Origin of the sequence: Pseudomonas alliivorans (genome assembly GCF_017826695.1) — a bacterium.
Taxonomy (GTDB): Bacteria; Pseudomonadota; Gammaproteobacteria; order Pseudomonadales; family Pseudomonadaceae; genus Aquipseudomonas; species Aquipseudomonas alliivorans.
In genome coordinates this window covers 55,694-112,566 of the sequence record NZ_JAFFZW010000010.1, presented here as the reverse complement: position 1 = coordinate 112,566, position 56,873 = coordinate 55,694, and the positions used below count along the sequence as shown (strand labels likewise).

52 protein-coding genes are annotated in these 56,873 nt (G+C 58.8%); 31 read left to right on the top strand and 21 right to left on the bottom strand.

What is annotated here, in order from left to right; all coding sequences use genetic code 11:
- Positions 1–3: 3 nt before the first annotated feature.
- Entirely contained in the window at positions 4–318 is a 315-nt protein-coding gene (locus tag JTJ32_RS22290; RefSeq protein ID WP_099229231.1) for an acyl carrier protein, read from the bottom strand.
- A 207-nt stretch (positions 319–525) separates the two neighbouring features.
- On the opposite strand from JTJ32_RS22290, the gene JTJ32_RS22285 reads away from it, so the two are divergent.
- Complete coding sequence (locus tag JTJ32_RS22285) at positions 526–1,131, top strand: tRNA-uridine aminocarboxypropyltransferase (protein ID WP_210043303.1); 606 nt, start codon at positions 526–528, stop codon at positions 1,129–1,131.
- A gap of 97 nt (positions 1,132–1,228) precedes the next feature.
- Complete coding sequence (locus JTJ32_RS22280; protein ID WP_099229229.1) at positions 1,229–2,188, top strand: DMT family transporter; 960 nt, start codon at positions 1,229–1,231, stop codon at positions 2,186–2,188.
- A 6-nt stretch (positions 2,189–2,194) separates the two neighbouring features.
- Here the strand turns inward: JTJ32_RS22280 and JTJ32_RS22275 are convergent, their stop codons facing one another.
- Together JTJ32_RS22275 and JTJ32_RS22270 are read right to left on the bottom strand one after the other, a co-directional pair.
- Positions 2,195–2,809 (bottom strand): NAD(P)H-dependent oxidoreductase, encoded by a 615-nt coding sequence (locus JTJ32_RS22275; RefSeq protein WP_210043301.1) that lies wholly within the window; start codon positions 2,807–2,809, stop codon positions 2,195–2,197.
- A complete protein-coding gene (locus JTJ32_RS22270; protein WP_210043300.1) occupies positions 2,802–4,196 on the bottom strand; it encodes a class II fumarate hydratase in 1,395 nt (464 codons plus the stop codon). Before JTJ32_RS22270 ends, JTJ32_RS22275 begins: the two co-directional genes overlap by 8 nt.
- A gap of 169 nt (positions 4,197–4,365) precedes the next feature.
- Between JTJ32_RS22270 and JTJ32_RS22265 the strand changes: the two genes are divergently transcribed.
- The 7 genes from JTJ32_RS22265 (at position 4,366) to JTJ32_RS22235 (ending at position 12,178) form a co-directional block, all read left to right on the top strand.
- On the top strand, positions 4,366–4,893 hold the full coding sequence (locus tag JTJ32_RS22265) for a DUF2059 domain-containing protein (RefSeq protein WP_004884127.1): 528 nt from the start codon (positions 4,366–4,368) through the stop codon (positions 4,891–4,893).
- A gap of 12 nt (positions 4,894–4,905) precedes the next feature.
- Positions 4,906–5,199, top strand: coding sequence for a BolA family protein (locus JTJ32_RS22260; protein ID WP_099229226.1), 294 nt, complete (start codon positions 4,906–4,908; stop codon positions 5,197–5,199).
- Positions 5,200–5,370: 171 nt separating this feature from the next.
- A complete protein-coding gene (gene trhO / locus JTJ32_RS22255; RefSeq protein WP_210043299.1) occupies positions 5,371–6,321 on the top strand; it encodes an oxygen-dependent tRNA uridine(34) hydroxylase TrhO in 951 nt (316 codons plus the stop codon).
- Between the two features lie 3 nt (positions 6,322–6,324).
- Positions 6,325–6,957 (top strand): DsbA family protein, encoded by a 633-nt coding sequence (locus JTJ32_RS22250; RefSeq protein ID WP_210043298.1) that lies wholly within the window; start codon positions 6,325–6,327, stop codon positions 6,955–6,957.
- Positions 6,958–6,991: 34 nt separating this feature from the next.
- On the top strand, positions 6,992–8,776 hold the full coding sequence (locus JTJ32_RS22245; protein WP_210043343.1) for an ABC transporter ATP-binding protein: 1,785 nt from the start codon (positions 6,992–6,994) through the stop codon (positions 8,774–8,776).
- 123 nt (positions 8,777–8,899) lie between these two features.
- Complete coding sequence (locus tag JTJ32_RS22240; protein WP_184320493.1) at positions 8,900–11,362, top strand: EAL domain-containing protein; 2,463 nt, start codon at positions 8,900–8,902, stop codon at positions 11,360–11,362.
- Between the two features lie 30 nt (positions 11,363–11,392).
- Positions 11,393–12,178, top strand: a complete 786-nt coding sequence (locus JTJ32_RS22235; RefSeq protein WP_210043297.1) for an iron-containing redox enzyme family protein — start codon at positions 11,393–11,395, stop codon at positions 12,176–12,178.
- Between the two features lie 31 nt (positions 12,179–12,209).
- Here JTJ32_RS22235 and JTJ32_RS22230 read toward each other — a convergent pair whose 3' ends face one another.
- From JTJ32_RS22230 to JTJ32_RS22210, 5 genes are all read right to left on the bottom strand, one after another.
- A complete protein-coding gene (locus tag JTJ32_RS22230) occupies positions 12,210–13,136 on the bottom strand; it encodes a GGDEF domain-containing protein (RefSeq protein ID WP_099229220.1) in 927 nt (308 codons plus the stop codon).
- A gap of 299 nt (positions 13,137–13,435) precedes the next feature.
- Positions 13,436–14,176, bottom strand: a complete 741-nt coding sequence (locus JTJ32_RS22225; protein ID WP_210043296.1) for a YciK family oxidoreductase — start codon at positions 14,174–14,176, stop codon at positions 13,436–13,438.
- A 27-nt stretch (positions 14,177–14,203) separates the two neighbouring features.
- Positions 14,204–14,875, bottom strand: a complete 672-nt coding sequence (gene mupP / locus JTJ32_RS22220; RefSeq protein WP_210043295.1) for an N-acetylmuramic acid 6-phosphate phosphatase MupP — start codon at positions 14,873–14,875, stop codon at positions 14,204–14,206.
- 3 nt (positions 14,876–14,878) lie between these two features.
- Positions 14,879–15,577 carry a bifunctional 2-polyprenyl-6-hydroxyphenol methylase/3-demethylubiquinol 3-O-methyltransferase UbiG gene (ubiG, locus tag JTJ32_RS22215; RefSeq protein WP_099229217.1) on the bottom strand — a complete coding sequence of 233 codons (699 nt, stop codon included), beginning with the start codon at positions 15,575–15,577 and terminating at the stop codon, positions 14,879–14,881.
- 82 nt (positions 15,578–15,659) lie between these two features.
- Entirely contained in the window at positions 15,660–17,012 is a 1,353-nt protein-coding gene (locus JTJ32_RS22210; RefSeq protein ID WP_210043294.1) for a TRZ/ATZ family hydrolase, read from the bottom strand.
- 118 nt (positions 17,013–17,130) lie between these two features.
- On the opposite strand from JTJ32_RS22210, the gene mtnA reads away from it, so the two are divergent.
- The 14 genes from mtnA (at position 17,131) to JTJ32_RS22140 (ending at position 35,335) form a co-directional block, all read left to right on the top strand.
- Entirely contained in the window at positions 17,131–18,207 is a 1,077-nt protein-coding gene (gene mtnA, locus JTJ32_RS22205) for an S-methyl-5-thioribose-1-phosphate isomerase (RefSeq protein WP_184320479.1), read from the top strand.
- Positions 18,208–18,511: 304 nt separating this feature from the next.
- Positions 18,512–21,298, top strand: a complete 2,787-nt coding sequence (gene gyrA / locus JTJ32_RS22200; protein ID WP_184320476.1) for a DNA gyrase subunit A — start codon at positions 18,512–18,514, stop codon at positions 21,296–21,298.
- A gap of 210 nt (positions 21,299–21,508) precedes the next feature.
- Positions 21,509–22,594 (top strand): 3-phosphoserine/phosphohydroxythreonine transaminase, encoded by a 1,086-nt coding sequence (serC, locus tag JTJ32_RS22195; RefSeq protein ID WP_099229213.1) that lies wholly within the window; start codon positions 21,509–21,511, stop codon positions 22,592–22,594.
- A complete protein-coding gene (pheA, locus tag JTJ32_RS22190; protein WP_099229212.1) occupies positions 22,594–23,688 on the top strand; it encodes a prephenate dehydratase in 1,095 nt (364 codons plus the stop codon). The genes serC and pheA overlap by 1 nt, the downstream gene beginning before the upstream one ends.
- 87 nt (positions 23,689–23,775) lie before the next feature.
- On the top strand, positions 23,776–25,368 hold the full coding sequence (locus JTJ32_RS22185; RefSeq protein WP_236059398.1) for a prephenate dehydrogenase/arogenate dehydrogenase family protein: 1,593 nt from the start codon (positions 23,776–23,778) through the stop codon (positions 25,366–25,368).
- The gene (gene cmk, locus JTJ32_RS22180; protein WP_099229210.1) at positions 25,365–26,054 is read left to right on the top strand and encodes a (d)CMP kinase; all 690 of its coding nucleotides are present in this window, start codon (positions 25,365–25,367) and stop codon (positions 26,052–26,054) included. Before JTJ32_RS22185 ends, cmk begins: the two co-directional genes overlap by 4 nt.
- A gap of 122 nt (positions 26,055–26,176) precedes the next feature.
- Positions 26,177–27,862 (top strand): 30S ribosomal protein S1, encoded by a 1,686-nt coding sequence (gene rpsA, locus JTJ32_RS22175; protein WP_025261287.1) that lies wholly within the window; start codon positions 26,177–26,179, stop codon positions 27,860–27,862.
- A 296-nt stretch (positions 27,863–28,158) separates the two neighbouring features.
- Positions 28,159–28,455: an integration host factor subunit beta gene (gene ihfB / locus JTJ32_RS22170; RefSeq protein WP_003369729.1), complete on the top strand. Its 297-nt coding sequence runs from the start codon at positions 28,159–28,161 to the stop codon at positions 28,453–28,455.
- 24 nt (positions 28,456–28,479) lie between these two features.
- The gene (locus JTJ32_RS22165; RefSeq protein WP_210043292.1) at positions 28,480–28,728 is read left to right on the top strand and encodes a lipopolysaccharide assembly protein LapA domain-containing protein; all 249 of its coding nucleotides are present in this window, start codon (positions 28,480–28,482) and stop codon (positions 28,726–28,728) included.
- A gap of 401 nt (positions 28,729–29,129) precedes the next feature.
- Positions 29,130–30,551: an MBL fold metallo-hydrolase gene (locus tag JTJ32_RS22160; protein ID WP_210043291.1), complete on the top strand. Its 1,422-nt coding sequence runs from the start codon at positions 29,130–29,132 to the stop codon at positions 30,549–30,551.
- Positions 30,552–30,763: 212 nt separating this feature from the next.
- Entirely contained in the window at positions 30,764–31,741 is a 978-nt protein-coding gene (locus tag JTJ32_RS22155) for a UDP-glucose 4-epimerase family protein (protein ID WP_210043290.1), read from the top strand.
- Complete coding sequence (locus tag JTJ32_RS22150; RefSeq protein WP_210043289.1) at positions 31,734–32,750, top strand: MraY family glycosyltransferase; 1,017 nt, start codon at positions 31,734–31,736, stop codon at positions 32,748–32,750. Before JTJ32_RS22155 ends, JTJ32_RS22150 begins: the two co-directional genes overlap by 8 nt.
- Before the next feature lie 98 nt (positions 32,751–32,848).
- A complete protein-coding gene (locus JTJ32_RS22145; RefSeq protein WP_210043288.1) occupies positions 32,849–34,843 on the top strand; it encodes a polysaccharide biosynthesis protein in 1,995 nt (664 codons plus the stop codon).
- A gap of 159 nt (positions 34,844–35,002) precedes the next feature.
- A complete protein-coding gene (locus JTJ32_RS22140; RefSeq protein WP_210043287.1) occupies positions 35,003–35,335 on the top strand; it encodes a ComEA family DNA-binding protein in 333 nt (110 codons plus the stop codon).
- 55 nt (positions 35,336–35,390) lie between these two features.
- On the opposite strand, the gene JTJ32_RS22135 is transcribed toward JTJ32_RS22140, so the two are convergent.
- Positions 35,391–36,011, bottom strand: coding sequence for a TetR/AcrR family transcriptional regulator (locus JTJ32_RS22135; RefSeq protein WP_184320452.1), 621 nt, complete (start codon positions 36,009–36,011; stop codon positions 35,391–35,393).
- 316 nt (positions 36,012–36,327) lie between these two features.
- On the opposite strand from JTJ32_RS22135, the gene JTJ32_RS22130 reads away from it, so the two are divergent.
- Positions 36,328–37,605, top strand: coding sequence for an aromatic amino acid transport family protein (locus tag JTJ32_RS22130; protein ID WP_210043286.1), 1,278 nt, complete (start codon positions 36,328–36,330; stop codon positions 37,603–37,605).
- Positions 37,606–37,848: 243 nt separating this feature from the next.
- Here JTJ32_RS22130 and JTJ32_RS22125 read toward each other — a convergent pair whose 3' ends face one another.
- The 3 genes from JTJ32_RS22125 to JTJ32_RS22115 all read right to left on the bottom strand — a co-directional run bounded on the left by JTJ32_RS22125 (position 37,849) and on the right by JTJ32_RS22115 (position 39,041).
- A complete protein-coding gene (locus tag JTJ32_RS22125) occupies positions 37,849–38,055 on the bottom strand; it encodes a hypothetical protein (RefSeq protein ID WP_025993849.1) in 207 nt (68 codons plus the stop codon).
- 113 nt (positions 38,056–38,168) lie between these two features.
- Complete coding sequence (locus JTJ32_RS22120) at positions 38,169–38,651, bottom strand: GreA/GreB family elongation factor (RefSeq protein ID WP_210043285.1); 483 nt, start codon at positions 38,649–38,651, stop codon at positions 38,169–38,171.
- 3 nt (positions 38,652–38,654) lie between these two features.
- On the bottom strand, positions 38,655–39,041 hold the full coding sequence (locus JTJ32_RS22115; RefSeq protein ID WP_210043284.1) for a hypothetical protein: 387 nt from the start codon (positions 39,039–39,041) through the stop codon (positions 38,655–38,657).
- A gap of 163 nt (positions 39,042–39,204) precedes the next feature.
- Between JTJ32_RS22115 and earP the strand changes: the two genes are divergently transcribed.
- A complete protein-coding gene (earP, locus tag JTJ32_RS22110; protein ID WP_184320442.1) occupies positions 39,205–40,338 on the top strand; it encodes an elongation factor P maturation arginine rhamnosyltransferase EarP in 1,134 nt (377 codons plus the stop codon).
- A 99-nt stretch (positions 40,339–40,437) separates the two neighbouring features.
- Positions 40,438–41,007: an elongation factor P gene (locus JTJ32_RS22105; RefSeq protein ID WP_003373297.1), complete on the top strand. Its 570-nt coding sequence runs from the start codon at positions 40,438–40,440 to the stop codon at positions 41,005–41,007.
- 78 nt (positions 41,008–41,085) lie between these two features.
- On the opposite strand, the gene JTJ32_RS22100 is transcribed toward JTJ32_RS22105, so the two are convergent.
- The 4 genes from JTJ32_RS22100 to JTJ32_RS22085 form a co-directional block, all read right to left on the bottom strand.
- Positions 41,086–42,105, bottom strand: coding sequence for an alpha/beta hydrolase (locus tag JTJ32_RS22100; protein WP_099229198.1), 1,020 nt, complete (start codon positions 42,103–42,105; stop codon positions 41,086–41,088).
- A 24-nt stretch (positions 42,106–42,129) separates the two neighbouring features.
- Positions 42,130–42,549, bottom strand: coding sequence for an organic hydroperoxide resistance protein (locus JTJ32_RS22095; RefSeq protein WP_210043282.1), 420 nt, complete (start codon positions 42,547–42,549; stop codon positions 42,130–42,132).
- Between the two features lie 333 nt (positions 42,550–42,882).
- Complete coding sequence (locus tag JTJ32_RS22090) at positions 42,883–44,976, bottom strand: TonB-dependent receptor (protein WP_210043280.1); 2,094 nt, start codon at positions 44,974–44,976, stop codon at positions 42,883–42,885.
- A 145-nt stretch (positions 44,977–45,121) separates the two neighbouring features.
- Entirely contained in the window at positions 45,122–45,595 is a 474-nt protein-coding gene (locus JTJ32_RS22085; RefSeq protein ID WP_099229195.1) for a MarR family winged helix-turn-helix transcriptional regulator, read from the bottom strand.
- 202 nt (positions 45,596–45,797) lie between these two features.
- Here JTJ32_RS22085 and JTJ32_RS22080 point away from each other — a divergent pair, with 202 nt between their 5' ends.
- A complete protein-coding gene (locus JTJ32_RS22080; protein WP_210043278.1) occupies positions 45,798–46,544 on the top strand; it encodes a sulfite exporter TauE/SafE family protein in 747 nt (248 codons plus the stop codon).
- On the opposite strand, the gene JTJ32_RS22075 is transcribed toward JTJ32_RS22080, so the two are convergent.
- From JTJ32_RS22075 to JTJ32_RS22065, 3 genes are all read right to left on the bottom strand, one after another.
- Positions 46,534–47,388, bottom strand: coding sequence for a LysR substrate-binding domain-containing protein (locus JTJ32_RS22075; RefSeq protein WP_204955266.1), 855 nt, complete (start codon positions 47,386–47,388; stop codon positions 46,534–46,536). The genes JTJ32_RS22080 and JTJ32_RS22075 overlap by 11 nt on opposite strands.
- Positions 47,389–47,476: 88 nt before the next feature.
- Complete coding sequence (locus JTJ32_RS22070; RefSeq protein WP_210043276.1) at positions 47,477–48,508, bottom strand: glycosyltransferase family 4 protein; 1,032 nt, start codon at positions 48,506–48,508, stop codon at positions 47,477–47,479.
- Positions 48,505–49,635, bottom strand: a complete 1,131-nt coding sequence (locus tag JTJ32_RS22065) for a hypothetical protein (RefSeq protein WP_210043274.1) — start codon at positions 49,633–49,635, stop codon at positions 48,505–48,507. The genes JTJ32_RS22070 and JTJ32_RS22065 overlap by 4 nt, the downstream gene beginning before the upstream one ends.
- Positions 49,636–50,078: 443 nt before the next feature.
- Here JTJ32_RS22065 and JTJ32_RS22060 point away from each other — a divergent pair, with 443 nt between their 5' ends.
- Positions 50,079–50,312 (top strand): DUF1127 domain-containing protein, encoded by a 234-nt coding sequence (locus tag JTJ32_RS22060; RefSeq protein ID WP_210043273.1) that lies wholly within the window; start codon positions 50,079–50,081, stop codon positions 50,310–50,312.
- Positions 50,313–50,366: 54 nt separating this feature from the next.
- A complete protein-coding gene (locus JTJ32_RS22055; RefSeq protein WP_210043272.1) occupies positions 50,367–51,572 on the top strand; it encodes a winged helix-turn-helix domain-containing protein in 1,206 nt (401 codons plus the stop codon).
- A gap of 7 nt (positions 51,573–51,579) precedes the next feature.
- Here JTJ32_RS22055 and JTJ32_RS22050 read toward each other — a convergent pair whose 3' ends face one another.
- On the bottom strand, positions 51,580–52,926 hold the full coding sequence (locus JTJ32_RS22050) for a class II 3-deoxy-7-phosphoheptulonate synthase (protein ID WP_210043271.1): 1,347 nt from the start codon (positions 52,924–52,926) through the stop codon (positions 51,580–51,582).
- A gap of 162 nt (positions 52,927–53,088) precedes the next feature.
- On the opposite strand from JTJ32_RS22050, the gene JTJ32_RS22045 reads away from it, so the two are divergent.
- A complete protein-coding gene (locus JTJ32_RS22045; RefSeq protein ID WP_184320423.1) occupies positions 53,089–53,850 on the top strand; it encodes a spermidine synthase in 762 nt (253 codons plus the stop codon).
- A gap of 406 nt (positions 53,851–54,256) precedes the next feature.
- Positions 54,257–55,960, top strand: coding sequence for a DEAD/DEAH box helicase (locus tag JTJ32_RS22040; protein WP_180274373.1), 1,704 nt, complete (start codon positions 54,257–54,259; stop codon positions 55,958–55,960).
- A 73-nt stretch (positions 55,961–56,033) separates the two neighbouring features.
- Here JTJ32_RS22040 and JTJ32_RS22035 read toward each other — a convergent pair whose 3' ends face one another.
- Entirely contained in the window at positions 56,034–56,801 is a 768-nt protein-coding gene (locus JTJ32_RS22035) for a DODA-type extradiol aromatic ring-opening family dioxygenase (RefSeq protein ID WP_210043270.1), read from the bottom strand.
- Between the last annotated feature and the right edge of the window lie 72 nt (positions 56,802–56,873).

The window sequence follows — 56,873 nt, the reverse complement described above, 5'->3', positions numbered from 1 at the left end:
CAATCAATGTCGCGAAGGGGTACGACGGCGTTTTTTCGTCTGGTTATCACCGTCCGGCGAAGACTCCTGCTGCATCAACAGAATCAGGTCTACCACCATGGGCAATGAAAGGTGCTCGGGTTTGTTCAGGGCGCGTTTGCGAATAAAGTCGGGAAATTCGAAATTGAACTCGCCGCCCAGTTGAGCGAACAGTTCGTCTACGTCTTCGTCATCCAGTCTCAGGTCCTTGAACGTGGCGTCGTCGCGAATCTCGGCCTTGTCCACGAGGATCACGCCCAGCGCATCCAGTACTCTCTGTTTGATCTCCTCGCGACTCATGACAACCCCTGATATTGATCGTTATGATCCAAGCAGGGGGACTTCATGTCACCAGCCCTGTGCATTGAGGCTAGCTCAAATCCCAAGCGCAGCCGCTGATAGCCCGGCGTAATGTTGACGAGTTGTTTAAACTGTCGCGTTGCGCGACAGACGGCATGCCCGGCCTGTCGTGTGGTCTGCCAGTCTTGTCAGCGAGTTGTACAAGTGATGCCCCGAAGCCGATGTGAACGTTGCCTGCGCCCTGATGCGCACTGCCTCTGCGCAATGATTCCGCACTTGGACAGTCGTACCCGCGTGCTCATCCTGCAGCACCCGGACGAAGCGAAGCACGCGCTGAACACGGCACGCCTCGCAGCGCTCGGGTTGAGCAATGCACAGCTCAGGATAGGCGAGGTGTTCGAAGACCTCGAAGCATTGCTCAGTCTGCCCGGTTATCAGCCTCGGCTGCTGTTTCCGGGCGATGCCGCGCAACGGTTGACAGCCGGACAGACCGAGACGCTGCCGACGCTGCTGGTGGTGCCTGACGGCACCTGGCGCAAGGCGCGCAAGTTGCTGCACCTCAATCCGTTGCTGGCTGCGCTGCCGCGTGTGACGCTTGGCGAAGTACCGGTTTCGCGCTACCGATTGCGCAAGGCGCCCGGACCGGATGCCCTGTCGACGCTGGAGGCGATTGTCCATGCCCTGCAGACACTGGAGGCGCCTGCGTCCTTCGAGGCGCTGCTCACACCGTTCGATGCCTTGATAGACGGGCAGATTCGGGCCATGGGCAACGAGACCTACCAGCGCAACCATGGGGGCGCCAGTCGTGAGTAAAACACTTTGTGTCGATAACGCTCCGCAGCTGTAACTGTCGCTTTGCGGATCAGCGCCTAGAATGAAGGCCTTGTCCTGCCTTGTTTCGGAACCTGTGATGCATATTTCTTCTGGCCGCTGGGTGTATGGCCTTTGCCTTGCGTTGTTGACCGCGCTGCTCTGGGGCATCTTGCCCGTCAAACTCAAACAGGTTCTGCAGGCGATGGACCCGGTCACCGTCACTTGGTTCAGGTTGCTGGTGTCTGGCTCTCTGCTGTTTGTCTGGCTGGCCTCGGTCAAGCGTCTGCCCAGCTTCAGGTTGCTCGGCCGCAAGGGCAAGGTGCTGGTCGTGCTGGCGGTATTGGGGCTGGTGGGCAACTACATGTTGTATCTGGTCGGGCTGCGCATGCTCAGCCCCGGTACGACGCAACTGCTGATTCAGATCGGCCCGATCCTATTGCTGATCAGCAGTATCTTTCTGTTCAAGGAACGCTTCAGCCTGGGGCAGGGCATTGGCCTGGCGATACTGCTGATCGGCTTCGGGCTGTTCTTCAATCAGCGTCTCGTCGAGCTGCTCACCTCGCTGGGCGACTATACCCTGGGCGTCCTCATCGTGATCATGGCGTCAGTGGTCTGGACCTTTTACGGGCTGAGCCAGAAACAACTGCTGACGGTGTGGAACTCGTTGCAGGTCATGATGGTGATCTACCTGTTCTGCGCGCTGCTGATCACGCCATGGGCGCATCCCGCCGAGGCGCTGCAACTGAGCCCATTGCAGGGCTGGCTGTTGCTGGCCTGCTGCCTTAATACACTGGTCGCCTACGGTGCCTTCGCCGAAGCGCTGGCACACTGGGAAGCCTCGCGGGTCAGTGCGACACTGGCCCTGACGCCCTTGATCACCCTTGCATCAGTGGCGATTGCCGCCTGGTTGTGGCCGACCTATGTTCAGGCCGAAGAGATCAACGCGCTGGGTTACGGCGGCGCGTTGCTGGTGGTCCTCGGGTCGGCGCTCACGGCGCTGGGGCCATCGCTGATTGAAGGATTGAAAGCGAGAAAGGCGAGGTTGGCTCAAGTTTGACCCGTTTCAGCGCTTGCCCAGCGCCACTGCCTGATGAAGCCATTGTTGCCGCTGTTCTTCGGTCGAGGTGCGCACCGGAGCGAACTCGGTCAGGCGTTGGGTCTTGATGCCGCAGAAGCCAAGAATGGTGCGGATCATCTGCCGGTGCGCTGGAGCGCCGTAGATCCAGTGGAAATAGCGGGGCGGGGTGTCCATGGTCACCAGCAGCTCCGCCGTCCGGCCCTTGAGCAATTCGTTTGAAGGATGCCTGCGTCCGTGGGCCTTGAAGGCAAAACCCGGCGTCAGCACCCGGTCGAAAAAGCCGGTCAACAGCGCAGGCAGGCCGCCCCACCAGACCGGATAAACGAACACCAGATGCTCGGCCCAGTGAATCTGCCGCTGGGCTTCAAGCAAGTCATGTTCCAGGGTCTGGCTCTGTTCATAGCCACTGTGCAGCACCGGATCGAAATCCAGCTCCCCGAGTTTCAACACCCGGACCACATGCCCTTCGCTGCGAGCGCCTTGTGTATAGGCTTCTGCGAGGGCATGGCACAAGCTGATGGTCTTGGGCGTGCCATAGACCATCAGAATGCGTTTGCCGCTGCCTTCCAGCGGCGTGGCGCCACTTCTGGCGTCAGCCATTGCTGCCTGCCTCGAGCATTTTTTCAGGACGTACCCAGGCGTCGAACTCCTCGTCCGTCAAATAGCCAAGCGCCAGTGCGGCTTCACGCAGGGTCAGCCCCTCGGTGTAGGCTTTCTTGGCGATCTGTGCGGATTTGTCATAGCCGATGTGCGGGTTCAAGGCGGTGACCAGCATCAGGCCGCGTTCGAGGTGTTCGGCCATCTTCTCGGCATCCGGCTCCATGCCGACAACGCAGTGTTCGTTGAAATTACTGCACCCGTCAGCCAGCAAACGGATCGATTGCAGAATATTGTGAATGATGACCGGCTTGTAAACGTTGAGTTGCAGGTGGCCCTGGCTGGCGGCAAAACCCACCGTCACGTCGTTGCCCATGACCTGGCAGGCCAGCATCGACAGCGCCTCGCACTGGGTCGGATTGACCTTGCCGGGCATGATCGAGCTGCCGGGTTCGTTGGCGGGCAATTTCACTTCGGCCAGGCCTGCGCGTGGTCCGGAGCCCAGAAGACGCAGGTCATTGGCAATTTTCATCAAGGTGCCAGCAAGAGTCTTCAGGGCACCGGAAAGTGAAGTGAGCGCTTCGTGACCCGCCAGCGCCGCAAATTTGTTGGGCGCGGTGACAAATGGCAGGCCCGACAACGCGGCCAGTTCAGCGGCCACGGCTTCGGCAAAGCCTTTCGGCGAGTTGAGACCCGTGCCTACGGCGGTGCCGCCCTGAGCCAATTCGTAGACTGCGGGGAGCGCGGCACGAATGGCTTTTTCCGAATAATCCAGTTGCGCCACGAAGCCGGACAGCTCCTGGCCGAAGGTGATCGGCGTGGCGTCCATCATGTGGGTGCGGCCGGTCTTGACCAGCTTCATATGCCGGGCCGCCTGTTCGGCGAGGCCTGCCGACAGCTCGGCAATGGCAGGCAGCAGCTTTTCTTTCACCGCTTGTGCTGCCGCGATGTGCATGGCTGTGGGGAAGCAGTCATTGGAGCTTTGCGAGCGGTTGACGTGGTCGTTCGGGTGGACCGGCGATTTGCCGCCGCGACCCTGACCCGCCAGCTCATTGGCGCGTCCGGCGATGACCTCGTTGACGTTCATGTTGCTCTGCGTGCCACTGCCGGTCTGCCAGACCACCAGCGGAAACTGGGCGTCGTGCTGACCGTCCAGCACTTCGTCGGCGGCCTGTTCGATAAGGCGGGCGATGTCGGCAGGCAGGTCACCGTTGCGGTTGTTCACGCGCGCAGCGGCTTTCTTGATCAGGGTGAGCGCATGCAATACCGGCAGCGGCATACGCTGATCGCCGATGGCGAAATTGATCAGTGAGCGTTGGGTCTGGGCTCCCCAATAAGCGTCTTCGGGGACTTCGGTCGGGCCGATGCTGTCGGTTTCTGTGCGGCTCACTGTGCTTACTCCTTTAAGTGCATTGCAGCGTTAGGTGTCCATATGCGGACAGGGTTCCCGATCATTGCTTTTTAACCGCTCGGCGAACCGGGGGTTGAGCCAAAAGCCTGTATAAGCGCAGAATGGTCGGCCCTGAGGTATTGCCTCGCCTGCTAGATAAGGAAACTCGATGACCCGTCTTCGTGCCATTTGTACCGCGGTAGTTCTGGTCTGCGCCAGTGGCCAGGTCCTCGCCGATACCGCCAGTCACAACGCGAGCGCCGAAACGTTCCTGAAACTTGCCAATGCCGATCGCCTGGGTGCTCCGGTGTACGCACAAGTACAGCAGATGTTTGCCCAGCGCTTCGCCGAAACCAAGGCGCCGGCCTCGAAAAAGGCGCTGCTGGAAACCTATCAGGCCAAGGCCAACACCGCGCTGGACCAGGCCATTGGCTGGAACAAGCTGAAGCCTGAAATGGTCAAGCTCTACACCGCCAACTTCACCGAAAGCGAGCTCAAGGACCTGGTTGCGTTCTACCAGTCCCCACTGGGCAAGAAAGTGATGACCAAAATGCCTGAGCTGGCCCAGCAATCTGCCCAACTGACTCAGGGCAAGCTGGAAAGCGCGGTGCCTGTCGTCAACAAGCTGCTCGCCGACATGACCGCCGAACTGGAACCTGCCAAGGCAGCCGCTCCAGCGCCGGCCAAGAAGCCTTAAGCGGATCCCGTCATGACCATGCAAACACGTATCGAGTCGGCGCTGGCGCTGCTGCAGCCGCATCATCTGCAAGTGCTGGACGAGAGCCACATGCACAGTCGTGGCGAGCAGACGCACTACAAGGCCATTCTGGTCAGCGACCAGTTCCAAGGTCTGAACTCGGTCAAGCGCCACCAGAAGGTGTACGCCACATTGGGTGCTCTTATGGGCGAGTTTCATGCCCTGGCGTTGCACACCTACACGCCTGAAGAATGGGCGAAGACTGGCGCAGCACCGGCATCGCCGACCTGCGCCGGCGGTCACTGAGCATTCAGAGACCCGGGCTGTCGGGTCGTTGATTCAAATCGGCGACCCGATGTGCCTGTCTATCCTCGGTTTTTGCTAGAATCCGCACCGCGCCGCATGGCCGGTGCGTTTTTTCGTTCGGATTTTTTTGTCCGGTAGGCCCTTTGCGAGGGTCGCCACCTGGAGAGATACATGACACAACAGTCGATCAGTCAGCCGATCGTCGTGGCTGCGCTATACAAATTCGTCACCCTCAGCGACTACGTCGCGTTCCGTGAGCCGCTGCTTCAGGCCATGGTCGATAACGGCATCAAGGGCACTCTGCTGATTGCCGATGAAGGCATCAACGGTACGGTGTCCGGCACCCGTGAGGGCATCGACGGTCTGCTGGCCTGGTTGCGCAGCGACCCGCGTCTGGTCGACATCGATCACAAGGAATCGTACTGCGAAGAGCAGCCGTTCTATCGCACCAAGGTCAAGCTCAAGAAAGAGATCGTGACGCTGGGTGTGGAAGGCGTCGATCCCAACAAGGCCGTGGGCACCTACGTCGAGCCCAGGGACTGGAATGATCTGATCGCCGATCCGGAGGTCTTGTTGATCGATACGCGCAACGACTACGAAGTGTCCATCGGCACCTTCGAAGGCGCAATCGACCCCAAGACCACGTCTTTCCGCGAGTTTCCCCACTACATCAAGGCGCATTTCGACCCGGCCGTGCACAAGAAGGTCGCGATGTTCTGCACTGGAGGCATTCGCTGCGAAAAGGCCTCCAGCTACATGCTGGGAGAAGGTTTCGAGGAGGTCTATCACCTCAAGGGCGGCATCCTGAAGTACCTGGAAGAAGTGCCGCAGGAAGAAAGCCAGTGGCGCGGTGACTGTTTTGTCTTCGACAACCGTGTCACCGTACGCCACGACCTGACCGAAGGTGACTACGACCAGTGCCATGCCTGTCGTACTCCGATCAGCGCCGAAGACCGTGCGAGCGAGCACTATTCGCCGGGTGTAAGCTGTCCGCATTGCTGGGACTCGCTGAGCGAGAAAACCCGCCGCAGTGCCATCGATCGTCAGAAGCAGATCGAGCTGGCCAAGGCGCGTAACCAGCCCCATCCGATCGGTCGCAATTACCGTCTGCCCGAGGCCTGAGCCATGTCCGCCCGCCTGATCTATGTCATGGACCCCATGTGTTCGTGGTGCTGGGGCTTTGCTCCGGTCGCTGATGCGCTGGTGCAGCAGGCCCGGACGGCAGGTGTGCCGCTGCATCTGGTCATGGGCGGGCTGCGTTCGGAGGCTTCGCCACTGGAAGCCTCCAAAAGACGCTACATCCTTGAGCACTGGCAGGCGGTCGAGCAGGCCACCGGTCAGCCGTTCCTGTACGAAGGCGCGTTGCCGGAAGGCTTTGTCTACGACACCACGCCCGCCTGTCGTGCGGTCACGGCGGCGCGGTCTCTGGAGCCTGAGCGCGCCTGGGAACTGGTCAAGCTGATCCAGCAGGCGTTTTATGGACAGGGCCGTGATGTAACGCTTCCTTCGGTTCTGGCCGAGCTTGCCGAACAGGCCGGCTTTTCCCGCCAGCAATTTGCCGACGCGTTCGACAGCGACGAGCAGCAGGCCGCCACGGCAGCCGACTTTGGCTGGTCGCAGGATCTGGGTATCGCCGGTTTTCCAACGCTGCTGGCCGAGCGTAACGGCCAACTGGCCCTGTTGACCAACGGTTATCAATCTCTGAGCGAACTGTCGCCGTTGCTCGGCCGATGGCTGGAGCGTGCGGCCAGTGCTTGATGATTCGACGGGTCATTCGCCGAAACCCGAAGGCTTGCGACATGATGCGTTGAGTTGGGCCGAGATTCGCCGGCTTGCCCTGCGTCACAAGAAGGCCCTGTGGATCGCCAACGGCGTTGCGATACTGGCAACCCTGTGCAGCGTGCCGATCCCGTTGCTGTTGCCCTTGCTGGTGGATGAAGTGTTGCTGGGGCGTGGCGACGCGGCGCTCAAGCTCATGGATCACCTGTTGCCCGACAGTTTGCAGAAGGCGGTCGGCTACATCGGGCTGATGCTGTTGCTGACATTGGTTCTACGCGTCGGGGCCTTGCTGTTCAACGTGCTGCAGGCGCGGCTGTTCGCCCGACTGGCCAAAGACATTGTCTACCGCATCCGGTTGCGCCTCATCGAGCGGCTCAAACGCATTTCCCTGCGTGAATACGAAAGTCTGGGCAGTGGCATGGTCACCACGCATCTGGTCACCGATCTCGACACGCTGGACAAGTTCGTTGGCGAGACCCTGAGTCGGCTTCTGGTGGCGACCCTGACCCTGGCGGGCACGGCGGGCATCCTGATGTGGATGCACTGGAAGCTGGCGCTGCTGATCATGCTGTTCAACCCGCTGGTGATCTTTGTCACGGTAAAACTCGGCAAGCGGGTCAAGCACCTGAAGAAGCTGGAAAACGACAGCACCTCGCGCTTCACTCAGGCCCTGACCGAAACCCTGGATGCGATTCAGGAAGTGCGTGCCGGCAATCGTCAGGGCTTTTTTCTCGGTAGGCTGGGCGTGAAAGCTCAGGAAGTGCGCGATTACGCCATCAACTCGCAATGGAAAAGCGATGCTTCCGGGCGTGCCAGCGGGTTGCTGTTTCAGTTCGGTATCGACATCTTTCGCGCCGCTGCCATGCTCACGGTGCTGTTCTCGGACCTGTCCATCGGCCAGATGCTCGCGGTGTTCAGTTACCTGTGGTTCATGATGACGCCTGTCGAGCAGTTGCTGAACCTGCAATACGCCTATTACGCGGCCGGTGGTGCGCTGACGCGAATCAATGAGCTCCTTGCTCGTGGCGACGAGCCTCAATACGTGGGCAGCGTCGATCCGTTCGAAGGGCAGGAGACCGTGGGTATCGAGGTGCGTGGCGTCAGCTTCGGTTACGGCGAGGATCTGGTGCTGGACCAGTTGAATCTGACCATCGCACCGGGCGAAAAAGTGGCAATTGTGGGCGCCAGTGGCGGCGGCAAAAGTACGCTGGTGCAACTCTTGCTGGGTTTGTATGCCGTGCAGAGCGGCTCGATCCGCTTTGGCGGCGCCACTCAGCAGGAAATCGGTCTGGAGCGGGTACGCGAGAACGTGGCGGTGGTTCTGCAGCACCCGGCGCTGTTCAACGACACTGTCCGGGCCAACCTGACCATGGGTCGCGATTGTTCCGACGAGGCCTGCTGGCGGGCGCTGGACGTGGCGCAACTGGAACCCGCGATTCGCGAATTGCCCGATGGCCTGGATAGCGTCGTGGGGCGTTCCGGGGTTCGTCTGTCCGGCGGGCAGCGTCAGCGCATGGCGATTGCCCGCATGGTGTTGTCCGATCCCAAGGTGGTGATTCTCGACGAAGCGACCTCGGCGCTGGATGCCGCCACCGAATACAACCTTCATCAAGCGCTGGCGCGCTTTCTGCGCAGCCGCACCACCCTGATCATCGCCCACCGTCTTTCGGCTGTTAAACAGGCTGACCGCGTTCTGGTATTCGACGGCGGACGCATTGCCGAAGATGGCGAGCATCAGCAACTGATCGCCGATGGTGGCCTTTACGCCAAGCTGTACGGTCATCTGCAACAAATCTGAGTCATTACGTCCCGTATTTACGCGAACGTTGTGTCAATTTCGAAAAAATGACCTGCCATCATGGGCGGATTTAGCCTAGGCTTTGCCCTGAACGAACCTTCAGGCCTGTGGTGACGCGAACCCATGAAGCAGACATGGACCTTTCCCAAGCCTCGCCTGACAGGCATCGTCTGGCCCTTCATTGCGGTGGCGTTGTTTCAGGCGCTGTTGGGGTGTGTCAGCCTCTATACGATGTCTGCGGTGCGCAGCTATGTGGTAGGCGAGAGCCTCTGGTCAAAGGGCCAGAAGGACGCCATTCATTACCTCGGTCTTTATGCCAACTGGCATGAGGAAAGTGACTATCTGAAGTACCAGGAAGCCTTTGCGGTTCCGCAAGGCGGGCATGCCCTGCGCGAAGCACTGAACAGACCCGTTCCGTCGCTCTCCGATGCCAGGGCAGGGATTCTCCAGGGCGGCAATCACCCGGATGATGCAGCCGGCATCATCTGGATGTACCTCAATTTCCGCCATTTCAGCTTCATGAAAACCGCCATTGAGCACTGGACGGTCGGTGACAGCTATCTGATGCAGCTTGACACGCTGGCCGGAGAGATTCACGACCGGGTCCGCGCAGGGGGCGTCACACCAGGTGAGGTCGAGCAATGGCGCACCCGGATCAAGGCGATCAATGAGGGCGTGGCTCCGGCTGCCAAGGCGTTCAGCGACGCATTGGGAGAAGGCTCGCGATTCATTCTCAAGCTGCTGGTGGTGATCAATCTGGTCACGGCGTTCGTTTTGATCCTGCTGGCGTTCTGGCGCGTGCGCAAACTCATCGCCCAGCGACGGCTGTTCGCCGATGCCTTGCAACTGGAGCGCGAGCGGGCGCAGATCACGCTGGAGTCGATTGGCGACGGTGTGATCACCACCGACGTCAAGGGCGCGATCATCTACATGAACCCGGCTGCTGAAGGGCTGACGCACTGGAAAAACGCGCAGGCCAACGGATTGCCGCTGGCGGCGCTGTTCAACCTGCTGGACGAAAACGATCAGCGTGACAGCTCGACGCTGATCGAGCACATCCTTGGCGGCAAGCTGAAGGGCGGAAGCGCCAACAGCAAGCTCATCCAGCGGCTCGACGGCAGTACGGTATCCGTGGCGCTGGTCGGTTCGCCAATCTACACGGACGGCTCGGTCAGTGGCGCAGTGCTGGTCCTGCACGACATGACGCAGGAGCGGCAGTACATCGCCAACCTGTCGTGGCAGGCGGCCCATGACGCGTTGACCGGGCTGGTCAACCGCAGTGAGTTCGAGCACCGCCTGCAGCAGGTCCTTAACGTCGCCCAGTCTGAGTCTGGCAGCCATTGCCTGATGTTCCTGGATCTCGATCAGTTCAAACTGGTCAACGACACCAGCGGGCACGCTGCGGGCGACGAGTTGCTGCGTCATATCTGCAAGGCGCTGCCGCAGGGCCTGCGCGATGGCGACACGCTGGCGCGGCTGGGCGGAGACGAGTTCGGGGTACTGCTGGCCGACTGTTCCGTAGACAGGGCTCACGAGATCGCCGAAAACCTGCGCCAGATCGTGCAGAACCTGCATTTCATGTGGAAGGGCCGACCGTTCGTGACCACGGTCAGTATTGGTCTTGTGCACCTGGGTGACGCCCCTGTAACGCTGGAAGCGTCGCTCTGTGCCGCCGACATGGCGTGCTACATGGCCAAGGAGAAAGGGCGCAACCGGGTTCAGGTATACCGTTCCGACGACACTGCGCTGTCGATACGTTCCGGCGAGATGGCGTGGATCCAGAGACTGCACATTGCGATGGATGAAAATCGCTTTTGTCTGTTTGCGCAGGAAATCGCATCGATCAGACAACCTGGCGATGGCGTCAGGCATATCGAGATTCTGTTGCGCCTGCGCGACGAGTCGGGACGGATGGTTGCGCCCGACAGTTTCATTCCCGCCGCCGAGCGCTATGGATTGATGACTACACTTGATCGGTGGGTCGTCCACAACGTTTTTCAGGTCATAGCCAGGTGCAACAACGATCAACGGCATCAGGCGCCACAGGCCATGTGCGCGATCAATCTGTCCGGATCGAGTATTGGTGACGATGCATTCCTCGACTATTTGAAATCGCAATTCAGACTGTTCGGAGTGGCTCCCGAAATGATCTGTTTTGAAATCACCGAGACCAGTGCCATTGCCGATCTGGGAAGCGCCATTCGCTTCATCAATGAATTGAAGTCGCTCGGTTGTCTGTTTTCACTGGATGATTTCTGCTCGGGCATGTCGTCGTTTGCCTACCTCAAACATCTGCCGGTCGACTTTCTGAAAATCGACGGAAGTTTCGTCAGGGACATGCTCGACAACCCGATCAATCGAGCCATGGTCGAGGTTATCAATAATATCGGTCATGTCATGGGTAAGCGCACGATTGCAGAGTTTGTGGAAACACCGCAGATTGAAGCCGCGCTGGAGGAAATAGGCGTGGATTTTGCTCAGGGGTATTTGATCGGGCGTCCTGAGTTGTTGACCTGTGAAAGTCTTTATACCCATCCCGTACGACCCGACCCTGTCATGTTCCACTCGCCGGGAACGTTCAGTTAAACCGTATAAGTCACGACAAGGAGCTACACAGTGATCGACACTTTCAATAGAACCGGTCCGCTCATGGAAGCCAGTAGTTATCCGGCATGGGCGCAGAAGTTGATCAAGGACTGCAGTGCCGCCAAGGCGCGTGTGGTCGAGCACGAGCTTTATCAGAAAATGCGTGATGCAACGCTCAGTCCCCGAATCATGCGTCATTACCTGATTGGCGGCTGGCCCGTGGTCGAGCAGTTTGCCGTTTACATGGCCAAGAACCTGACCAAGACCCGTTTCGGTCGCCATCCGGGTGAAGACATGGCGCGTCGCTGGCTGATGCGTAACATCCGCGTAGAACTCAACCATGCCGATTACTGGGTGAACTGGTGTGCTGCGCATGACGTGTCGCTGGATGATTTGCATGCCCAACAGGTTTCACCCGAATTGCATGCGCTCAGCCACTGGTGCTGGCAGACCAGTTCTTCGGATTCTCTGGCCGTCGCGATGGCTGCGACCAACTACGCAATCGAAGGGGCGACGGGGGAGTGGTCGGCCGTGGTCTGTTCCACCGGCGCTTATGCCGAGGCGTTCCCTGACGAGACCCGCAAAAAAGCCATGAAATGGCTCAAGATGCATGCGCAGTACGATGACGCGCACCCTTGGGAGGCACTGGAAATCATCTGCACGCTGGTGGGCAATAATCCCGGTGTGCAGTTGCAGAACGAGTTGCGTCAGGCCGCCACCAAGAGCTACGACTACATGTATCTCTTCCTGGAACGCTGTATGCAGCTTGAAAAGGTCAAGCCGACGCGTGAGCGCGCCATGGCCGAGCAGGCCTGACCGGCCCATCGCAAGCGAAGGGCCTGATACCTCAGCAGGCCATGGCCAGCCGGTTACGGCCTTCGCGCTTCGCTGCGTAGAGCGCGTCGTCCGCCCTGCGCAGCAGGCTGTCAGCGGTTTCCGCTGACAGCAGCGTTGAGCAGCCCAGGCTCACCGTCATCGTCAGAGCTGGCGCAAACTCCTTGAAACGCAATTCCCGTACGGCCTGTCGCAGGCGCTCGCCCACCAGCCCGGCGCTGACGCCGTCGGTATTGGCCAGAATCACCACGAACTCTTCTCCGCCATAGCGAAAGATCCGGTCTATGTTGCGCAATTGTCCCTTGAGGGTTAGCGCAATGCTTTTGAGCACCTGATCGCCGGTGTAATGGCCGTAACCATCGTTCACTTTCTTGAAGTGATCAATGTCCACCATCAACACCGATAACGGCTGCTTGTGGCGACGTGATATGTCCACTTCCCGGGCCAGACTCTGGTCCATCGCTACGCGATTGCCGGTACTGGTCAGGGCATCGCGTAGCGCACTCTGCGTGGCGATGCGATAAAGCAGTGCGTTGAGCAGTGGGTACAGAAGGCAGGCCAGCAGGGTTTCCAGATCATGCAACCGTGCGTCATCGATCACTTGAGCGGTCTGCAACTCGAGTTGCCCGATGTCTTCGCCGTCATGACGCAGATGGAAGTCGGTAGCGTGAAGTGCGTTTTCACCCAGGCGCAGTTGCAGATCGCTCTTTGCGTGGCGATAGACGAGACCTTCCAAGGGGATGAGCCTTTGAACACCCTGAAAGAACAGCGTCAGTATTCTTTCGGCTTCCAGGCTGGTCTGCAATTGCAGCCCCAGTTGTTTGACCAGTTCATCCAGCGTTACAGGCGGCAGTTCGGCGTTTGGACGATTGCGAAAACCGAGGCATTGCAGCCTGGCGGTGTCGAAATCGATTGCATGGGTCCGGGTAGGAGAACTCATCGGTTCGCTCCTCAGCACGTTGCTGGCTTGGCAGGGTTAGAGCGAAAGTCGTGCCATTCGGTTCATTAACGGCGGGAGATTAAAATAATCAATGAGTTAGATAATTCTTTCTCAGTGACGAACTTCGGGGTCGGCGTTTTTTTGACGGTGCTTTAAAGCGCTGCAAGTCACTGGTCCTGTGAACCGAATCGCCGGAAATGTCATTTTTCAGGCACTTCAGCAGGCGCTGAGCCGGCGCTGACGCCGGCACGCTGCATCCGGTAAAAACGCTTCCATTCGATCAGGCGCGGTCCGGAATGTTATTGGGCATTCAACGCCTGGCCATTGATGCCCTTGCTGTCAGGCCCCATCAGGTACACATACACCGGCATGATGTCTTGCGGTGCAGGGTTGTTGAGCGGGTTTTCGGCCGGATAGGCCTGGGCACGCATGCCGGTGCGGGTTGCGCCAGGGTTGATGCTGTTGGCGCGGACTGACGTGATGCCTTCCAGCTCGTCCGCCAGAGTCTGCATCAGGCCTTCGGTGGCAAATTTCGATACGCCATAAGCACCCCAGTGCGCGCGGCCCTTGCGTCCCACGCTGCTTGAGGTGAATGCAATCGACGCATCTTCGGAGCGTTTCAGCAACGGCAGCAAGGCTTGAGTCAGCATGAACGTGGCATTGACGTTGACATGCATGACCCGTACGAACTCCTCACTGGAAAGCTGCTCGAGCGGGGTGCGTGGACCGATGATCGAGGCGTTGTGCAGCAGGCCGTCGAGGTGGCCGAACTCCGTTTCGATCATTGTGGCCAGTTCGTCGTACTGCTGGGGCAGGGCGGTTTCCAGGTCAAACGGGATTACCACCGGCTGAGGCTGTCCGGCGGCTTCGATCTCGTCATAGATGGCGGTGAGGCTGGCTTCGGTCCTGCCCAGCAGCAGGACGGTTGCGCCGTGGGCAGCATAGGTTTTTGCAGCGGCAGCACCAATGCCCCGACCGGCACCGGTCACCAGAATCACCCGGTCCTTGAGCAGGTCCGGGCGAGCGGAATAATCAAACATGAAAGACCTCGAACGATTGTCTGTGGCTCAGCAACTGCACAGGGCGTTATCCAGTACCTTGCGCAGTTCCAGCGGGTGATCGACCACGACGTCGGCGCCCCAGTGATCGGGATTGTCGTTAGGGTGGATATAACCGTAGCGCACGGCTGCGGTCCGTGTTCCCGCATCGCGACCGGATTCGATGTCGCGCAGGTCATCGCCGACGAACAGGACGCTGGCCGGGTCCAGGTCGAGCATCCTGCACGCCAGGATCAGCGGCTCCGGGTGAGGCTTGCTGTGCGTCACGTGATCCGGGCAGATCAACAGTGCCGAGCGTTCGGCCAGACCAAGCTGTTGCATGATCGGCTCGGCGAAGCGCACCGGCTTGTTGGTGACGACGCCCCAGATCAGTCCGGCTTTCTCGATGTCGGTCAACAGTTCGGCCATGCCGTCAAACAGCTTGCTGTGCACGGCGCAGTTACGCTGATAGCGCTCCAGGAACTCCAGGCGCAGGGCTTCGAATTCCGGCTCGTTTGGCGACATCGCGAAGGTCGCTGCGACCATGGCTTTGGCACCGCCTGATATCTCGTCGCGAATCAGCTTGTCCGACACCGCAGGGAAGCCGCGGTCAGCCAGCATCGCCTGAGCAATGGCGATGAAGTCCGGTGCCGTATCGAGGAGCGTGCCGTCCATGTCGAATAAAACCGCTCTCAAACGCATGCCTCAAGCCTCCCGCAGGGTCTGGATCATGTAGTTGACGTCGACGTCCGAGGCCAGCTTGTAATGCTTGGTCAGCGGGTTGTAGGTCAGGCCGATGATGTCCTTGACCTGCAGGCCGGCTTCGCGGCTCCAGGCGCCCAGCTCGGACGGGCGGATGAATTTCTTGAAGTCATGGGTGCCGCGCGGCAGCAGGCCGAGAATGTACTCGGCACCGACCACGGCGAACAGGTAGGCCTTCGGGTTGCGGTTGATGGTCGAGAAGAATACCTGGCCGCCGGGCTTGACCATGCGGTAGCAGGCGCGGATCACCGACGAAGGGTCAGGCACGTGCTCCAGCATTTCCAGGCAGGTCACCACGTCGAACTGCTCGGGCATTTCCTCGGCCATGTCTTCAGCGGTGATCTGCCGATACTCGACGCTCACACCCGATTCCAGTTGGTGCAACTGGGCAACGGCCAATGGCGCTTCGCCCATGTCGATGCCGGTCACGGTTGCGCCCCGCAGCGCCATGGCTTCACTGAGGATGCCGCCGCCGCAGCCGACGTCGAGGACCTTCTTGCCGGCCAGATTGACGCGTTCGTCAATCCAGTTCACACGTAGCGGATTGATATCGTGCAGCGGCTTGAATTCGCTTTCACGGTCCCACCAGCGATGGGCCAGGGCCTCGAATTTGGCGATTTCTGCGCGGTCGACGTTGCTCATGGGATATCCCTCTTGAACTCAAAATTCGGTTTCATCTGTCTGGCTATAGATAACCAGACAGTCATCTGTTCGGTTTGATCGGTCAGCGCGTTTCTTCGCCTTGCGCGGATGTCTGCCCGGAAATGCGGCGACCCCAGGCCATGGCGGTATCGCGCAAGGCCTGTTCGTCCATCCGGGTCAGGCGGCGGTCGTCGAGCAATTGCTTGCCAGCCACCCAGACATGGCTCACGCAATCGCGGCCGGTGGCATATATAAGCTGGGAGACCGGATCGTAGATCGGTTGCTGCGCAAGGCCGGACAGATCGAACGCGACCATGTCGGCAGCCTTGCCCAATTCCAGCGAGCCGGTATCGGCCTGGATGCCGAGCGCTCGTGCGCCGTTGAGCGTGGCCATACGCAGCGCACGGTGCGCGTCGAGCGCAGTCGCCGAACCGGCAACGGCCTTGGCGAGCAGGGCGGCGGTGCGGGTTTCTCCCAGCAGATCCAGATCGTTATTGCTGGCAGCGCCGTCAGTGCCCACGGCCACGTTGACGCCCGCCTGCCACAGGCGCTCGACCGGGCAGAAACCGCTGGCCAGTTTCAGGTTGGATTCGGGGCAGTGAATGATATGGGTATTGCTCTCGACCAGCAGGGCCAGATCGTCATCGCTGATCTGGGTCATGTGCACAGCCTGGAAGCGCGGGCCGAGCAGGCCCAGACGGTTGAGGCGTGCCAGTGGCCGCTCCTGATGCTGCTTCATGGCCTGCTCGACTTCGAACGCCGTCTCGTGGACATGCATCTGGATGGTGGCGTCGAGTTCGTCGGCAATGACCCGGACTTTCTCCAGGTTTTCATCACCCACGGTGTAGGGCGCGTGCGGGCCGAAGGCAATGCGGATGCGCGGGTGATGAGCCAGGTCGTTGAACAGCTCGATCCCTGCGTGCAGGGCTTCTTCGGTGTTGCGGGCACCGGGAATGGGAAAGTCCAGCACCGGCACCGTGATCTGGGCGCGCATGCCGCTGATATGCACGCGGTCGGCGGCCACCTTGGGATAGAAATACATGTCCGAGAAGCAGGTGATGCCGCCCTTGAGCTGCTCGGCAATGGCCAGGTCCGTGCCGTCACGCACGAAATCCTCATCGACCCATTTGCCTTCGGCAGGCCAGATATGGTCCTGCAGCCAGGTCATCAGCGGCAGATCGTCCGCCAGGCCGCGAAACAATGTCATCGCGGCATGTCCGTGGGCGTTGATCAGGCCAGGGCTGAGCAGCATGCCGGGCAGTTCCCGGATCTGCGCAGCATCCTGCTTCAGTGCCTCGGCTTTCGGGCCTATGTAAACGATCAGGCCATCACGGATGCCGATGCCATGTTCCCTGAGGACCACGCCTGCAGGCTCGACCGGTACCAGCCAGGTGGGCAGGAGCAGAAGGTCGAGCGGGGCTGTGGCGTTCGGCATGACAGGGCTTCCAGAGCTTATTACGGTGATGGCGAAGTATACCCGAGCGTCTTGGCGGGCGGCTCGCTATAATCAGCCGCTTTTGATTCTGGCTTTGGATTTCAAGATGGAGTGGGCGATGCGCGATCGACTGTTGGCTGCGGAGAAAGTAAAGGCCATCGATTGGCGGGACGACGCTCTGTACCTGCTGGATCAGCGGGTGCTGCCGTTCGAGGAAACCTGGCACGCTTACACCAGTGCTGCAGGCGTGGCTGAGGCCATTCGCTCGATGGTCGTGCGCGGTGCGCCGGCCATCGGCATCAGTGCTGCCTACGGCGTAGTACTCGGCGCGCGTGCCCGGGTGGCGGCCGGGGGCGACTGGCGCGCGGCGCTGGAAGAAGATTTTGCGCTGCTTGCAGATTCGCGCCCTACGGCGGTCAACCTGTTCTGGGCGTTGAACCGCATGCGTGATCGCTTGCAGCGTCTGAAGGCGACCGATGATCCGCTGGTGATTCTGGAAGCTGAAGCTGTGGCCATTCACCTGAGCGACCGCGAAGCCAACCTGACCATGGCGCAACTCGGTGCCGACCTGATCCGCAAGCATCAGGGCAATCTGCAGACCGTGCTGACCCACTGCAACACGGGCGCTCTGGCCACTGGCGGATTCGGTACGGCACTGGGCGTGATCCGCGCTGCGCATCTGGAAGGCATGATCGAGCGCGTCTACGCCGACGAAACCCGTCCCTGGCTGCAAGGCTCCCGGCTGACCGCCTGGGAACTGGCCAACGAAGGCATTCCCGTGACCCTGAACGCCGACTCCGCTGCTGCGCACCTGATGCGCACCAAAGGCATCACCTGGGTCATCGTCGGTGCCGACCGCATTACGGCCAATGGTGATGTGGCGAACAAGATCGGTACGTATCAACTGGCGGTCGCCGCCATGCATCACGGCGTGCGCTTCATGGTGGTTGCGCCGAGTTCGACCATCGATATGGACATGGCCAGCGGCGAAGACATCGTCATCGAAGAGCGCGACGGGCGCGAGCTGCTGGAAGTGGGTGGTCAGCGGGTCGGTGCCGATGTCGATGCCTTCAATCCGGTCTTCGATGTGACGCCTGCGGACCTGATCGATGCGATCGTGACCGAAAAAGGCATTGTCGAGCGTCCCGACACGGCCAGAATGGCCCAGTTGATGAGCCGCAAACATCTTCATTGAAATTTCATCTCCTCATGATCGCCTCGGGCACGGGGCGGCTGAACGGGCCTGTAAGCGTCTCTCAGCCGTCCTGCGTGGATGTGGCTCGTTTTCAGCGCTTGCAAAGGATGTGAGCGCCTCGGCGATTGTGGTAACATCCGACGGTTTCCGGGGACGCTATTCGTAGCCTCCCGCACTGTGCAGAACCAAGTCTTAACTCATTGATTTGTCGTAAGTCGTTGCCCGGCACATGCTGGCAGCGGCGAGCTTCGTTTACCCCGAATGGGTTTGCGAGGTTTCACCAGAAAAAGGAATCAGGCTTCTCATGGGCGAACTGGCCAAAGAAATCCTCCCGGTCAATATCGAAGACGAGCTGAAACAGTCCTACCTCGACTACGCAATGAGCGTGATCGTCGGTCGAGCTCTGCCGGATGCACGCGATGGCTTGAAGCCCGTGCACCGGCGTGTGCTGTTCGCAATGAGCGAACTGGGCAACGACTGGAACAAGCCGTACAAGAAATCCGCCCGTGTGGTTGGTGACGTGATCGGTAAGTACCACCCGCACGGCGACACGGCTGTCTACGACACCATCGTCCGTATGGCTCAGCCGTTCTCGCTGCGTTACCTGCTGGTCGACGGCCAGGGCAACTTCGGTTCGGTCGACGGCGACAACGCCGCTGCGATGCGATACACCGAAGTACGCATGACCAAGCTGGCTCACGAGCTGCTGGCCGACCTGCACAAGGAAACCGTGGATTGGGTGCCTAACTACGACGGCACCGAAATGATCCCTGCGGTCATGCCGACACGTATTCCCAACCTGCTGGTCAACGGCTCCAGCGGTATCGCTGTAGGCATGGCGACCAACATTCCGCCGCACAACCTCGGTGAAGTCATCGACGGTTGCCTGGCACTGATCGACAACCCCGAGTTGACGGTCGACGAATTGATGCAGTACATCCCGGGCCCGGACTTCCCGACGGCTGCGATCATCAACGGTCGCGCCGGCATCATCGAAGCCTATCGCACCGGCCGTGGCCGCATCTATATGCGTGCCCGCTCGATCGTCGAAGACATCGACAAGGTCGGCGGACGTCAGCAGATCGTCATTACCGAACTGCCGTACCAGTTGAACAAGGCGCGCCTGATCGAGAAGATCGCCGAGCTGGTCAAAGAGAAGAAGCTTGAAGGCATCACCGAGCTGCGCGACGAGTCCGACAAGGACGGCATGCGCGTGGTCATCGAGCTGCGTCGTGGCGAAGTGCCTGAGGTCATCCTCAACAACCTCTACGCCCAGACTCAGTTGCAGAGCGTGTTCGGCATCAACATCGTTGCGCTGATCGACGGCCGTCCGCGGATCCTGAACCTCAAGGACCTGCTGGAAGCTTTCGTTCGTCACCGCCGCGAAGTCGTTACCCGCCGTACCGTATTCGAGCTGCGCAAGGCCCGTGAGCGCGGCCATATCCTTGAAGGTCAGGCGGTTGCGCTGTCCAACATCGATCCGGTCATCGCCCTGATCAAGGCGTCACCGACCCCTGCCGAAGCCAAGGAAGCGCTGATCAGCACGCCCTGGGAATCGAGTGCCGTGGTCGAGATGGTCGAGCGTGCCGGTGCCGATTCGTGCCGTCCGGAAAACCTCGATCCTCAATACGGTCTGCGCGAAGGCAAGTACTTCCTGTCGCCGGAGCAGGCGCAGGCCATTCTGGAACTGCGTCTGCACCGCCTGACGGGTCTGGAACACGAAAAGCTGCTGGGTGAGTATCAGGAAATCCTGAACCAGATCGGCGAGCTGATCCGCATTCTGAACAGCGCCACGCGCCTGATGGAAGTGATCCGCGAAGAGTTGGAACTGATTCGCTCCGAATACGGCGATGCCCGTCGCACCGAAATTCTCGATGCGCGTCTGGACCTGACCCTGGGTGACCTGATCACCGAAGAAGAGCGTGTTGTGACCATTTCCCACGGTGGCTATGCCAAGACCCAGCCTCTGGCGGTCTATCAGGCACAGCGCCGTGGTGGCAAGGGCAAGTCGGCGACTGGCATCAAGGATGAGGATTACATCGCTCACCTGCTGGTTGCCAACAGCCACACCACGCTGTTGATGTTCTCCAGCAAGGGCAAGGTTTACTGGCTCAAGACCTACGAAATCCCGGAAGCGTCCCGCGCCGCCCGTGGTCGTCCGCTGGTCAACCTGCTGCCGCTGAGCGATGGCGAGTACATCACCACCATGCTGCCGGTCGATCTGGAGGCCATGCGCAAGCGGGCTGACGAAGAAGGCGAAGCCCTTGAAGGCGATCTGGTCGACGATGCGGAAAACAGCAACGAGACCGAAGAAGAGCGCAAGGCGCGCGTCAAGGCTGCTGACAAGAAGAAGGCACCGTTCATCTTCATGTCTACCGCCAATGGCACGGTCAAGAAAACTCCGCTGGTGGCGTTCAGCCGTCAGCGCAGCTCCGGCCTGATTGCACTTGAGCTGGACGAAGGCGATATCCTGATCTCGGCCGCCATTACCGACGGTGAGCAGGAAATCATGCTGTTCTCCGATGGCGGCAAGGTCACGCGCTTCAAGGAGTCCGACGTTCGCGCCATGGGCCGTACGGCTCGCGGTGTACGCGGCATGCGTCTGCCGGAAGGTCAGAAACTGATCTCCATGCTGATCCCTGAAGAGGGCAGCCAGATCCTGACTGCCTCCGAGCGCGGTTACGGCAAGCGCACGGCGATCTCCGAGTTCCCTGAGTACAAGCGTGGCGGTCAGGGCGTAATCGCCATGGTCAGCAACGAGCGTAACGGTCGTCTGGTCGGCGCGGTTCAGGTGCTCGACGGTGAGGAAATCATGCTGATTTCCGACCAGGGCACACTGGTCCGTACCCGTGTCGGCGAAGTGTCGAGCCTGGGTCGTAATACCCAGGGCGTTACCCTTATCAAGCTGGCCAGCGACGAGAAACTGGTCGGCCTGGAGCGTGTTCAGGAACCATCGGAAGTCGAAGGCGAAGAACTGCTTGAAGGCGAAGAGGGCGTTGATGCTCTGGTCGCCGATGTGTCTGAACCGGGCGATGTCGGTGAAGACGTGCAGGTGGATGCCGCATCGGATGACGATGACTCGCAAGGCTGAGCAGTGAAGTAAGTAATACCGTTGAGGGCTGGCTCGTCTGTAAGTGCATGTGCATTTCAGGCAAGTCCAGCCCTTGCGCCATTCGGCCAGCTCTACGGGCGAATCGGAATGCCTGCCAACGCTGGCGGAGACTGAAGCTGCGGTTTCGTTTCTGCCCGGCGCGTGCAGGGGAAGTGCGTACAGACCCAAACGTATTTGACGAGAGTGGATATGAGCAAGCGAGCCTTTAACTTCTGCGCAGGTCCTGCTGCGCTTCCTGAAGCTGTTCTGCTGCGTGCCCAGGCCGAACTCCTGGACTGGCACGGCAAAGGTCTGTCGGTCATGGAAATGAGCCATCGCAGCGATGAGTTCGTTTCCATCGCCACCAAGGCCGAACAGGATCTGCGTGACCTGCTGTCCATTCCCTCCAATTACAAAGTGCTGTTCCTGCAGGGCGGCGCCAGCCAGCAATTTGCGCAGATCGCGCTGAACCTGCTGCCCGAGAATGGCAAGGCCGATTACATCGATACTGGCATCTGGTCGCAGAAAGCGATCGAGGAAGCCTCGCGTTACGGCACTGTCAACGTCGCGGCCAGCGCAAAGCCCTATGATTATTTTGCTATTCCCGGCCAGAACGAGTGGAAGCTGTCCAAGGACGCTGCCTACGTTCACTACGCGCCGAACGAAACCATTGGTGGCCTGGAATTCAACTGGATTCCCGAAACCGGTGATGTGCCGCTGGTGGCTGATATGTCTTCGGACATTCTGTCGCGTCCGGTGGATATCTCGCGTTTCGGCATGATCTACGCCGGTGCCCAGAAAAACATCGGTCCGAGCGGTATCGTGGTGGTGATCATCCGCGAGGACCTGCTGGGCCGTGCGCGCTCCCTGTGCCCGACCATGCTCAACTACAAGGTCGCGGCTGATAACGGCTCGATGTACAACACCCCGCCGACGCTGGCCTGGTATCTGTCGGGTCTGGTCTTCGAGTGGCTCAAGGAGCAGGGGGGCGTAGAGGCAATCGGCAAGCTCAACGACATCAAGCAGCGCACGCTGTACGACTTCATCGATGCCAGCGAGTTGTACAGCAACCCGATCAACAAGCCGGATCGCTCGTGGATGAACGTGCCTTTCCGTCTGGCGGATGATCGTCTGGACAAGCCGTTCCTGGCGGGTGCCGACGCTGCGGGTCTGCTCAATCTCAAAGGGCACCGTTCAGTTGGCGGTATGCGCGCGTCCATCTATAACGCAGTGGACATCAATGCGATCAACGCACTGGTGGCCTACATGAAAGACTTCGAGAAGGAGCACGGCTGATGTCCGAACAGGAACTCAAGGCGCTGCGCGTTCGCATCGACAGCCTCGACGAAAAGGTTCTGGAGCTGATCAGCGAGCGTGCCCGCTGTGCGCAGGAAGTCGCCCGGGTCAAGATGTCTTCCCTGGCGGAAGGCGAAGCGCCGGTGTTCTATCGCCCCGAGCGTGAAGCGGCAGTCCTCAAGCGTGTCATGGAGCGCAACCGCGGCCCGTTGAGCAATGAAGAAATGGCGCGTCTGTTCCGCGAAATCATGTCGTCCTGCCTGGCGCTCGAGCAGCCGCTGAAGGTTGCCTACCTGGGGCCGGAGGGCACGTTCACCCAGGCCGCGGCCATGAAACACTTCGGTCATGCCGTGATCAGTCTGCCCATGGCGGCTATTGATGAAGTGTTTCGTGAAGTGGTTGCCGGGGCCGTGAACTTCGGCGTCGTGCCGGTGGAAAACTCCACCGAAGGCGCGGTCAATCACACCCTGGACAGCTTTCTCGAACACGACATGGTCATCTGTGGTGAAGTCGAGTTGCGCATTCACCACCACCTGCTGGTCGGCGAAAGCACCAAGACCGAAAGCATCTCGCGCATCTACTCCCATGCCCAGTCACTGGCCCAGTGCCGCAAATGGCTGGACGCCCACTACCCGAACGTGGAGCGCGTCGCTGTTGCCAGCAACGCCGAAGCAGCCAAGCGGGTGAAGGGTGAGTGGAATTCAGCGGCCATCGCCGGCGACATGGCGGCGGGCCTGTATGGTCTGACGCGTCTGGCTGAAAAGATCGAAGACCGTCCTGACAACTCCACGCGTTTTCTGATCATCGGCAATCAGGAAGTGCCTCCGACCGGAGACGACAAGACCTCGATCATCGTATCGATGAGCAACAAGCCGGGTGCGCTGCATGAACTGCTGGTGCCGTTCCATCAGAACGGCCTGGACCTCACGCGTATCGAAACCCGGCCGTCACGCAGCGGCAAGTGGACCTACGTGTTCTTCATCGATTTCGTCGGGCATCACCAGGATCCGCTGGTCAAGGCGGTGCTTGAGCAGATCAGTCATGAAGCCGTTGCCTTGAAGGTGCTGGGTTCCTACCCGAAAGCGGTTCTTTGAAGGGGCGTTACATGAGTCATCTGTTTATCGCCCTCGAGCGCCGTGAAAGCCGCTCGGGCTTTCAGGTAGTTGCACGTGGTTGAAGTCATGTCAGAGCAAACGACCGGTCCGGTCATTGGTCGTCTGGTCGTGGTCGGTCTGGGCCTGATCGGCGGCTCGTTCGCCAAGGGTGTTCGTGAAAGCGGTCTTTGTCGGGAAGTGGTCGGCGTCGACCTGGACCCGCAATCGCGCAGGCTGGCTGTGGAGCTGGGTGTCGTGGATCGCTGCGAAGAGAATCTTGCAGCCGCCTGCCGCGGTGCCGATGTCATTCAGCTCGCAGTGCCCATTCTGGCGATGGAAAAACTGCTGGCGTTGCTGGCGTCTCTCGATCTGGGTAACGCTGTATTGACCGATGTCGGCAGCGCCAAGGGCAATGTCGTGCGTGCGGCGCGTCAGGCGTTTGGCCGCATGCCGTCGTGCTTCGTGCCGGGGCACCCGATTGCAGGCTCCGAGCAGAGCGGCGTCGAGGCGTCCAATGCCGGGCTGTTTCGCCGACACAAAGTGATTCTGACACCGTTGGCCGAGACTGACGCCGGCGCAGTGGCGCTTGTCGATCGTCTGTGGTCGGCGCTCGGTGCCGATGTCGAGCACATGCAGGTCGAGCGTCATGACGAAGTGCTGGCGGCGACCAGTCATTTGCCGCACCTGCTGGCCTTCGGTCTGGTGGATTCGTTGGCCAAACGAAACGAAAACCTCGAAATATTCAGGTATGCCGCTGGCGGTTTTCGGGATTTCACCCGTATCGCGGGTAGCGATCCGGTCATGTGGCACGACATTTTTCTGGCCAACCGTGACGCCGTGCTGCGCACGCTGGACACCTTTCGCGCCGACCTGGATGTTCTTCGCGATGCTGTTGATGCCGGAGACGGTCATCAATTGCTGAGCGTGTTCACGCGCGCCCGTGCGGCCCGCGAACATTTCGGCCGGATTCTGACACTTCGCGCCCGCGGGGAAACCCGTTCGTCAGAGGTCACCGGTGTGCAGGGTGCTGCAGTGGGGGCGGCAAGTCACCGTATCGAAGGTCCGGTTGACGCTGCTTCGGCCGCGCTGTTCATGGTGGCAGCATCCATTCACGAGGATGTCGATCTGGTGCTCGCAGGCGTCAGCATGGACGATACGTGCATCGGCATGATCGACATTCTGCGCCTGCTTGGCGCCGATATCGTGTTGCACGAAGTCCGTGAGCAGGCTGGTGAAACCCTCGCCGATGTGCATGTGCGCTCCGCCCGGCTGAGGGGGACTGATATTCCTGAAGCGCTCGTTCCGCTGGCGCTCAACGAATTTCCTGTGTTGTGCATTGCCGCAGCCTGCGCGGAAGGGCGTACCATTCTGCGCAGCGCGCAGGCGTTGCAGGGCGATGAACTCGAGGTCGTGCGGCTGGTGGCGGAAGGATTGAGCGTGCTGGGTATCGAGGTTGAGCTCGCACCTGACGGCCTGCTCATCGAAGGCGGCGTCATCGGCGGTGGCGAGGTCGATGTGCGCGACGATCAGCGCATCGCCATGGCCTTCAGTGTGGCTGCATTGCGGGCCTCGGGGCCTGTACATATTCATGATTGCGCGAATGTCGCTCCATCGTTTCCCGATTTTCTGGCGCTCTGCGCTCAAGTCGGTATGCATGTAGCGCAAGAGGACACAAAGTGAAGATCAAAGCACCTGTTATAACCATCGACGGACCCAGCGGTTCCGGCAAGGGCACTGTGGCCGGATTGCTGGCGGGAAAACTGGGCTGGTGCCTGCTCGATTCGGGCGCCCTTTATCGTCTGCTGGCATTCGCTGCGCGCAATCACGGCGTCGATCTGACCAACGAAGAGGCGCTCAAGCTGCTGGCTGCCCACCTGGATGTGCAGTTCGAGACCTCGGCGAACGGCCAGAGTCAGCGCATCGTTCTCGAGGGCGAGGACGTCACGCATGCCATTCGCAATGAACAGATCGGCAGCGGTGCGTCGCAAGTGGCTTCGCTGCCGGCGGTGCGTGATGCACTGCTGCAGCGTCAGCGTGCCTTTCAGGAAGAACCGGGCCTTGTGGCAGACGGCCGTGACATGGGCACCGTGGTATTTCCGGACGCCCCGTTGAAGATATTCCTCACTGCCAGTGCCGAGGAGCGTGCCCGCCGTCGTTACTTGCAGTTGAAGGCCAAGGGCGATGATGTTAGTCTGTCGAGTCTGCTAGATGAGATAAGTGCACGCGACGAGCGTGACACCCAGCGAGCGGTAGCCCCGCTCAAGCCGGCGCACGACGCCATACAGCTGGATTCCACCGAATTGTCCATCGAGCAGGTGCTGGAACGCATCCTGAGTGAAGTCGCACTGCGCGATATCGCCGGATGATCAAGGAGCCATGCAGGAGACCAGACCCCGTCCTGCAGGCTTCCTTTCATATGAACGAAACCCACGTTGTCTGGAGCGTGGCAGATGGGCGTATTCTTCGCCCTTGATCAACAGGAATTAAAATGAGCGAAAGCTTTGCAGAACTTTTTGAAGAAAGCCTAAAAACCCTGAACCTTCAGCCGGGCGCAATCATTACCGGTATCGTTGTTGACATCGACGGCGATTGGGTAACTGTACACGCTGGCCTGAAGTCCGAGGGCGTCATCCCGCTCGAGCAGTTCTACAACGACGCTGGCGAGCTGACCATCAAGGTCGGTGACGAAGTGCACGTTGCGCTGGACGCGGTCGAAGACGGCTTTGGCGAAACCAAGCTGTCCCGCGAAAAAGCCAAGCGCGCCGAGTGCTGGATTGTTCTGGAAGCAGCTTTCGCAGCTGAAGAAGTGGTCAAGGGCGTTATCAACGGTAAGGTTAAAGGCGGCTTCACTGTCGACGTTAACGGCATCCGTGCGTTCCTGCCTGGTTCTCTGGTTGACGTTCGCCCTGTGCGCGACACCACTCACCTGGAAGGCAAAGAGCTCGAGTTCAAGGTCATCAAGCTGGACCAGAAGCGCAACAACGTTGTCGTTTCCCGTCGCAGTGTCCTGGAAGCCGAGAACAGTGCCGAGCGCGAAGCGCTGCTCGAGTCCCTGCAGGAAGGTCAACAAGTCAAAGGCATCGTCAAGAACCTCACCGATTACGGCGCATTCGTCGATCTGGGTGGCGTCGATGGCTTGCTGCACATTACCGACATGGCCTGGAAGCGCATCAAGCATCCATCCGAAATCGTCAACGTTGGCGACGAGATCGATGTGAAGGTCCTGAAGTACGATCGCGAGCGCAATCGTGTTTCCCTGGGTCTGAAGCAACTGGGCGAAGACCCATGGGTTGCTATCAAGGCTCGTTACCCGGAAAGCACCCGCGTGACCGCGCGTGTGACCAACCTGACCGACTACGGCTGCTTCGCAGAGCTGGAAGAAGGCGTGGAAGGCCTGGTACACGTTTCCGAAATGGACTGGACCAACAAGAACATCCACCCATCCAAAGTCGTTCAGGTTGGCGACGAAGTGGAAGTCATGGTTCTGGACATCGACGAAGAGCGTCGTCGTATCTCCCTGGGTATCAAGCAGTGCAAATCCAACCCGTGGGAAGATTTCTCGGGTCAGTTCAACAAGGGTGACAAGATCTCCGGCACCATCAAGTCGATCACCGATTTCGGTATCTTCATTGGTCTGGACGGCGGCATCGACGGTCTGGTTCACCTGTCCGACATCTCCTGGAACGAAGTGGGCGAAGAAGCCGTACGTCGTTTCAAGAAGGGCGACGAGCTCGACACTGTGATCCTGTCTGTTGATCCAGAGCGTGAGCGTATCTCGCTGGGTATCAAGCAGCTGGAAAGCGATCCGTTCTCCGAGTACGTCACTGTCAATGACAAAGGCGCAATCGTCCGCGGTACCGTTAAAGAAGTTGACGCCAAAGGCGCCATCATCACTCTGGCCGACGACATTGAAGCGACCCTCAAAGCCTCCGAAATCAGCCGTGACCGCGTTGAAGACGCGCGTAACGTCCTGAAAGAAGGCGAAGAGATCGAAGCCAAGATCATCAGCGTTGACCGCAAGAGCCGCGTAATCAGCTTGTCCATCAAGTCGAAAGACGTTGAAGACGAGAAAGAAGCCATTCAGAGCCTGCGTAGCAAGCCTGAAGCAGCTGAAAGCACTGGTCCTACCACTATTGGTGACCTGCTGCGTGCGCAGATGGAAAAACAGAACTGAGTTCTGCTTGACCATTAAAAAGGGCGACTTCGGTCGCCCTTTTTTATACCTTTATTTTGTGTTTTTCCCATGCGCAGTTACGCCTTTCAGGTAATGCCTCTGGGCTTCCAGGCCACGTCCCTTCTATGTTCCTGCCAGATCTTCAGTGTGGTTGCCATGCGATCATGTGTTCGTCTTGCGTCAGCAAGTCATTGACAATGCTTCACATAAGTCAAGAGACGGGCTGTTCAAATTCATCCGGCCATGCTAAAACCTTCGGAGCGCTGACCTAGCTGCTTGAAAAAGAAGGGAAAAATATGACGAAGTCGGAGTTGATCGAACGAATTGTCACCCATCAAGGGCTGCTCTCATCCAAGGATGTCGAGTTGGCCATCAAGACCATGCTTGAACAAATGTCCCAGTGTCTTGCGACGGGCGACCGTATCGAGATCCGTGGGTTTGGCAGCTTTTCCCTGCATTACCGCGCACCCCGTGTAGGGCGCAATCCCAAAACGGGCCAGTCGGTCAGCCTTGACGGCAAGTTCGTTCCCCATTTCAAGCCGGGCAAGGAACTGCGTGACCGCGTCAACGAGGACGAAGAAGAAGGCCTCTGAAATCGTAAATCGAAGGATCACCCGATGCGTCTTTTCAAACGAGTCATTCTGATCGCCGTTGTGCTGTTCATTGTGTTGGCCACGACGGTTTTTGTGCTGGAAAATCGGCAACCCGTCGGTCTTGTGCTTTTCGGTTGGTCGGCACCGCAACTCCCTTTCGCTGTACCGGTCGTGCTTGCCTTGCTGGTGGGTATGCTGATAGGTCCGGTTCTCGCCTGGATCGCAAGTCTGCGCAAGCGCTCGTTCTATACTCGATCAATCAAGGCCGAGTGAATCAGGCATCGCCGGACCTATGTCCGGCAGTCCGATTTTTCGCTTCCTTCAGTTTTCAGTTCTTTCGTAAAACGACATTCTCCGACTTATAGCATTCTTGTCGCCGGAATTAAGTGTTTGCGACTCGTGATTCTGCTTATGGCTCTGTAAGAGTTTTCTTTTCTTTTAATGGAATACTCATCCTTGTTGTAAGACGTTTTCTACCTGCGCCGCCATGTGCCCGTTTTGCCGGGACTTCCGGCCGCATCTTTAATTAAACAGCCTTTTTGTTGTCGCTGAGGCCTCTTGTGTCAAGGCTTGAATGCCGGATTTTCGGGCGCAGAATAGTGCGGGCTCATAACTCGAGTCACTCGCCAGAAAGCATCCGCAATACGATCTGGCCTTTACACAAAGGTAGTTGAATGTCTTTTCCCAAACTTGTGCATCACGGTGCAGTCGAGACCGTGACGGGCTCGTGCCATCAGTTATGCATGGATGCTGTAAACAGTCTGTTGATCGATTGTGGTTCTAAACAGGCCGCCGAGGCTGTTGACGTGGCAAGGTTCGGTTTTTCCCCGGCGAATATCCGGGCGCTTCTTTTGACTCACGTGCATAACGACCACGTGGGGCGTATTCCGGAGTTGCTGGCGAGCGGTTACAAGGGGCCGATCATCTGCAGCGAACCCAGTGCTCATCTCTTGCCGCTGGTCATGGAGGACATTCTCGGCATTCAATTCGGCCATGATTCCGCGCAGGTGGGCCGCCACGTCGAGGCTATCGGCAAGCGAATCATTGCGCTGCCCTTTGACACCTGGTTCGAACTGATCGCTACCGAGTCGCTGCATTGCAGAATCCGGCTGCAGCGTGCCGGTCACATCCTGGGATCGGCCTGCATCGAATGCGACCTCACCTATCCGCTGGAGAACCGTTCACAGCGCGTGGTGTTTTCCGGCGACCTGGGTGCGTCGAATACACCTTTCCTGCCTGCGCCCCGGCCGCCTGAGCGTGCCGATGTTCTGGTGCTGGAGGCAACTTATGGCGATCGTCTTCATGAAGATCGCGTCACTCGCCAGCAGCGCCTTGAGCGGTTGATCGACAAGGCTCTGGAAGATAAAGGCACCGTGTTGATTCCAGCCTTCAGTCTGGGGCGCACCCAGGAGCTTCTGTATGAACTGGAGGACATTCTCCACAGGAAAGGGCTCTCCCGTGCGCAACCTGCGAACGATGAGGTGTCCACAGTGGACTGGCCACAACTGCCCGTCATCCTTGATTCTCCGCTGGCCAGTCGGTTTACCAAGGCTTATCAGTCGTTCTCCGACTACTGGAGCGAGGGTGCCCGCGAACGTCTCGAGCAGGGCAGAGCACCTCTGGGCTTCTCGCAGTTGATCACCGTGGATAGCCATGCCAGCCACTTGCAGGTCGTCAACTACCTGACCAGTACTGCTCGCCCGGCCATCGTCATCGCGGGCAACGGAATGTGTGCAGGCGGACGCATCGTCAACTACCTGAAAGCCATGTTAGGTGACAGTCGACACAACGTCCTCTTTGTCGGTTACCAGGCCAAGGGCACGCCGGGCGCTGCCATCCAGGCGCATGGTCCGCGCGGCGGTTACGTCGAGCTTGATCGAGAGCGTTTTGACATTCTGGCTGGCGTCGCCACTGTCAACGGGTATTCGGCACATGCCGATCAGGCAGGACTGGTCGCATTCGTGACCGGTATGGATGAATGGCCAGCGCAGATACGACTGGTTCACGGAGATCGGCCAGCCAAGAAAACCCTGGCTCAGGTGCTGGAGCGCAAGTACTCGTTGCGCAAGCGGGCGGTTGAATTGATTATTCCCTGATCAAGGACAATTCGTCGCGCTCTTAGGGTGTTATTTAAAGTCTGAAAGTCCGGCCGATGGCAATTGTTTTGGGTCTCAGGTCGTTGAAGGCAATGATTCTGATGAGCTGCAATATCATCGGCACTTTCTTGAAAATGGCATTTATAGGTGATTAAGGTTGCTAAAATGTCTCGCGTCAGTAATATTTCCACGCTTTGAAAAGGCGTTGCGATATGAGCGATGAGGCTGCATGCGTTGCGATAACAGGTGCAACAGGCTTCGTTGGCAGCGCCCTCGTTCGTCAGTTGATCGAAAGGACCGAATACCCAATACGCGTTGCGGTACGCGGCCCTTACGTTAATTCCGGCGAGCGTGTCCATGCAGTGACCGTTGGCTCCCTTTCACCGGACACTGAATGGGCCTCGTTCGTGGAAGGCTCGAGTGTGGTGATTCACTGCGCGGCACGTGTACATGTATTGAATGATTCGGTTGCGCATCCCGAGCTGGAATATTTTCGAGCCAATGTCGAGGCAACCCTGAATCTGGCAGAGCAGGCCGCTGCGGCGGGCGTCCGGCGTTTCATCTTTCTCAGCTCGATCAAGGTCAATGGTGAAACCACTTCACCAGGCCAGCCCTTCAAGTCTACAGACACCTGTAACCCTGCCGACCCTTACGGTGTGTCCAAGTACAAGGCCGAACAGGGCCTGCGTGAGTTGTCCGCCCGTACGGGTATGGAAGTGGTGATCATTCGTCCGGTGCTGGTCTACGGCCCGGGCGTCAAGGCCAATTTTCTCAACATGATGCGTTGGCTGGACAGACGCGTGCCGATGCCGCTGGGTGCGATCAATAATCGTCGCAGTCTGGTGGCTTTGGGCAATCTTGTGGATCTTCTGGTGACCTGTATCGCTCATCCGGCAGCAGCAGGAGAAACGTTTCTGGTCAGTGACGCTCACGATCTGTCCACGACCGAACTGTTGGAAGAGATGGGCAGGGCGCTGGCCAAACCTGCCCGGCTGATACCCGTTCCGGGCTGGATGCTGCACTGCGCTGCGGCGCTGCTTGGAAAAAAAGAGTTTTCCCAACGGCTGTGCAGCTCACTGCAGGTCGATATTTCCAGAACGTGCGAAGTGCTCGATTGGCTGCCGCCCATAAGATTTGAAAACGCGATGAAAGAGACCGCTCGACACTATCTGGAACACAAACATGCTTGAGTGGCTTGCGATCATGACCATTGCGCTGGTTTCGCTGCTGCTGACGGCGCTGCTTCGCAAGTATGCGCTGTCCAGAAGCCTGCTGGACGTTCCCAACGCCCGCAGTTCACATTCCATTCCAACCCCCAGGGGCGGAGGCGTGGCGATCGTCGTTGCCTTTCTGCTCGCGATCATCGTGCTGGCGGGCACCGGGCAGATTTCTGTGGCCACCTCGATGGCAATTGTCGGTGCAGGCGGTATGGTCGCGGTCATCGGCTTTATGGATGATCATGGGCATATCGCTGCCCGTTGGCGTTTGTTGGGGCACTTTGCGGCGGCTGTGTGGGCACTGGTCTGGTCTGGCGGGTTGGCACCGCTCAGTGTCATGGGTACGACGGTCGATCTGGGTGTTGTTGGTCAGATTTGCGCGGTGTTCTATCTGGTCTGGATGCTCAACCTCTATAACTTCATGGATGGCATCGACGGGATCGCCAGCGTCGAAGCGGTAACAGTGTGTGGCGGCATTGGTCTTGTTTACGCGTTGAGCGGTTTTGGTGAGTTGCTCTGGGGACCTCTGATTCTCGCCGCATCGGTTGTCGGGTTTCTCTATTGGAATTTCCCGCCAGCGCGCATATTCATGGGTGATGCCGGCAGTGGATTTCTGGGCATTGCTCTGGGAATGCTTTCTTTACAGGCAGCCTGGGCCTCACCTCAGCTATTCTGGGCGTGGCTGATTCTGTTGGGAGTGTTTGTCGTGGACGCAACGGTTACGCTTCTGCGCCGCCTCGTACGTCGAGAGAAGGTTTATGAAGCGCATCGCAGTCACGCTTACCAGTTTGCGTCACGTCGTCTGGGCGGCCATCTTCCCGTTACGCTGGCCGTCGGTCTGATCAACGTCTGCTGGCTGCTTCCTGTGGCTCTGTGGGTCGTATTGACGGATGCGGAAGGAATCATCGGGGTCATGGTCGCCTACGTCCCGCTGATACTTCTTGCCTTTCGATTCAACGCCGGTCAGGCAGAGACGAGTTAACTAAACTCGATATCGAGTGTCCTATCACGTGCAGCGTTGCATCGAGAAGGTTTTTCAGCAGTGAATCAAGGCTAAGGCGAAGGAGTACTGACCAATTGATGAGCAAGTTGCGAACTACTCTGCTGGCGTTGCCGCGCCGAAAGAAGCGGATAATTCAGGTTGCTGCTGACATTGTTCTGGTCTGGGTCGCCCTGTGGATGTCGTTCGTCGTCCGTCTCGGGATTGACGAACTGATCAATCCGCTTGAAAAACATACCTGGCTTTTCATCAGTGCGCCACTGGCCGCCATTCCCTTGTTCATCCGGTTCGGGATGTACCGGGCCGTGATGCGTTATTTCGGAAACGACGCCCTTATTGCGATCATCAAGGCGGTCACGCTCTCCTCTCTGATTCTTGGCTGCATGGTCTATGTGTACAGCAATCACCAGCAACTGGTGCCACGCTCGGTCATCTTCAACTACTGGTGGTTGAGCCTGGTCATGATCGGCGGACTGCGTCTGGCGATGAGGCAGTATTTTCTGGGCGACTGGTTTACCGCCGCACAGCATGTGCCCTTTGCCAGGAGTGACAACGGTCTGCAGAAGGTCGCTATTTATGGTGCCGGAGCTGCGGGCAATCAACTGGTCGCGGCGTTGCGGATGGGACGAGTGATGCACCCGGTCGCGTTTATCGACGATGACGAGTCCATCTCGAATCGAGTCATTTCCGGGCTTCAGGTCTACAAGCCCAAACATATCCAGCGAATGATCGACGCCACGGGCGCTCAGGAAATCCTGTTGGCCATCCCTTCGTCATCGCGGGGGCGACGCCGCGAGATATTGGGATACCTCGAAGGTTTTCCGCTGCACGTGCGAAGTGTTCCGGGCTTCATGGATCTGGCTGCCGGACGCGTCAAGGTAGACGACCTCCAGGAAGTCGACATCGCCGACCTGTTGGGACGCGACGCTGTGCCAGCCCGTGACAACCTGCTGGAGCACTGCATCAAAGGCCAGACCGTTCTGGTCACCGGGGCTGGGGGGTCCATCGGCTCCGAGCTCTGCAGGCAGATCCTGCTGCTCGGTCCGACCAAGCTGCTGCTGCTCGACCACAGTGAGTTCAATCTCTATAGCATCGTGTCTGAACTGGAGCAGCGCTCCTCGCGCGAATCATTGAGCGTCAAGTTGTTGCCCATCCTGGGGTCGGTGCGCAACCACCCCAAACTGCTGGCGATCATGAAAGCCTGGAAGGTCGACACGGTGTACCACGCGGCCGCCTACAAGCATGTGCCGATGGTCGAGCACAATATTGCAGAAGGGGTGATCAACAACGTCGTGGGCACCCTCAATACTGCTCAAGCGGCTTTACAGGCGGGTGTCTCGAACTTTGTGCTGATTTCCACCGACAAGGCTGTCAGACCCACCAATGTGATGGGCAGTACCAAGCGTCTGGCCGAGCTGATACTGCAGGCGCTCAGTCGTGAAACCGCCCCGGTCATCTTTGGCGACAAGGCCAACGTTTATCAGGTCAACAAGACGCGTTTCACCATGGTGCGTTTCGGTAACGTTCTCGGGTCGTCAGGATCGGTGATACCGCTGTTCCACAAGCAGATACAGACCGGCGGACCACTGACCGTCACTCATCCCAAGATCACGCGTTACTTCATGACCATCCCGGAAGCGGCCCAACTGGTAATCCAGGCAGGTTCCATGGGGCACGGCGGTGATGTATTTGTGCTCGACATGGGAGAGCCTGTGAAGATCATCGAGCTGGCTGAGAAGATGATTCATCTTTCAGGGCTCAGTATCCGTTCGGAGAAAAACCCTCAGGGGGATATCTCCATCGAGTTCACCGGCCTGCGTCCGGGCGAAAAGCTTTACGAAGAATTGCTGATTGGCGATAACGTAGTGGCCACCGAGCACCCGATGATCATGAGCGCCACTGAAGATTATCTGCCTTGGGATGTATTGAAAGGCCGCCTGACCCGATTGCTGGATGCCGTTGAACGTGATGACTATTCCAGCGTGCGCCAGTTGCTTCGTGAAACAGTCAGTGGTTATGCGCCGGAAGGCGAGATTGTCGACTGGATGCATCAGGAGCGTCGCAGCGAAACGTGATGTTACTTGATTGAAAGTCAGTGCGATGCCTGTATTTATTAGACATCGAATTGTTGTAATAACTGGCAATGCCAAGTGCCGTTGACATGAAGTAACGCTCACCCTAAGTTTCAAGCGCAGCTTCGGAAAGCTGCCTTAAACTGTTATGGAGCGTTAACTATGCGAACCGCCTTTTTCTCTTCCCTGATGTTTGCCCTGCTGACCAGCGCCTCGGTCGCTGTCAGTGCGGCGCCTGCGCCAACTTCCAGCCCAGTTGAAGCCCCGGCTTCAATCGCTGTACAGGAGCAGCGCGCTGACCTGATCAATCTCAACAAGGCCGATGCAGAAACCTTTCAAAAGGAACTCGCGGGTGTTGGCAAGAACAAGGCAGATGCCATCGTGGCCTATCGTGAGAATCATGGCGAGTTTACATCGGTCGACGAACTGATCGAAGTCAAAGGCATCGGAAAGTCCATTCTTGAAAAGAACAGAGACAAACTGACGGTTGAGTAAAACGGCGCAGTGCTAATTAAAAACAGGCCGATAGCGCATCGGCCTGTTTTTTATATCATGTATTAAGCGGCCGTTCTTCAGGGGCAGGGGGCTGGACGGACACGCTCACAGTGTCCGGTGTGCTGATATGCAGTTTCACATGTTCACGAGTGACACTCAGAATATGTTCCGACAACTGCTTGTCATGCACGCTGCGTGACAACATCAGGGCGCCTACCAGACTCGACAGGACCAACATGCTTTTAGGCTCGGGGTTTTCGATCTGCATGGCTTCATCGAAGGTGTCCAGCAGGTGGACGATGATTTCGTCAGTCAGCGGGCTGGGCTGATTCAGCTGACCCAGCTCGGCGCACATGTTCGGCAACGGGCAGCCGGTACCGGATTCGTCACGGTGGGGGGCGGACAGATAGACATCAATGAACTCGCTCAGCGAGTCCGGTCCGGTGAATGTCTCGCGAGTGAACGCCTTCGCTTCGTCGACAGCCAGCCTCAAGGCCTGCTCAACGAGGTCATCCTTGGATTTGAAATGCGCATAGAAGCCACCGTGTGTCAGCCCCAGCGATTTCATCAAAGGTTGAAGGCCAGTCGCGCCTATGCCATCCCGGCGAAAACGTACGGATGCTTCCTTGACAATCCGCTGATGGGTTTGAGCTTTACGATCAAGCGCGTAACGCATGCGCCGAGTCTCCAGGAAGTGGCCGAAATGCTACAGAGCCTTTATACATAGGTGAAACGATGCAGCATAGGTTTTGAGTGGCTTTGGTCCGCATTTCAGGGGCTTTGCCACGGCTTCCAGGGAAGATTTGGCAATGGCTCCAGTCGTGTCGGCGTACCTGCTGCAGCGTCGTGTTTACAAAACTGTCGGACAAAAAACGTTGATTTCTCGCTGTAATCCCGGACAATCCGGCCCCTGTTTTCGAGGGAAGCGCTGACTGCCAGGTTTTTTCGATGCGTTTCCCTTTTTGATTAACCGGCCACGGAGAGTCCACCGGATGAATGATCAGGCAAATGGCGTCGTAGAACGTCTGGATGTAACACCTGCGAATGTCGCTGCGTGGAATCGCAACGACACCACCTGGATGCTCGGCCTGTTTGGTACTGCCATTGGTGCAGGCACGCTGTTCCTGCCGATCAACGCAGGCATTGGTGGGTTCTGGCCCCTGATGGTTCTGGCAGTGCTCGCATTTCCGATGACGTTCTATGCGCATCGGGGCCTGACGCGTTTTGTATTGTCTGGCCGTGAAGGCGCCGACATCACCGAAGTGGTAGAGCAGCATTTCGGCAAGGCTGCCGGCGCGTTGATCACCTTGCTGTATTTCTTTGCAATCTTTCCGATCCTGTTGATCTACAGCGTGGCGCTCACCAACACAGTAGGCAGCTTCCTTGAGCACCAGCTTCACCTGGAACCGCCACCGCGTGCGATTCTGGCATTGCTGTTGATCGTCGGCCTGCTGGCCGTGGTGCGCTGCGGAGAGCGATTCATCGTCAAGGCCATGAGCCTGATGGTCTACCCCTTCATCGTGGCGCTGCTGTTCCTCGCCGTTTTCCTGATTCCGCACTGGACCGGCGGCATTCTGAGCACCGCAACCACATTGCCCGACGCTTCGGCATTCTGGCCCACGCTGTGGCTGGCCATACCGGTGATGGTGTTCTCCTTCAACCATACCCCGATCATTTCGGCCTTCGCGGTTGACCAGAAACGTCAGTACGGGGAAAACGCGGAAGTCCGCAGCTCGCAGATTCTGGCGCGTGCTCATGGTCTGATGGTGGTGATGGTGCTGTTCTTCGTGTTCAGTTGCGTCCTGACCCTGTCGCCGATTCAACTGGCCGAAGCCAAAGCCCAGAACATTTCGATTCTGTCCTACCTGGCCAATCACTTCAGTAATCCGACCATCGCATTCGTCGCGCCACTGATTGCCTTCGTGGCAATCTCGAAGTCGTTCCTGGGCCACTACATCGGCGCCAGCGAAGGCTTGAAAGGTCTGATCGTCAAGACGGGTCGTCGTCCCGCGCCCAAGGTGCTGGATCGCGTGACCGCTGCGTTCATGCTGGTGGTGTGCTGGATTGTGGCGACGCTGAACCCGAGTATCCTGGGCATGATCGAGACACTTGGCGGCCCTGTCATCTCGGCGCTGCTGTTCCTGATGCCGATGTACGCCATCCACAAGGTACCCGCCATGCGCCAATACGCAGGCAAGCTGTCCAACGTCTTCGTTGTGGCTGCTGGCGTAGTCGCCATCACCGCACTGGTCTATTCGCTGGTTCAATAGTCATCGGCCTGGACGGGAACGGCGCAGTCATCTGCGCCCTTCGTTTGATGATGAGCGTAATAACCTGTCGATGATGGTCGCAATTAAATAATTCGATAAGGAACGGCCCGGCGTGGATCCAGGCTGGAAGTGCCGGGTGCGCAGTGCCCGTTTTCCGGGGCTTGTAGGGATGCCCGGGGCTCCATTGCGGATGCCCCGAACGCTGTAAATAAATGCGTTGCGCGTCAGTCGAGCGTCATGCGGTCAGTCGACAGGCTCCGGGTGCAGAGGTCTGGACAGGTGCATGATGCTCGCGTAGTCGTACACGTACTGACGTCCCGCGTGGCTGGTCGAACGCAACTGGTCGATCAGCAGTCGCTCTTTTTTATTCAGGTACCTCAACGCCGGATCTTGACTGGACTTCAGGCGATCACGTTCATGGGCGTCAGGGAATGCAATGACGTTCGTCATGAAAAATCTCCTTGGGTTTGAGTCCTTGCTTGCTTTGATGTAGCCCCGAGTGCTGCGACGTTGCCACCTTACCCATAAAAACTTGGCGTGATCAACCCTGTTAGCCGAGTGGGTTACAGGGTTCGGGTAATCGCGAAGCGATGCTGGCTACCGTTGATGACAATCTGTACCTCGTCATCCTCGGACTTGCCCAGCAAGTGCTGGCCCAGCGGCGCATACGTGGTGATAACGGTGACCAGCTGTTCGTCCATCCGGACCTTCAGCCCCGCAGCATCAGGCCCCAGAAACAGAGACTGAACCTGGCCCGCATCGTTTTCGATCATCACCAGATCACCAACCTGAATACCACGTGATTCATCAAACGCTTTTAGCGACCAGCCCTCATAGCGCTTGAGCGACTGACGAATTTCCTCGACTCGCCTGGCTTGACCGGCAGCAAGGTAAGAGGCTTCCAGTCCCAGTGTGTCGTACTTGTTTTCGGCGATGTTTTCTTCGTGTGTCGCAGCTTCATGAGCGGTCTGGGCGGCTCGTTGCGCGATGTCCAGATCGACTTTCAGTTTCTCGGTGATGTGGTGCAAGACGTCCTGCTTGTTCATGGGTTATCCGCAGTATTCATTGATGCTTGCGCGGCTTTTTTCGCTCGGCGCGGTGCGATCCTGCTGCATCCAGAAATCGCATTTGGAACGGCTGAAGTTGCGTTGCTGTTGTTCCTGAACCTGCTCGCGCGCCTGGCGTGCCTCGCTTTCGCGCAGGCTTTGCTCGTATTTACGAAACATGGCCGTTTCCGGTTCCACCTGTGGCGTGGGCGGTGCCGTCAGTTGCGTAGCGGCCTTTTCAAGTGCCACGGTCTGCGCCGGGGGCAGGCTTTTGTAGACCAGCCAGCCCGTCAGTACCACCGCCATCGCACCGAGCCAGATGCCCAGGGCAATACAGATGATCAACTTCACGGAGGCAGACAGTTCGTGACGGCGAATGTGAGACGGCATGGCTGGATTCCTGGCGAGAAGGCACAGTGTGATTGTGCCATGCCTGAAGAGTGTGGATGACAATCGTGCATCCGGCGAATATCCGATAAGGGCTCCAGTCTGGTGCAGGCGGGTCGTTCTGAAGGACAATCACTTTTTTATTACTCTGCCTCAGGGAGCCGGGATGAAAGCCTCTTGGGACATTTTTTGCAGCGTCGTCGACAACTACGGCGACGTCGGCGTGACGTGGCGACTGGCTCGCCAACTGGTCGCCGAGCACGGGCTGAAGATACGATTATGGATCGACGATTTGCCGGCATTCGCTCGCCTGTGTCCTCAGGCGGATGTTCATGTCGAGCAACAATGGCACGACGGTGTGGAGGTCTGTCTCTGGCCAAAGGAGTGGGTGAGTACGGATATCCCGGAAGGCGTGATCGAGGCGTTTGCGTGCCGTCTGCCGGGGGCCTACACCGACGCGATGCTGCAACGCTCGCCACGTCCGGTGTGGCTGAATCTCGATTACCTCAGTGCCGAAGAGTGGGTCACGGGTTGTCACGGCCTGCCATCTCTGCAGTCCAGCGGTCTGAAGAAATTCTTTTTCTTTCCCGGTTTTCGTGACACCACCGGCGGCCTGCTGCGTGAGAGCCGTCTGATCGAGCAGCGTCGGGTCTTTCAGCTCGACAGCAAGGCGCGTCTGGATTTTCTTTCCCGCCTGGGCGTCGAACCCCGGGTCGATGCGCGTCTGATCTCGGTGTTCGCCTACGAGAACCCGGCGCTAGGCAGTTGGCTGGATACGCTTGCCAGCGGTTCAGATGCCACCCATCTGTTGGTGCCTGAAGGACGCATTCTGGGTGACCTGCAGCAGTGGCTGGGCGTTGATCACCTTCAGGTCGGCGATGTGCTGCAACGACGCTCGCTGACTGTCCAGGTGCTACCGTTCGTCAGGCAGGAGGATTACGACCGAGTGCTGTGGAGCTGCGATTTCAATGTGGTGCGCGGCGAGGATTCATTCGTGCGAGCACAGTGGGCAGGCCGGCCGATGCTGTGGCACATCTATCAACAGGAAGGCGACGCTCATCTGCCCAAGCTTGACGCCTTTCTCGAGCTTTATCTGGCTGGGCTTTCACCCGCCGCCGGTCAGGCGCTCGATGCGTTCTGGCAGGCGTGGAATGCCAGTCAGCCACTGAGTGAAAGCTGGCAGTCGCTCATGAACCACTGGCCCGAAGTCGAACGGCATGCCGAACAGTGGTGTGACGAACAGGCATCCCGGACTGATCTTGCGGCAGCGCTGGTGCAGTTTTATGGAAATTCGCTATGATACGCGGCCTTGATGTAAGGCTCTGTACGAAAAGTGCCTGCGCAGGCCATTTCTCGTACAGAGCCTTTGGTTAATTCAATCCAAATTCGGATATATGCAATGAAAACTGGTAAAGAGCTGAAACCCGGTACTGTGATCCGTCTGGAAAACGATCCTTGGCTGGTTCAGAAAGCTGAATTCACCAAGTCCGGTCGTAACAGCGCGATCATGAAGACCAAGCTGAAGAACCTGTTGACCGGTTACAAGACCGAGATCGTTTACAGCGCTGACGACAAACTGGACGACGTGATCCTCGACCGCAAGGAAGCGACCCTGTCCTTCATCAGCGGCGACACTTACACGTTCATGGACACCACTGACTACACCATGTACGAGCTGAACGCCGAAGACATCGAAAGCGTTCTGCCTTTCGTTGAAGAAGGCATGACCGACGTTTGTGAAGCGGTGTTCTTCGACGAGCGTCTGGTTTCCGTAGAACTGCCGACCACCATCGTGCGTCAGGTTGACTACACCGAAGGTTCGGCGCGTGGCGACACTTCCGGCAAGGTCATGAAGCCTGCCAAACTGAAGAACGGCACCGAGCTGAGCGTTGCTGACTTCATCGAAATCGGTGACATGATCGAAATCGATACCCGTGAAGGTGGTTCCTACAAAGGCCGTGCAAAGTAAGCACGGTTTTGTAACCCCGTTACGCAAGAAACCCGCAGCGATGCGGGTTTCTTTTTGCCTGTGATTTGACCGAGGCTGTTACTTCAGGTGTGTTTTCAGTTCTTCGGACGCCTGCAGCATCGCAGAGCGAACCGCCGGAACCTGACTGACAACGTTGAGCAGACCGTAATCGTGGATCATGCCGTTGTAGCGAACGGCGGTCACTGGCACGCCAGCCTGATCCAGCTTGCGGGCATAGGCTTCGCCTTCGTCGCGCAGTACATCGGCACTGGCTGTCTGAACCAGCGCCGGTGGCAGGCCTTTCAACTGCTCGGTCGTGGCCCGCAGCGGCGATGCGTAGATCTCGTTACGCTGCGCAGCGTCGGTGGTGTAGTTATCCCAGAACCACTTCATCATGTTGCGGGTCAGGAAGTGGCCTTCGGCATACTGGTCATAGGACGCAGTGTTGAAGTTGGCGTCGGTGACCGGCCACAGCAGCACCTGATAACGCAACGCCGGTGTCCCTTTCTCTTTGGCCATCAGCGCCACGACTGCCGCCATATTGCCGCCGACACTGTTACCGGCCACGGCCAGACGCTTGCCGTCGACATTGATTTCCTTGCCGTGCTCGGCCACCCAGCGAGTGGCGGCATAGGCCTGGTTGATGGCGGTCGGGTAGTGCGCTTCAGGCGAAGGCGTGTAATTGACGAATACCGCCACTGCCCCAGAGCCTGCTACCAGATCCCGAACCAGTCGCTCGTGGGTCTGGAAGTCGCCCAATACCCAGCCGCCACCGTGGAAGAACATGAAGACCGGCAAAGTCCCTTTGACACCTGCAGGGCGCACGATATTCAGGCTGATGGACTGCCCGTCGACCTTGATGGTCTTCTCGCTGACATCGGCCTTGGGCAGGGTCAGTTTCACACCCGATTGAGCGCCGACCAATACCGCGCGGGCATCCTGGGGCGAAAGCTGCTCGATGGGTTTGCCAGTGCCCGCGTTCAGGGCATCGAGGAACGCCTGGGTGTTGTGTTCAACACCCGAATCGCCTGCGGCAAATGCGCTGCTGACAGACAGGGCGAGCAAGGTACCGGTCAAGACTTTGCTGAAGGTTTTCATGTTCGATTCCTTTGAACGACTGGTTTAGACGGTGACGTGCAGACGCACATCGACGTTGCCGCGGGTGGCGTTGGAGTAAGGGCAGACCTGGTGAGCGGCATCGACCAATTGCTGAGCGTCGGCCTGTTCCAGGCCGGGCAGGCTGATGTGCAGGTCGATGTCCAGACCGAAACCACCGGGGATCTGGCCGATGCCGACATGGGCGGTGATGGACGCATCGGCCGGAATGCTGCGCTTGCTCTGGCCAGCGACAAACTTCAGGGCGCCGATGAAGCAGGCCGAGTAACCGGCGGCAAACAGCTGTTCAGGGTTGGTCGCTTCGCCGCCTGCACCGCCGAGTTCTTTCGGGGTCGCGAGTTTGACATCGAGAATCCTGTCGTTGGAAACAGCACGGCCATCACGGCCACCCGTGGCGGTTGCAACTGCGGTGTAGAGAGCGTTCATGGGGTCTGTCCTCAATCAATTTGAATTTATGCGCAAAATACTTGCGCGCTAACTAATCGCGAATTGAATGTAGCCCGGCAATACTTTGCGCGCAAGTTAATTTTTGAAAAGAATGGGGATGCGAGCGAAAGGGCAGGTGAGAAGCGGGTACAGATGGGCGCTCCGCATCACACTCAAGAATGGACGCGGAGCGTTCCGGGGGCGTTACGAGGTAGCGTGGGAACAATCATCAAAGCGTCTGACTGAATGCCTTCCACAGGCCGGTGATTGCAGCAGGGCATGCGTATAACGCTGAGCACGCAGGATGGCCACGATCAGGAAGAGGTGCTGTACTCAGAAGCTGTAAGTTCCGGTCACCACCAGATTGCGTGGATCGCCGACGCGAATCTGGCCTGCACTGGTGGCCGAGCTGTAATAGGTGCGATCCGTCAGGTTGTTGAGCGCGGCACGCACATCCCAGTCTTTCTGACGCCACCCTGCCAGTGCGTCCCAGCGGCCGTAGCCCGGCAGCACCGTGGTGTTCTGGTTATCCGCGTAACGCTCGCCGACCAGCGTCATGCCGGTCTCGGCGTACCAGCCCATCTGCGGTTTCCAGGTCAGGAACACGCTACCATTGCGCCGCGCTACGTTGCTGACGCGATTGCCTTCAAGACCATTGTCGTCTTCCACGATTGTCGCATCCTGCAGGCCGATGCCGCCGCGCATGTACCAGTTGCCGGCCAACTGGCCCGTGGCCGTCAGCTCGATTCCGCGTGAGCGCTGCAGGCCGGTCAGGAGGGTGATGGTCGGGTTCACCGGGGCTGTGGTGCGACGGTTGTACAGTTCCAGTTCGTAGACCGCCAGCGTGGTGCTCAGGCGCTCGTTGAGCCAGTCGCTTTTGACACCGATTTCCTTCTGCCGGGTCATCTCCGGGCTCAGGTCGTTGGCGTTGCCTGAAGCGCCTGGCGTAATGCCGATCAGACCACCGCCGACCGGCGAGAATGTCTTGGTCCACGAGGCGTAGAACGAATGATCCTGCAGGGGCGTCCAGACCACACCTGCGCGTGGGCTGGTGCTATGACTGTCGCGCTGATCCTTGACGCCGCGAAGCTGGTTGGTGGTTTCCACGTCGAAGCGGTCGTAACGCAGCCCGCCGAGCATTTGCCATTGATCGTTCAGGCGCAATTGATCCTGCACGTAAAGACCACGGCTCTCGACCTCGGTGTGGTTGTCGCTGGATACGATCATCCGCCCGGTGTGGCTCAGGTTGCGATCAGGCTTGAACAGGTCGAGCGCAGGAACCGGTCGTGCTCCGGCCCCCGTCGTTGCGGCGGTATACAGCGTCGGGTCGCGACGCTGACTGCCGAGTTCCACGCCGGTCAGCAGCCGATGCTCCAGGCCCAAGGTCTCCACGACGCCTTCCAGTTCAAGGTTATTGAAGATGTTGCGGGTGGTGAGATCCTGCTGCCAGTGCTGGCGGGTGACATTCCGGGTTCTCGGGTCGTAGCCGGTCAGGTACGTATTATCGAAATCGCTGTCGAGCTTGAACACGCCCAGTGTATGACGCAGTTGCCAGTTGGCGCTGATTTCATAGCTCAGTTTTGAGCGCAACGATTGCGATCTGTCGTCGATGTCATCGCGGTCATCGCCGTAAGTCGTGCCACGATGCACATCGGCAGGGCGTCCACCGACACCGGGAATACCACGATCTGGCGTTCGGTCGTAGCGGCTGTATTCGTATTGCACCAGCCAGTTCAATGCGGGCGTCAGTTGCCAGCTGATCGAAGGTGCGAAGAGTTGTCGGGTGCTGGAAATATCATCGCGAAAGCTGTTGCTGTCCTGATTGCCCATGTTCAGGCGCAAGCTGATGTTCTCGCTCGGGTCGGCGCTCAGGTCCGCATAAAGACTGCGCAGGTCTTCGCTGCCAGTCTGCGCTTCAAGCGTGGAGCGCCTGCCGGCCTGAGGCGCCTTGCTGACCCGGTTGACAATGCCGCCTTGACTGCCACGGCCGTACAGAACGGCTGCTGGTCCTTTGAGCACTTCAATTCGCTCGATGTTGTGCAGATCCCTTACGTACTGGCTGTCGTCGCGAATACCGTCCAGATAGAAATCATTGCTGGCGTCAAAGCCCCTGATCCGCAGACCGTCGAAGCGCGTGTCCGCCGCGCTGCTGACGTTGGGAAGGCCGCTGAGTGCGGTGCCCAGATCATTGGTGCCGTAATCCAGGACGCTGGAAGTCTTTACCGAGTCGATGGCCTGCGGCACATAGCGCGCCGGAGTCGAAGTACGTGTTGCGGTGCTGACTTCCTTGACCCGGGGATCATCGGTCTGTGTGTCTGCAGTGATCGACAGTTCCGGCAGCGTCGTGGGCGCAGCGCAGGCGTAACCGCCGGCCAGCAGAATGGAGAATCCGAGCGAAGCAGGTTTGAGACGCAGAGGGGCAGGCATGAAGATGCGCATCCAGGTGGGGTTATGATTTTTAGGATGCGAATGGTAATGCTTGCTATTTGCTTGTGCTAAGTATTCCTGATTGTGCTAATGCTGTGTTTGTATCGGCATGTTTCAAATTCGTTACGCTTCGGTCCGATGCCCTTCACAGGCTGTCATGCAGATGCCCGCGCAGACCCAGCAGCTTGCCTTGTAACTCGCGCAACTGATCCATATTCAGGCCGCTGGCGGACAGAATGCATCCGGGTACGGTCGTGGCTTTCTGCTGCAGAGCACGGCCCTGTTCGGTGAGGTGCAGCAGCACCACACGCTCGTCTTCCTTACTGCGCGTGCGACTGATGAGGCCTTCACCTTCCAGGCGTTTGAGCAACGGCGTCAGCGAGCCCGGATCTGTCAGCAGACGGGTACTCACATCGCCGACAGTGAGACCGTCCTGCTCCCACAGCACCATCATCGCCAGGTATTGCGGATAGGTCAGCCCCAGCGCCTGGAGCAAGGGTTTGTACACCTTGGTCATCATCAGCGAGGTGGAATACAGGGCAAAGCACAACTGGTTATCGAGCAGCAGCGAGTCGCAATCGGCGGAAGCGTTGGGGTTGGTGCTGGCGTCGGCGTCCATGGGAGGTCCTCGTGCGTTGTGAAGGAGGCTTAATTTAGTGTTGCGATCTTTAATGCGCCAGATAATTCCACTGATGTGTTCCAGAGCGCTGTGCACGCAACGGCTTGCAGTACCCAGAAAAAAGTAGCGTTACCTGTTTTCGTTGTTTGCGTCGCGTTCAAGACTGCGTAGCATTTGGCCATTGACTGGTTGGGGATGTGGCGTGATCGACGTTGTAATGTTTGTGTTGTTGGGAGCGGCAATGGGCACGCTGGGCGGGCTCTTTGGAATCGGCGGTGGTCTGGTGGCGATTCCTGCGCTGGGCGTGCTGTTCGGACTGGATCAGCAACTGGCACAGGGCACCGCTTTATTGATGGTCTTGCCCAATGTGTTGCTCGCGTTGTGGCGTTACAACCAGCGCAACCGGATTCTGCTGCGCAACGCCTTGATGCTGATCATCCCCAGTTTCATCTTCGCCTGGCTGACCTCACTGCTGGCGGTTCGCCTCGATCCCCAGGGAATGCGGCTGGGGTTCATCGGCTTTCTGGTCGTCCTGACCGGGTTCAACGTTGCGCAGATGTTCTGGCGCAAGGGGCAGGTAAACACCCAACTGCGTCATGAGAACAGACTGTGGATGCTGGGCGTCGGTTCCGGCGTCACGGGCGGCCTGTTCGGGGTGGGTGGCGGGGTCATCGCGACGCCGATTCTGACCAGTGCCTTTGGCGCCACTCAGGTCGTGGCGCAAGGTCTGGCGCTCTCTCTGGCCGCGCCCAGTACGGGCATCACTCTGGTGACCTATGCACTGCATGATCATGTGAACTGGTCGATCGGCCTGCCGCTGGCCATTGGCGGGCTGGCCAGTATCAGTTGGGGCGTGAAGCTGGCGCATTCTCTGCCGGAGCGGACCCTGCGCCTGATGTTCTGTGTATTTCTGGTGCTGTGCGCGGTGATCCTCGCGCTCAAAGTCTGAAGCCCTCGGCAATGTAGTCGGCCATGCATTCGGTGATGGGCGAAGGGTTTTTCGTGTTGCGCAATAGCACCACGCTGGCGACCGGCAGTTGCGGCAGGTTTTCCGCTTCGCCAAGCACACGCAGATCCGGCGTGATCAGGCTCTGTAACTGTGCCGTGACTGCCAGCCCGGCACCGACCACCGCCATGATCGCCGACATGCTGGCACTGCTGTAGGCGATCCGGTATTCGCGCTCAATGGTGTCCAGAGCGTTGCAGGCCCATTCCCGACAAAAGCAATGTGTGTTGAACATCGCCAGCGGCATGGGCGTCTGGTCGTGGGGTGCATGCCCATCGGCCTCGACCCACACCAGATGCTCGCGTCGCAGCAACTGGCCGATCTCGTTTCCGGGCTGACGCGTCACGATGGTCAGGTCCAGGTCGTGACGCTGGAGCAGCATGTCCGATGGCTCGCAATGCACTTCGACCTGAACCAATGGATAGGCCTGCGCGAACTGGGACAGGATGCCGGGCAGGAAGCGCATCACGTAATCATCGGGCGAGCCGATCTTGACCACGCCTACCATGTGCGGCTCGCGCAACGTGTTGAACACTTCGCTGTGCAGTTTGAGGATGCGCCGCGCGTAGCCGAGCAGCACCTGGCCCTCGGCTGTCAGGCTCAAGGTGCGGCCGTCCTTGCGAAACAGCGAGCGCTGGACGATGTCCTCCTCCAGCCGCTTCATCTGCATGCTGACCGCTGATTGAGTACGATTGACCGCGTCGCCTGCCTTGGTGAAGCCGCCATGGTCGGCGATGGCGACAAAGGTGCGCAGCAGTTCGGTGTCGATGCTCGGGTAGTTGGCCAATACATCAATCTCCCGGATGGATTGCTCAAGAAACATTCTTCACGCTGATCTTAAGCCTGAACGCTGTTTCCTGCCATTACCCTTCATCTCACCGAGACCGCTCAATCAGCGACTGGTAGGCAAGGACATATTTTTCAGCCATATGACGTGCAGTGAAACGCTTGTCGAACTGCTCCCTTATCTGCCGGGCGGACAACTGGTCAATGTTATGCACGGCCGCCACAGCCTGCGCTTCGTTCTCGACAATGAAACCGGTTACCCCGTCGTCTATCACCTCACGAACCGAGCCGAAGGGGAAGGCGATCACCGGAGTCCCGCACGCCATGGCTTCTATCATCACCAGACCGAAAGGCTCCGGCCAGTCGATGGGAAACAGCAGTGCCAGAGCGCCTGACAGAAAGGCAGTCTTTTCGTGTTCGTTGATTTCGCCGACGTAGTCCACCAGAGGCGAATCAAATAAAGGGTGTATGTGGTGTTCAAAGTAAGCCCTGTCGACGGCATCAATCTTTGCAGCGATCTTGATGGGAATGTTGCACTGTTGAGCGATACGAATAGCGGCGTCTACTCTTTTTACAGGCGTGATGCGACCCAGAAAAGCCAGATAGCTCTTTTCCATTTGCAGGGGAGTATGGAGTTGTTGAGGCAGGCCGTGGTGAACCGTGCCCACCCAGTTGGCGGATGGCAGGTCATTGCGTTGAGCCTCAGAGATCGCAACGAAGGGCATGGCCGCAAACGCGTCGAAAACAGGCTGTAGTTCCGGTGTATCCACACGGCCATGCAGGGTGGTCACATAAGGCGTGGGTTGGCGGCTGAACAGGGAGAACGGATAAAAGTCCAGGTGGAAGTGAAGAATATCGAACTCCCGGGCACGCCGTCTTACTCGCTCCAGCATGACCAGATGCGGGCCGAGAGCGTCATGGTTTCCGTAATCGAGCCGTAGTGCGGATGGCCAGACTGCATCGAGCTCGGCTGATGTTTTCGAGTCACCGCTGGCAAACAACGTCACCTCATGGCCTGATTCAATCAGTGCCTCACTGAGGTAGGACACGACGCGCTCCGTGCCCCCGTAACGATGAGGCGGGACCGCCTCGAACAGGGGCGCAATCTGGGCAATCTTCACTGGCAATCTCCACAACCGGGTTTCTCTATCCACTCCTTGATTTTTTGGGCGGCGACCGCATCACCGCCGCTGCCGAAACGCTCGATCAGTTGAAAAGTCCTGCCTCTTTTGCACGTGCTGATCTGGGCGACTGCGTCTGCCATTTTTTCATTCAGAGCAGCACGCCGCTCCAGGCTTCTCAGCGTTGAAATCGCATCACCAATGCTATTCATGCAGATTGGCAGAGGTGCGGTGTAATCGATGTGGATGCCCAGCTTTTCCCAGCTCAGCTCCGCGTCAATCAGGCCGGCGTCGCGCAGGTGCGCCAACTGCAGGCCTTGTGTGTCGTTGGCCGGAGGCAGCCATATGACCGGTGTCTGCGCAGCCGCCGATTCATAGATATTGCCCAGTCCGGGGGTGCAGACCGCGAACTTGCAGTCGCGCAGCATCCGGGAAACGCTTTCCGGAGCGTGCGGGGCGGCGTCCGCTGATTCGAGGGCCTGTGCAATCGTTTCGCTGGTGACAATGTGAAGTTTCACTCCCTGCCCAAGCGCCTGACGCAAGGCAAAGGTGATCGCGCGGGCAAATTCGATAAGCACCGCATCATCCGTATAAGGATTCTTCAGACCGCCAAGATTCAGCAGAACAAAGTCCGAGTTGTTTCCCGGGTGCGGTTCATTCACATGAGGGGTAATGGGGGGGACGATTGAATAGCGGTTCGGCTCCAGGTCTGCCAGACGGTCGCGTACACCTATAAAGTTTTGCGCAATATAGAATGCATGGGGATGATGGATCAGCGCTTCAATGCCGGGCCATTGTGTTTCGGCATGCCAATACCAGGTCAATGCGTCGTAAAAGACGACGCGTTTACCTTGGGATAATGATCGGTTGGCGATGCCAAGGTCCATGGCGGTTATAACAATATCGAAACCGGAAATTGTGACGTCCCAGTCTCTGGAACTGCGTCCGGTCATATTGAAAATAGCTCGATAGGGGAGGTGTTTCTGCAGGTCCAGCGAGTACTGTTCACCTGCGTAGGCGTGGCTGCCGCTGCCTGTGAAGTGCTGCGCAATCGCTGCGATTGCTGCGGAAGGACCGAACCCGAACGGCTCGGCGTTGAACAGGATGCTAGCGGCGTCAATGCCCATGTGTTTCTCCTCGAAGGCTGCGTATTACGGTGTGCTTATAGATTCATCCATTGATCAGGTCCGCGCGATATAAGTGATTTGATGTTATTTAGACAGGTCGGTATGTTTTGAATTGAACGATTCCCGTGACGTGCAACAGGTGCGTCAAGTGCCCATGCGTAAGTCTCTTAAATATTAGAAGCTGAGAAATGACTGTCAATGAAGGGGTTATTCAGTTTGCGATTCATCGGTCGGGATGAAGTTTGAAGTGTGTTTTTTCTTGTCGAGGTTTTAGTGGATTGAAGAGATAGTTCTGGCCGTTATAACGGTGCGGCAAGCGGGGCTTAAATAAAGCGCTTGTCGGTACTGATGCATCAATCGTGCGAATGCCTTGCATAAGAAACATTCGTTGGATTGATCTCAAGCCCGGCGCGAGACTTCAGTCATCCCACAAGGAGGGCAAGATGATGAAAGGTCAAAAGGGTTATGTACTGGTCGCCAGATCGTCGCTGCCGGCGCAGCTCGGCAAGGCGCTGCGGTCAATGAAAAATCTGGTCGAACGCTGGCAGGAACTGCACCGCCAACGCCGCCTTCTGGCACAAATGAGTGATGGTGCATTGAAAGATCTGGGGCTGAGTCGGGCCGATATTCAACAGGAGACCGAGCGTCCGTTCTGGGACGATCCCTTGAGCCGCTGACAAGACCGGCCGGAATCGGCTAGCGTGACGGTTCGAACCGGGAGCGCTAAGCCTATGGAGTTGTCCCTCAAACAAGCGCGTCGTCTGGCACTGGCTGCCCAGGGTTTCAACGGGCGTCAGCCGCCAGCGACGATCAAGGCCAGTCACATTACACACTTGATCAGCCGACTTGGCGTGTTGCAGATCGACTCGGTCAATGCGCTGGTGCGTTCTCATTACCTGCCGCTGTTTTCGCGGTTGGGCCACTATTCGCCGACATTGCTGGATCAGGCCGCATGGAGCCAGGGTCGGCATCGGCGTCTGTTCGAATACTGGGGGCATGAAGCGTCGCTGCTGCCTGTCGAGCTTTACCCGCTGATGCGCTGGCGAATGCGCCGTGCGGCTCAGGGCGAGGGCATTTATCAGGGACTGGCCAGGTTCGGTCGTGAACAGCAGACAGCCATTGCGCGAGTACTGCAGGCCGTACGCGAACGCGGTGCATTGGGCGCGGGCAGTCTAAGCTCGCGTCAGGAAAAAGCCGGACCCTGGTGGGACTGGAGCGTGGAAAAACAGGCGCTGGAATGGCTGTTCGCCGCAGGCGAGGTAACCGTGGCCGGGCGTCGTGGCTTCGAGCGCCTGTACGACCTGCCCGAACGGGTCCTGCCGATGGTGATACTCGATCAACCCGAAATCAGCGAAGCCGATGCCCAGCGGGCGTTGCTGTTGCAGGCGGTGAGCGCGTTGGGTGTCGGCACCGAGAAGGATCTGCGCGATTACTTCCGTCAGGACCCGCAACCCAGCCGGACCCTGCTGGCGGAGTTGGTCGAGGATGGGACGCTTGAAGTGGCACAGGTCCAGGGCTGGACGCACAAGGCGTTCTGTCTGCCAGACAGCAAGGTGCCGCGCAAGGTTAACGCCAGCGCGCTGCTGTCGCCGTTCGACTCACTGGTCTGGGAGCGGGCGCGCACCGAGCGGCTGTTCGATTTCCGCTACCGGCTGGAGATCTACACACCGCAGCACAAGCGCGTGTACGGCTATTACGTTCTGCCGTTCCTGCACAATGAGCGTATCGCCGCGCGGGTAGATCTGCGTGCCGAGCGTGCAGCCCGTCGCCTGGCTGTGCATGCCGTGCATGAAGAGCCGAACGGTCTGGACGAGGAGGGCATGCAAGCCCTGGCAGATAATCTGCGCCAACTGGCCAATTGGCTGGGGTTGGCGCAGATTCAGGTCAATTGCCAGCGCGAAAGCGGGGCGCGTCTGGCGAGAGCGCTGGAAAGCTGAAGGCAGTTTAGCGGCGTACCTGTTTCAGGGTCTCGGCAATCAGGAACGCCAGCTCAAGCGACTGATCGGCGTTCATCCGCGGGTCGCAATGAGTGTGGTAACGATCCGACAAGCCATCTTCGGTGATCGGGCGGGCACCGCCGATGCATTCGGTGACGTTCTGACCGGTCATCTCGATATGGATGCCGCCTGCGTAGGTGCCTTCGGCCTGATGCACCTGAAAGAACTGTTTGACCTCGCCCAGAATCTGCGCGAAATCGCGGGTCTTGTAACCGCTGCTGGCTTTGATGGTGTTGCCATGCATCGGGTCCGAACTCCACAGCACCTTGCGACCTTCACGTTCGACGGCGCGAATCAGCTGAGGCAGGTGATCGCCGACCTTGTTCGCGCCCATGCGCGCGATCAGGTTCAAGCGGCCCGGGTCATTGTCCGGGTTGAGAATATCGATCAGGCGGATCAGATCGTCGGTGTTCATGCTCGGCCCGACCTTGACGCCGATCGGATTGTTCACGCCGCGCAGAAACTCGACATGCGCGCCATCCAGCTGCCGTGTGCGGTCGCCGATCCACAGCATGTGTGCGGAGCAGTCGTAGTAATCATTGGTCAGGCTGTCACGGCGAACGAAGGCTTCCTCATAGTTGAGCAGCAGGGCCTCGTGGGCGGTGAAGAAGCTGGTCTCGCGCAATTGCGGCGACGTGTCCATGCCGCAGGCGCGCATGAAGGCGAGCGTTTCGTCGATACGGTCGGCGAGCTGGCTGTACTTTTCGCCCAGCGCCGAATGGGCGATGAAGTCCAGGTTCCACTGATGCACCTGATGCAGGTCGGCAAAGCCTCCCTGGGCAAAGGCGCGCAGCAGGTTGAGCGTGGCGGTGGACTGGTTGTAGGCCTGCACCAGACGATCCGGGTCGGGAACGCGGCTTTTCTCGTCGAAGCCGATGCCGTTGACGATGTCGCCACGGTAGGCCGGAAGGGTAACGCCATCGATGGTTTCATCGTTGGCCGAGCGCGGCTTGGCGAACTGCCCCGCCATGCGTCCGACCTTCACCACCGGGCAGCCTGCGGCAAAGGTCATTACCACGGCCATCTGCAGTAGCACCTTGAACGTGTCGCGAATCTTGCCGGCCGAAAACTCCATGAAGCTTTCGGCGCAATCGCCGCCCTGCAGCAGGAACGCGCGGCCCTGGGTCACTTCGGCGAACTGGCGACGCAGTTCTCGGGCTTCGCCGGCGAACACCAGCGGCGGGTAACTGGCCAGGCTGTGTTCGACCCTGGAAAGATGCTCGGCGTCCGGGTAGTGAGGTTGCTGTTGAATCGGCAGTGCCCGCCAGCTGTCGGGGGTCCAGGGTTGGCTCATTGTTGGCTCTAGGGTTGTGCAATCGGATCGGCATGTTAGCAGTTCGCCGTGCTGCTGCCAGCGGACTGCAGATAACCGGGGGCCTGTTGCGCCCCGTGAAAATGTGACAAAGCTCGTGGCTTGGCCGACAATCCGCGTTTTGCGGGCCAATCGGGAACGGTAATGACGGAAGAGCGTGAACGCGTGGAACGGATTCTGGCGGAAGTCCACGATGATTTCGGCATGATCCGCGTGCTGGAAGTCGACGACTATCGCTTCCTCGAATTTGGCGATGCCATCGAACAGAGTTGCACCTTCACGGCCGATCCCAGCTGGCTGGAGTATGACTACACCCGCGCAATGCTGATTGGTGCGCTGTGCCATGAGGCGCCTGAAAGCGCGCTGTTTCTGGGATTGGGTGCCGGGACACTGACCCAGGCGTGCATGAAGTTTCTGCCGCTTGAAGACGTCGAGGTGATCGAGCTGCGCCCGGACGTCCCGCGCCTGGCGATGGAGTACATGGGGCTGGACGACGATCCGCGTCTATATATACGTATCGGCGATGCGCTCGATCTGCTCGATACCACGGAGCCTGCGGACCTGATTTTCGTCGACCTCTATACGGATGTCGGCCCCGGTGTCGGGCATCTGGCCTGGAATTTTCTGCACGGCTGTCAGCAGCGCCTGAACCCCGGTGGGTGGCTGATCATCAACCAATGGGCGACCGACGATGGCAAACCCTTGGGTGCTGCCCTGTTGCGCGGCCTTTATCATCGCCATTACTGGGAGCTGCCGGTGAAGGAGGGCAACGTCATCCTCATCGTGCCTGCGGATCTGGAACAGACGCTGGACCTCGAAGCACTCGCCCGACGCGCCGAAGCGCTGACGCCCCGGCTGGGTTATTCGCTGGACTCATTGATCAAGGCAGTCCGGCCTGCGACCTGAGCCTGACAAAACCAAAAACAGTGTGGGACAATTCGCCGCACGTCGAAAGTCCTGACCCTGATCATTTGCAGGAATCAGTGAAACGTTTAAGCTGCCGTCCCCGCAATCGCGGGGCCGTACGGTGCCAGGCAGGAAGCTCAGGGTTTGAAACGCCTGATTTTTCTCGCCTGGCCGGCAACGTTTCGCAAAAAAAAGACTCACTTTCGTGCGTAATTCCGGTATAGTGCGCGCCGGCCTTAACGAGGCCCTCGTCGTGATATAGCAGTTCTCCGAAGCCCGCTTCGGTCGCGCGTTCGCACTGCGAACTATCATTGACGATCCATTCATCAAACGTTTTCGCAAATCCCCGCCGACAAAGCAGCCAGGGTGACCTCAAGGTCGTACACGGCACGCGCAGCTTTGAAGCATGGGTCTTTGCGGATGCACTAGAGGCAGACCCATGACCCAGGAAACCGGCGGCTTCGCCGCTCTCGAACTTCATCCCAATATCGTTGCAGCTGTCGTCGCCACTGGCTACGAAGAGCCTTCGGCCATCCAGCAGCAATCGATCCCGATTATTCTCGCCGGTCACGACATGATTGGTCAGGCGCAGACCGGTACGGGTAAAACCGCCGCGTTCGCACTGCCTATCCTGCATCGCATCGACCCGAGCAAGCGCGAGCCGCAAGCACTGATCCTGGCCCCGACCCGCGAGCTGGCACTTCAAGTTGCCACCGCGTTCGAGACCTACGCAAAACAAATGCCGGGCGTGACCGTTGTAGCGGTCTACGGCGGCGCGCCTATGGGCCCTCAGCTCAAGGCTATCCGCAACGGCGCACAAATCGTTGTCGCCACCCCGGGCCGTCTCTGCGATCACCTTCGCCGTGACGAAAAAGTCCTGGCGACCGTGAACCATCTGGTTCTCGACGAAGCGGACGAAATGCTGAAGCTGGGCTTCATGGACGACCTGGAAGTGATCTTCAAGGCCATGCCTGAGACCCGCCAGACCGTTCTGTTCTCGGCCACACTGCCACAGTCGATCCGTGCCATCGCCGAACGCCACCTGCGCGATCCGAAGCACGTCAAGATCCAGACCAAGACCCAGACCGTTACCGCGATCGAGCAGGCTCACCTGCTGGTTCACGCTGACCAGAAGACCTCGGCTGTTCTGAGTCTGCTGGAAGTCGAAGACTTCGATGCCCTGATCATGTTCGTCCGCACCAAGCAGGCGACCCTGGATCTGGCGAGCGCGCTGGAAGCCAAAGGCTACAAGGCCGCTGCACTGAACGGCGACATCGCGCAGAACCAGCGTGAGCGCGTTATCGATTCCCTCAAGGATGGCCGTCTGGACATCGTTGTAGCGACCGACGTTGCTGCCCGTGGTCTCGACGTTCCGCGTATCACTCACGTGTTCAACGTGGACATGCCGTACGATCCAGAGTCCTACGTACACCGTATCGGCCGTACCGGTCGTGCCGGTCGCGAAGGTCGCGCACTGCTGCTGGTTACGCCGCGTGAGCGCCGCATGCTGCAGGTTATCGAGCGTGTGACCGGTCAGAAGGTCGCGGAAGTCCGCCTGCCGGATGCCCAGGCTGTACTGGATGCCCGCATCAAGAAACTGACCAACAGCCTGTCGCCACTGGTCGCCGACGCCGAGTCGACCCACGGTGATCTGCTGGATCGTTTGACTGCCGACATCGGTTGCACGCCACGTGCACTGGCTGCCGCTCTGTTGCGCAAGGCTACCAACGGTCAGGCCCTGACGCTGGCTGCCATCGAGCGCGAGCGCCCACTGGTTCCGAACAACGCCCCGCGTGGCGATCGTCCGGACCGTGGTGATCGTGGCGATCGTCCAGAGCGCGAGCGTCGTGCGCCGGTCCCCTTGGCCGAAGGTCGTGCCCGCTGCCGTACCGCGCTGGGTGCGCGTGATGGTATCGCTGCCAAGAACCTGCTGGGTGCCATCCTCAACGAAGGCGGCCTGGCCCGCGAAGCGATCGGCCGTATCCAGGTCCGTGACAGCTTCAGCCTCGTCGAGCTGCCGGAAGATGGCCTTGAGCGTCTGCTGACCAAGCTCAAGGACACCCGCGTTGCTGGCAAGCAGTTGAAGCTGCGTCGCTATCGCGAGGATTGATCTGCTCTTGAGCTGATCGTCCAATAAAAATCCCCGACTGGTTCGGGGATTTTTTATTGGGATTTTTCAGGTATCAGCCGAACCGATAGATGTCCATGCCCAGCGCGCCCATGGTGAAACCCTGATGCGCAACGCGGAACTCACCGCCTGCGCCTCTGGCGAAGTACAGCGGCAACAGGTGCTCGTCGCTCGGGTGGGCGCGGACGGCATGTGGCGCGAGGCTGCGGTAGTGGTGCAGTGCGCTTTCGTCATCGCTGCCCAGCCTGTCGATCATCCAGTCCCTGAATGCCTGAGCCCATGGCTCCACGCGCGGCGAGTCACCGTTCCAGCTCAGTTCGCCCAGATTATGGGTGATGCTGCCGGAGCCGATGATCAGTACGCCGTCAGCGCGCAAACCTGCGAGCGCCTGGCCGATACGGGTCTGCAGTTCGGGGCCTTGTCTGCTGGGCAGGGAAATCTGCACCACCGGAATATCGGCCTCCGGATACATCAGTGACAGCGGCACCCAGACGCCATGATCGAATGGGCGTCTGCTATCGACACGTGCGGGCAGGCCGCTGGCGGCCAGCAGCTCCACCACTTTTCGAGTCAGATCAGGCAGGCCGGGGGCGGGGTACTGAACGGCGAACAGTTCTGCGGCGAAGCCGCCGAAGTCGTGCCAGGTTTCCGGCTGCGGGTTACCGTTGACAATCAGTTCGTGGTTTTCCCAATGGGCCGATACCATCACGATGGCGCGTGGTCTGGGCATTTCGGCTGCGAGACGTGCCAGCGCAGGACCGCTCTCGCCGGGCTCCAGCGCCAGCATCGGCGAGCCGTGCGAGATAAACAGGCTGGGAAACATATGGACTCCGTGAAATAGTGATGCCTCATCTTCCGCCAGGGCCGGGATCCAAATCTAATATAAGTTTTGATG

Bases quoted from the DNA above. Each gene is read 5' to 3' on its own strand.
- JTJ32_RS22290 (WP_099229231.1), bottom strand. From the start codon at position 318: ATGAGTCGCGAGGAGATCAAACAGAGAGTACTGGATGCGCTGGGCGTG.
- JTJ32_RS22285 (WP_210043303.1), top strand. From the start codon at position 526: ATGCCCCGAAGCCGATGTGAACGTTGCCTGCGCCCTGATGCGCACTGC.
- JTJ32_RS22280 (WP_099229229.1), top strand. From the start codon at position 1,229: ATGCATATTTCTTCTGGCCGCTGGGTGTATGGCCTTTGCCTTGCGTTG.
- JTJ32_RS22275 (WP_210043301.1), bottom strand. From the start codon at position 2,809: ATGGCTGACGCCAGAAGTGGCGCCACGCCGCTGGAAGGCAGCGGCAAA.
- JTJ32_RS22265 (WP_004884127.1), top strand. From the start codon at position 4,366: ATGACCCGTCTTCGTGCCATTTGTACCGCGGTAGTTCTGGTCTGCGCC.
- JTJ32_RS22260 (WP_099229226.1), top strand. From the start codon at position 4,906: ATGACCATGCAAACACGTATCGAGTCGGCGCTGGCGCTGCTGCAGCCG.
- trhO (WP_210043299.1), top strand. From the start codon at position 5,371: ATGACACAACAGTCGATCAGTCAGCCGATCGTCGTGGCTGCGCTATAC.
- JTJ32_RS22250 (WP_210043298.1), top strand. From the start codon at position 6,325: ATGTCCGCCCGCCTGATCTATGTCATGGACCCCATGTGTTCGTGGTGC.
- JTJ32_RS22240 (WP_184320493.1), top strand. From the start codon at position 8,900: ATGAAGCAGACATGGACCTTTCCCAAGCCTCGCCTGACAGGCATCGTC.
- JTJ32_RS22230 (WP_099229220.1), bottom strand. From the start codon at position 13,136: ATGAGTTCTCCTACCCGGACCCATGCAATCGATTTCGACACCGCCAGG.
- JTJ32_RS22225 (WP_210043296.1), bottom strand. From the start codon at position 14,176: ATGTTTGATTATTCCGCTCGCCCGGACCTGCTCAAGGACCGGGTGATT.
- mupP (WP_210043295.1), bottom strand. From the start codon at position 14,875: ATGCGTTTGAGAGCGGTTTTATTCGACATGGACGGCACGCTCCTCGAT.
- ubiG (WP_099229217.1), bottom strand. From the start codon at position 15,577: ATGAGCAACGTCGACCGCGCAGAAATCGCCAAATTCGAGGCCCTGGCC.
- JTJ32_RS22210 (WP_210043294.1), bottom strand. From the start codon at position 17,012: ATGCCGAACGCCACAGCCCCGCTCGACCTTCTGCTCCTGCCCACCTGG.
- mtnA (WP_184320479.1), top strand. From the start codon at position 17,131: ATGCGCGATCGACTGTTGGCTGCGGAGAAAGTAAAGGCCATCGATTGG.
- gyrA (WP_184320476.1), top strand. From the start codon at position 18,512: ATGGGCGAACTGGCCAAAGAAATCCTCCCGGTCAATATCGAAGACGAG.
- serC (WP_099229213.1), top strand. From the start codon at position 21,509: ATGAGCAAGCGAGCCTTTAACTTCTGCGCAGGTCCTGCTGCGCTTCCT.
- pheA (WP_099229212.1), top strand. From the start codon at position 22,594: ATGTCCGAACAGGAACTCAAGGCGCTGCGCGTTCGCATCGACAGCCTC.
- JTJ32_RS22185 (WP_236059398.1), top strand. From the start codon at position 23,776: ATGTCAGAGCAAACGACCGGTCCGGTCATTGGTCGTCTGGTCGTGGTC.
- rpsA (WP_025261287.1), top strand. From the start codon at position 26,177: ATGAGCGAAAGCTTTGCAGAACTTTTTGAAGAAAGCCTAAAAACCCTG.
- ihfB (WP_003369729.1), top strand. From the start codon at position 28,159: ATGACGAAGTCGGAGTTGATCGAACGAATTGTCACCCATCAAGGGCTG.
- JTJ32_RS22165 (WP_210043292.1), top strand. From the start codon at position 28,480: ATGCGTCTTTTCAAACGAGTCATTCTGATCGCCGTTGTGCTGTTCATT.
- JTJ32_RS22160 (WP_210043291.1), top strand. From the start codon at position 29,130: ATGTCTTTTCCCAAACTTGTGCATCACGGTGCAGTCGAGACCGTGACG.
- JTJ32_RS22155 (WP_210043290.1), top strand. From the start codon at position 30,764: ATGAGCGATGAGGCTGCATGCGTTGCGATAACAGGTGCAACAGGCTTC.
- JTJ32_RS22150 (WP_210043289.1), top strand. From the start codon at position 31,734: ATGCTTGAGTGGCTTGCGATCATGACCATTGCGCTGGTTTCGCTGCTG.
- JTJ32_RS22145 (WP_210043288.1), top strand. From the start codon at position 32,849: ATGAGCAAGTTGCGAACTACTCTGCTGGCGTTGCCGCGCCGAAAGAAG.
- JTJ32_RS22140 (WP_210043287.1), top strand. From the start codon at position 35,003: ATGCGAACCGCCTTTTTCTCTTCCCTGATGTTTGCCCTGCTGACCAGC.
- JTJ32_RS22135 (WP_184320452.1), bottom strand. From the start codon at position 36,011: ATGCGTTACGCGCTTGATCGTAAAGCTCAAACCCATCAGCGGATTGTC.
- JTJ32_RS22130 (WP_210043286.1), top strand. From the start codon at position 36,328: ATGAATGATCAGGCAAATGGCGTCGTAGAACGTCTGGATGTAACACCT.
- JTJ32_RS22125 (WP_025993849.1), bottom strand. From the start codon at position 38,055: ATGACGAACGTCATTGCATTCCCTGACGCCCATGAACGTGATCGCCTG.
- JTJ32_RS22120 (WP_210043285.1), bottom strand. From the start codon at position 38,651: ATGAACAAGCAGGACGTCTTGCACCACATCACCGAGAAACTGAAAGTC.
- JTJ32_RS22115 (WP_210043284.1), bottom strand. From the start codon at position 39,041: ATGCCGTCTCACATTCGCCGTCACGAACTGTCTGCCTCCGTGAAGTTG.
- earP (WP_184320442.1), top strand. From the start codon at position 39,205: ATGAAAGCCTCTTGGGACATTTTTTGCAGCGTCGTCGACAACTACGGC.
- JTJ32_RS22105 (WP_003373297.1), top strand. From the start codon at position 40,438: ATGAAAACTGGTAAAGAGCTGAAACCCGGTACTGTGATCCGTCTGGAA.
- JTJ32_RS22100 (WP_099229198.1), bottom strand. From the start codon at position 42,105: ATGAAAACCTTCAGCAAAGTCTTGACCGGTACCTTGCTCGCCCTGTCT.
- JTJ32_RS22095 (WP_210043282.1), bottom strand. From the start codon at position 42,549: ATGAACGCTCTCTACACCGCAGTTGCAACCGCCACGGGTGGCCGTGAT.
- JTJ32_RS22090 (WP_210043280.1), bottom strand. From the start codon at position 44,976: ATGCCTGCCCCTCTGCGTCTCAAACCTGCTTCGCTCGGATTCTCCATT.
- JTJ32_RS22085 (WP_099229195.1), bottom strand. From the start codon at position 45,595: ATGGACGCCGACGCCAGCACCAACCCCAACGCTTCCGCCGATTGCGAC.
- JTJ32_RS22065 (WP_210043274.1), bottom strand. From the start codon at position 49,635: ATGGGCATTGACGCCGCTAGCATCCTGTTCAACGCCGAGCCGTTCGGG.
- JTJ32_RS22060 (WP_210043273.1), top strand. From the start codon at position 50,079: ATGATGAAAGGTCAAAAGGGTTATGTACTGGTCGCCAGATCGTCGCTG.
- JTJ32_RS22055 (WP_210043272.1), top strand. From the start codon at position 50,367: ATGGAGTTGTCCCTCAAACAAGCGCGTCGTCTGGCACTGGCTGCCCAG.
- JTJ32_RS22050 (WP_210043271.1), bottom strand. From the start codon at position 52,926: ATGAGCCAACCCTGGACCCCCGACAGCTGGCGGGCACTGCCGATTCAA.
- JTJ32_RS22045 (WP_184320423.1), top strand. From the start codon at position 53,089: ATGACGGAAGAGCGTGAACGCGTGGAACGGATTCTGGCGGAAGTCCAC.
- JTJ32_RS22040 (WP_180274373.1), top strand. From the start codon at position 54,257: ATGGGTCTTTGCGGATGCACTAGAGGCAGACCCATGACCCAGGAAACC.
- JTJ32_RS22035 (WP_210043270.1), bottom strand. From the start codon at position 56,801: ATGTTTCCCAGCCTGTTTATCTCGCACGGCTCGCCGATGCTGGCGCTG.